Source organism: Sphingobium psychrophilum (genome assembly GCF_012927105.1).
GTDB lineage: Bacteria > Pseudomonadota > Alphaproteobacteria > Sphingomonadales > Sphingomonadaceae > Sphingobium > Sphingobium psychrophilum.
Window position 1 is genome coordinate 56,486 of record NZ_JABBFV010000010.1, and the last position, 56,629, is coordinate 113,114.

The window sequence follows — 56,629 nt, forward strand, 5'->3', positions numbered from 1 at the left end:
TGGCATGACCCGTGGTCCCTGGCATGTCGCTGTCCTGATGGGCGGCTGGTCGGCGGAACGCCCCGTCTCTTTGTCGTCGGGCGAGGGCGTCGCCAAGGCGCTGGAATCGCGCGGCCACACCGTCACCCGCATCGACATGGACCGCAACGTCGCTGCGCGCCTGGCCGAGGCCAAGGCGGACGTCATCTTCAATGCGCTCCACGGCGTCCCCGGCGAAGATGGTACGGTGCAGGGCATGATGGACCTGATGGGTCTCACCTATACCCATAGCGGCCTCGCCACATCGGTCATCGCGATCGACAAGCAATTGACCAAGCAGGCGCTTGTTCCCCACGGCATCCCCATGCCCGGCGGTCATATCGTGTCCAGCGAAAGCCTCTTCACCGCCGACCCGCTGCCGCGCCCATATGTGCTCAAGCCCGTCAACGAAGGCAGTTCCGTCGGCGTCGCCATCGTCACGGCGGAGGGCAATTACGGCAACCCGATCGCCCGCGACAGCGTCGGCCCGTGGCAGGATTTCCCCGAACTGCTGGCCGAACCCTATATTCGCGGCCGCGAGTTGACGACCGCCGTGCTGGGCGACGAAGCGTTGCTCGTCACCGAACTGCGGCCCAAGAGCGGCTTCTACGATTTCGACGCTAAATATACCGACGGCATGACCGAGCATGTCTGCCCCGCCGACTTGCCGCCCGAAATCACCAAGGCCTGCAAGGCGATCGCTCTGCGCGCCCATCAACTGCTGGGCTGCAAGGGCGCGTCGCGCGCCGATTTCCGCTGGGACGACACGCAGGGGATCGAGGGACTGTTCCTGCTGGAGGTCAATACCCAGCCGGGCATGACGCCGCTCAGCCTCGTCCCCGAACAGGCCGCGAAGCTGGGCATTGACTATGCGACGCTGGTGGAGACTATTGTCGAGGAAGCGCTGACCCGCGCAGGGGGTGGAACAGATGGCTGAGGCACGGATCAGGCGCGGCGGCACCGCACGGCTGAGCAGCGCGAAGGGCAGGGCGAGCGTCGGCAAGTCCGGGGGTGGCCGCGGTCGCACCCTTAAGCGCCAGAGCAGCCTCGACCGGCTGGTCGAAATGCTCCCGGTCAGCGAAGCCACGCTGCAACGCATGGCCAGCTGGGCGATCGTCGGCATCTTCGGCGCGATCGTGATCGCAATCGCCATCTTCATGGGCCTGCCCGGCATGGCGCGCCAGCAGGCGGCGGACCTGGCAGCCCGCGCAGGGTTCGAAGTCGACAAGGTCGAAGTCCGCGGCGTCGAACGGATGGACGAATTGCCGGTCTATAATATCGCGCTGGGGCAGGTGGACCGCTCCATGCTCTCGCTCGACCTGCCCAGGGTGCGCAGCGAGATGCTGAAACTCGGCTGGGTCAAGGATGCGCGCATTTCCCGCCGCCTGCCCGATACGTTGGTGGTCGATATCGTGGAGCGCGATCCTGTCGCGGTCTGGCAGCATGGCGGCCAATTGCACCTGATCGACGTGTCGGGCGTGGTGTTGCAATCGGTGTCCGCCAGCGCGATGCCCGACCTGCCTTTGGTCGTCGGCCCCAACGCCAATCGCCAGACCGCCGGCCTCAACCGCCTCATGGAAAACGCCCCGGCTTTGAAGCCGATGCTGGCCGGTGCGACCTGGGTCGGGAACCGGCGCTGGGATCTGCGCTTTCAGTCGGGTGAGACGCTCTCCCTGCCGGAGGGTGACAAGGATTCGGCCGGTGCTTTGGTGAATTTCGCACGGATGGATGGCGTCAACCGCCTGCTGGGCCGCGGCATCGTCAAGTTCGACATGCGCGATCCCGACCGCTTCGTCCTGCGCCTGCCACAGGGCCAGGTGGAGGAAAAGCCGATGGACGACGCCGCGAAGGATGGCGGGGCGAAAAATGACGGGGCGAAGGATGTCGCCGCCGCGACGCCGGGCGAGGAAGGCTAAAGCCCCATGGCCCAGCCCAAGGTCGAAAAGCTCATCACTGCGATCGACATCGGATCGTGGAAAGTGTCCGCGTTGATCGCGGGGCGCACCGATACGGGCGAACTGGCGATATTGGGCACCGGCCAGCGCGAAAGCCGCGGCGTCCGGCGCGGCTTCATCGCCGACATGGAACGCACCGAACTCGCCGTGCGCGAAACGATCGAGCAGGCGGAGCGGGTCGCAGGCACCAATATTGAAGATGTCTGGGTCAGCTTTTCGGGCGGCAGCCTGGTCAGCGACGTCGTCACGGTCGAACGCGACATGGGGGGATACCGCATCGAGCAGCCCGACATCGACGACCTGCTGACCACCGGCCAGCAGGGCATCGACCCTGACGGCCGCATTGTCCTCCATGCCCAGCCGACCTGCTTCACCATCAACGGCAAGGTGCCGGTCAAGAAGCCGCTGGGGATGCACGCGGACCTTTTGGGCGTGGACATTCATGTCGTGCTGGCCGACGGCGCGCCGCTCGCCAATCTCGACCTGTGCGTGCGCGGCGCCTATCTCAACGTCAATTCGATCGTTGCCGCGCCGATCGCGACGGGCCTTGCCTGCCTTTCGGAAGAAGAGCGCGACCTGGGCGTCGCGCTGGTGGAGATCGGGGCGGGGGTCACCAACGTATCGCTCTATGCCGGCGGGATGCTGGTCGGCCTGCACTCCATTCCGCTGGGCGCATCGGACATTACCGACGATATCGCCTCCTCCTTCGGCATCCGCCGCAGCCAGGCGGAACGGATCAAATGCTTCTATGGCTCCGCGATGCAAAATCCCCGCGATTTCCGCGAGATGATCGAGATCGCACCGCCCCATGGCGAAATGGCGGTGCCGGGGCAGGCGGCCGGGCCGAATGCGGAAGGGGGCAAGATCACCCGCGCCGCGCTGGTCGGCGTCATCTGCGAACGACTGAACCAGATCATGACCGAAGTGAATGCCGCGCTCGCGGGCATGGGCTTCAACTCGACCGGGCGGCAGGTGGTGTTGACTGGCGGCGGCGCGGAAATGAAGGGCATTGCCGATTATGCGCAAGGCGCTTTGGGCCGGGCCGTGCGGATCGGGCGACCCAGGGGCTTGTCCGCCATGCCCGAAGCGCATAGTGGCCCGGCCTTTGCGACATTGGCGGGACTCGCGCTTTACGGCGCTTCCAACCCGGTTGATCTCCGCACCATGGCGCCCGCGCCACAAACCGTGCATCGTCTGGGAGCGCCGCTCTGGTGGCAACGCATGATGCGCGCAATGAAGACCAACTATTGAACGAAATTGGACCAAGACGAAAATAGGTGGTGAAATCCCCAATTTTCTGGTGTTAACATTTAATGACGGCGTTGCTTCCTGACGAGGAAGCTGAGGGAGCACTATATTATGAGCATTGAAATCAGCCCACCGCATGTGGACGAACTGAAGCCGCGGATCGCGGTGATCGGCGTCGGCGGCGCGGGCGGCAATGCCATCGCGAACATGATCGCCGCCCATGTCGAGGGCGTGGACTTCATCGTGGCCAACACCGATGCGCAGGCGCTCAACGCCTCGCCTGCCGAACGCCGCATCCAGCTTGGTCCGCAAATCACGGAAGGGCTGGGCGCTGGTTCGCGCCCTGAAATTGGCAAGGCGGCCGCTGAAGAAACCATCGCCATGGTCGAAGCCGCGCTGGAAGGCGCGCATATGTGCTTCATCGCCGCGGGCATGGGCGGCGGCACCGGCACCGGCGCAGCGCCTGTCATCGCCAAGGCGGCGCGTGAACGCGGTATCCTGACGGTCGGCGTCGTGACCAAGCCTTTCACCTTCGAAGGCAATCGCCGCATGAAGTCGGCGGAAGCGGGCATCGACGAACTGCAAAAGCATGTCGACACGCTGATCGTCATTCCGAACCAGAATCTGTTCCTGATCGCCAACCCGAACACGACCTTCAAGGAAGCGTTCCAGATGGCGGACGAAGTGTTGCAGCAGGGCGTGCGCGGCATCACCGACCTGATGGTCATGCCCGGCCTCATCAACCTCGACTTCGCTGACGTCCGCTCCGTCATGGGTGAAATGGGTAAGGCGATGATGGGCACCGGCGAAGCCGAAGGCGACGGCCGGGCGCTTCAAGCCGCGGAAAAGGCGATCGCCAACCCGCTGCTTGACGGCGTGTCGATGCGCGGCGCGAAGGGCGTGATCGTGTCGATCGTCGGCGGCGAAGACATGCGCCTGATGGAAGTGGACGAAGCCGCCAACCATATCCGCGAACTGGTGGACCCGGACGCGAACATCATCTGGGGCAGCGCCTTCAACGACAATCTGAATGGCAAGATCCGCGTGTCGGTGGTCGCCACCGGCATCGACAACGACATCGGCAACCATGCCGCGCCGCTGACCCAGCCGTTCAGCTTCGCCAACCGCCCCGCCGTGTCCGTGCCCCAGGCAGCAGCGCCCAAGCCCGCGCCGGTCGCGCAGCAGTCCGCGTCCGTCGCGGCTCCCGCGCCGACGCCCGCCCCTGCGCCGCAGCCCGAAACGCTGGAACTGGACGTGCCGACTGCGCCGGCTCAGCCGACCGCGGCACCCGCCTCTTTCGCGCCGGCCAAGCCTGCGGCGGTGTTCTCGGACGAGGATGCGGACCAGGATGAACTGATCCTGGGCGCAGACAGCGCCGAACCGGTCGCACCCATCGCGCCCGCGCCGCGCGTCGCCACCGGCGGCACGCTGTTCGAGCGGATGGCGGGCCTGACCCGTGGCACGGACAAGGCGCCGGGCGTTGCCGACGACGCCACACCGGGCGTGGACATTCCCCGCTTCCTTAACCGCCAGAACAACCAGTAAGGCGGAACGGGCGCGCGGCTTGGGTCGCGGGCAAGATAAAAGCGCGCTGTCGGTCGTCTGCGGCGACCCGGCGCGCTTTTCCGTTGGGCTAATTTCCCATTCATATCGGGATCGGCTAAGGCGCGGATGTGACACGCACTTCTCCATGGATTCTCGGTCTTTGGCTGCCGGGCGCGCTGCTGCTCGCGGCCCCTGCGCACGCCCAGCTGGACCAATCGCAACTGGTCCGCCCGCTCGGTGCCGCCGACCTCAACAGCAATCTGGCGCGGCTTGCGTCCAATCCGCGCGATGTCGTCGCGCTGATCGGCGCGGGGGAGGCGGCGCTGGCGCTGGACGATCCGCGCGCAGCCACCGGCTTCTTCGCCCGCGCCGACGCGATCGAGAGCGGCAATGGCCGGATCAAGGCCGGGCTGGGGCGGGTGATGCTCAAGCTGCAAAACCCGGCCGAAGCGCTGCGCCTGTTCGACCAGGCGGGGCGGCTGGGTTATCCCGACGCCACGATCCTGTCCGACCGCGGTCTGGCGCGCGACATGACCGGCGATCAGGCCGGTGCCCAGCGCGACTATCAGGCCGCGCTTGCGCGTACCCCCCATGACGACGAAACGGTGCGCCGCTACGCTGCTTCGCTAGGCATAGCAGGGCAGGTCGCTGCCTCCGACAAGGTCATGGAGCCGCTTTTCTACAAGAGCGACCGCGCCGCCTGGCGCTATCGCGCCTTCATCCTGGCGATGAACAACAAGCAGGCCGATGCCAAGAAGGTGGCGGAGCAGACCATGCCCGCTCAACTGGCCGCCGCCATCACGCCCTATATGCAGAAAATGCCCTATCTGACCGCGGCGCAAAAGGCGGCGGCGGTCCATTTCGGTCATTTCCCGGCGCAGATCGGCACCAGCATCGCCGCGATCATACCGACCCCGCCAGCGCCCGGCATCGCCATCGCCGCAGCGCCGGTCGCCGTCGCCTCCGCCGCCCCGGCCAAGACCAAGCCGCTCAGCCGGTCCGAACAGCGCCGCCAGCAGCGCGAAGCCGCCCGCCTGGCCCGCGCCGAAGGGCTTGCGGCATCCCGTCGTCCCGCCCAGCCACGACTCGCCCAAGCCCAGACGACACCGCCCGCACCGGTCCAGTCTGCGACGACCCAGCCTCAGCCGATGCAGTCCACACCGGTCCAATCCACGCCGAGCCCGCCACCCGCGCAGCAGCCGAGCGCACCGCCGCCGTCCCCGGTGGTGCAGCCTCTGCCCTCGTCCACCGCAGCCGCGCCGCCCCAGCAGACGCCGCCCGAACCGGCGCCTCTGCGTCAAGCGAGCGCATCGCCCGCCGCGCCCAACGCCGCCGTGCAGGGACCGCCTGCACCGGGCTTCGATTCGATCGATCGCGCGCCGCCCGCCGCCACGCCCCCGTCCAATGCCGGGTCGCAGCTCAACGCGATCGCGCTGGCGCAGGCATCGGCCCCGTCCGAACCTGCCCTATCAGGGCCGCCTGCCGCCGCGGCTGATGCCACGCCGCCCCCCGCGACGGTGGAAGCGCTCCCTGCCGTCCCGTCGCCCTCCACGCCTCAGCCCGACCCGGAGGCCACACGCACGCTGGCGGACATCATCCGCGCGATCGATGTGCCCGAAGCCGAGCGCCAGTCGAGCGTTGCCGCCGTCGACCTGAGCGAAATCGCTGCGATCCAGGCCACCCGCCGCACCGAGCGCCAGACCGCGGCCAAGGCCGCCGCCGACAAGGTGAAGAAGGACGCCCTGGCCAAGGCCAAGGTGGAAGCCGACGCCAAAGCGAAGAAGGAGGCCGAGGAAAAGAAACGCCTGGCCGACAATCCCTCGCGCAACTGGCTCCAGATCGGCGTGGGGCAGGGCAAATCTGCGCTGGGCTTCACCATGAAGGGCCTGCGCAAGAAATATACGATCCTGTCCCGGCAGGACGGATGGAGCGCGAGTTGGGGGCGGACCAACCGCCTGCTCGTAGGTCCCTTCGCCAGCTTCGCCCGCGCCAAGGAACTGGAGTCCAGCCTGAAAAAGGACGGCGCCGACGCCTTCGCCTGGAAAAGCGAAGCGGGGGAGACAGTGGAGAAGCTGGCGGCCGACTGACGTCAACCCGGTGGTCGTCGTCCGCGGTTTCAGCCGCCTTCCAAATGCTCTAAGATGCGGCGCATGACGATCCTCGCCTCCTATGCCTGCCATCCTTCCGCCAGCCGTGGCCGCCTCCATCCCGAAGCGGGCGGCGAGATGCGCGGGCCGCGCGACGTCTTCCAGCGCGACCGGGATCGCATCATCCATTCGATCGCCTTCCGCCGGCTACGCCACAAGACGCAGGTGTTCGTATCCCCCGATGGCGATCATTTCCGGGTCCGCCTGACCCACAGCCTGGAAGTCGCGCAGATCGGCCGCACCACCGCGCGCACGCTGGGCCTGAACGAGGATCTGACCGAAGCGCTCTGCCTCGCCCATGATATCGGCCATCCGCCCTTCGGCCATGCAGGCGAAGATGCGCTCGAACTGGCGCTCGAAGATCATGGCGGCTTTGACCACAACGCGCATACGCTGCGCACGCTGATGCTGCTGGAAAGCCCCTATCCGCGCTTTGCGGGCCTCAACCTCAGTTGGGAAATGCTGGAGGGGCTGGCCAAGCATAATGGCCCGATCGCCAAGCCCGGCTGGGCGATGCGCGAACTCGACGCGCTTTTCCCGCTGAACCTGACCAGCCACGCCTCGCTGGAGGCGCAACTGGCCGCGATCGCCGACGACATCGCCTATGACAATCATGATATCGACGATGGCCTGCGCGCCGGGCTGCTGACGCTGGAGCAGCTTATGGAGGTGCCCTTCGTCGCGACCTGCTGGAACCGGGTGCGCGCCCGCTATCCCGACGTGGCGGAAGAACGCCTGCTGCGCGAACTGGTGCGCGAACAGATCGGCGTGATGGCCAATGACCTGATCGAATCGACCCGCGCCAATATCGCTGCATCGGGCGTCGAAACGGTCGATGACGTCCGCGCGCTGGGGCGCACATTGGTCGCCTTCTCGCCCGAACTCGCCGCACAGGAACGCGACCTTAAGCGCTTCATGTACGCCACCCTTTATCATCACCCCGAACAGCTCGCTGCCGCCGATCGGGCGCGGGTCATCGTCACCGACCTGTTCCGCGCCTATCAGGCCGATCCCGCGTTGATGCCGCCGGAATGGCGCGATGATTGCGTGCGCGAAGAACCCACCCGCAGCCGCCACATCGCCGACTTCATCGCCGGCATGACCGACCGCTACGCCGAAAAGCGCCACGCGGAAATCTATGGCGCGATGGCGCTGGCCGATTGACGCGCCGGTGCGTTTGCCGCAATGCAGAGACGTCTCCGGCGGATTCGTCCGTCGGGCATGATGCGGGAGAGCATGGGAAGTCTTGAAGGCCACCCCGTCACCGAAGGAGCAACCGCCCCGGAATCTCTCAGGTCAAAGGACCGCATCGCGCGCAAGGCACTCTGGAAAGCGGACGGCTCATCTCTGTCCCACCGAAGGGGTAAGCCATGGGACCGCAAGGTCGCTGGTCAAAGCTCTCAGGTTCCGTGACAGAGGGGGTGGCAGATAGGACAGGTCCGACTCCGGGCCTTGTGCATCGGTCGCCATCAACCCCGCACGGAAAGGACGCTTCATGTCCGGCAATGACGATATCGCCACCCTCGCAGAGGAACTGCCGCTCGAAGCCCTGCCGCTCGACGCCTGGCACCGTGCCCGTGGCGCGCGCATGGTCGGCTTCGCCGGCTATCATATGCCGATCCAATATGAAGGCATCATGGCCGAACATGCCTGGACCCGCGAACATGCCGGCCTGTTCGACGTCAGCCATATGGGCCAGCTCAGCTTTTCAGGCGACGGCGTTGATGACGCGCTGGAGCATCTGCTTCCCAGCGATATCAAGGGGCTAAAGCCCTTCCGCCAGCGCTACTCGATGCTGCTCGATCAGGAAGGCGGCATCCTCGACGATCTGATGGTGTCGCGTCTAGGTGACGACGCCTTCGACGGCGCGGCCATTTACATGGTCGTCAACGGCGCGACCAAATATGACGATATCGGCTGGATGATCGAACATCTGCCTGATGCGGTCGTGATGAATCATATGGCCGACCAGGCGCTGCTGGCGCTCCAAGGCCCGGAAGCGGGTGAGGCTCTGGCCACGCTCATCCCCGAAACCGCCGACCTGTTGTTCATGCAGTCCGGCCCCTTCACTTGGCGCGGTGTCCAGCTGTGGATCAGCCGATCGGGCTATACCGGCGAAGACGGTTTCGAAATCAGCATCCCCGCCGACGATGTCACCCTGCTGGCCGATGCGCTGTGCGCATTGCCGCAGGTCAAGCCGATCGGCCTGGGCGCGCGCGATTCGCTGCGGCTGGAGGCGGGATTACCGCTCTATGGCCATGACCTGTCTCCCGCGGTCAGCACCATCGCTGCGGACCTGGGCTTTGCGATCCAGAAGCGCCGGCGCGAGGAAGGGGGCTTCATCGGCCACGCCCGCGTGCTCAAGGAACTGGCCGACGGCCCCGGTGCCAAGCGTGTCGGCCTCAAGATCGAAGGGCGGCTGCCCGCCCGCGAAGGCGCGACCATCCATGTCGGCGCCGCGCAGGTCGGTGAAGTCACATCCGGTGGCTTCGCCCCCAGCGTCGGCGCGCCGATCGCCATGGGCTGGGTCAGCCTGCCGCACAGCGCGGTCGGCACCGCGCTCGAAATCGAGGTGCGCGGCAAGCGCATCGCCGCGGTGGTTGCGCCGATGCCGTTCGTTCCGCATCGTTACCGCCGTAAAGTTTAATCCTTTTCCCAGGGGAGAAGCATAATGAGCCGTTATTTCACCGAAGAACATGAATGGATCGATGTCGAGGGCGAGATCGCCACGGTCGGCATCACCGATTACGCGCAGGAACAGTTGGGCGACATCGTGTTCGTGGAACTGCCTGTCGAAGGCGCGACCTTCGACAAGGGCGACGACGCCGCCGTCGTGGAATCGGTCAAGGCCGCGTCCGATGTATATGCCCCGATTTCGGGCGAAGTGGTCGAAGCCAACGCCGCGCTGGAAGACGAGCCGGCTCTGGTGAACAGCGATGCCGAGGAGGATGGCTGGTTCTTCAAGCTGCGCGTCACCGATGCCAGCGAGTTGGAAGGCCTGATGAACGAAGCCGCCTATAAGAAGTTCGTGGCGGCGCTGTAAAAAATAAGCCCCTCCCTTTCAAGGGAGGGGGAAGGGGTGGGTGGCGACCGTAGGGAGCCTCAACCCTATCCCAAAGAGCCGCCGCTGGCGCGGCGCACCCACCCCCGGCCCCTCCCTTGAAAGGGAGGGGAGTGGAGACAGTTATGCGCTACCTACCCCTTACCGACACCGACCGTCAGGACATGCTGTCCGTCATCGGCGCAGCATCGATCGATGACCTGTTTGTGGACGTGCCCGCCGAGGCCCGCTTGTCCGGCACGATCGAAGGCCTGCCGGATCATGCCAGCGAACTGGCGGTCGAGCGCCATATGGCGGCGCTGGCGCGGCAAAATCTGTCGGCAGGGGAGGCACCCTTCTTCCTGGGAGCCGGGGCCTACAAGCATCATGTCCCGGCCAGCGTCGATCATCTGATCCAGCGTGGCGAGTTCCTGACCGCCTATACGCCCTATCAGCCTGAAATCGCGCAGGGCACGCTCCAGGTTCTGTTCGAATTTCAGACACAGGTGGCGCGCCTGCTCGGCTGCGACGTCGCCAACGCCTCCATGTATGACGGCTCCACCGCCTGCTGGGAAGCGATCGGCATGGCGCGGCGCATCACCAAGCGCGGCAAGGCACTGCTCTCGTCTGGCCTGCACCCCCATTATGTCTCGGTCGCCAGGACCATGGCGAAATTCACCGGCGACGCGCTGATGCATGACGCGCCCACGCTGGATGCCGCGACCGATATCGACGCGCTGATCGCGGGCATCGACAAGGGCACAAGCTGCGTCGTCGTCCAATATCCCGACATTCTCGGCCGCATCGCCGACCTGACACCGCTGGCCGAGGCCGCCCATGCCGCCGGTGCGCTGCTGGTCGCGGTGGTGACCGAACCGGTCGCGCTGGGCGCGATCCAGTCGCCAGGTGCCATGGGCGCGGACATCGTCGTGGGCGAAGGCCAGTCGATCGGCGTCGGCCTCCAATTCGGCGGGCCTTATCTGGGCCTCTTCGCGTGCAAGCAGAAATATGTCCGCCAGATGCCGGGCCGCCTCTGTGGCGAGACGGTGGATGCGGCGGGCAAGCGCGGCTTCGTGCTGACGCTCTCAACCCGTGAACAGCATATCCGGCGGGAGAAGGCGACGTCGAACATCTGCACCAATTCAGGGCTTTGTGCGCTGGCCTTCAGTATTCATATGACCTTGCTGGGTGAACGCGGCCTGCGCGAATTGGCGACCCTGAACCACGGCCTCGCCGTACAGGCGGCCGATCGTCTGGCCAATGTGCCGGGCGTGACGCTGCTCAACGACAGCTTCTTCAACGAATTTACGCTGATCCTGACGAAGGATGCGCGCGACGTCGTCCGCAACCTGGCTGACCGTGGCGTGCTGGCCGGCGTCTCGCTCGGCCGCCTGTTCCCACAGGCACCGGACATCGGTAACGGCCTGGTCGTCGCGGTCACCGAAACCGTGACGGCGGAGGATATCGAAGCCCTGGGCAACGCACTTGAGGAGGAACTGGCATGACCATGCTCAAGGAAGGCCGCCCCACCGCGCCCACCCCCGTCAAGGACGCCCATATGTCCCCCGCTACCGCCACCGGCAATCGCGCGCTGATGCTGGAGGAAGCCCTGATCTTCGAGATCGGATCGACCGACACCACCGGCGTCGATTTCGCGCCAGCGCCCAACGTCGCAAGCCGCCTCGGCACGCTCGCCCGCACTGACAGCATCGGGCTGCCCGGCCTGTCGGAACAGGAAACGGTGCGCCACTATACGCGCCTGTCGCGCCAGAACTACGCCATCGACCTGGGCCTCTTTCCGCTCGGCAGTTGCACGATGAAGCACAATCCGCGCCTCAACGAAAAGGTCGCGCGGATGCCCGGTTTCGCCGACCTCCATCCGCTCAGCCCCCAGTCGACGGTGCAGGGCGCGCTCGCCGTCATCCATGAGCTGGCCCAGTGGCTGGTGACGCTGACCGGGATGCATTCGGTCGCGATGAGTCCCAAGGCGGGGGCCCATGGCGAACTCTGCGGTCTGCTCGCCATCCGCGCCGCGCTCGAAGCGCGCGGAGACGCCCGCAGCGTCGTCCTGGTTCCCGAAAGCGCCCACGGCACTAACCCCGCCACCGCCGCTTTCTGCGGTTACCAGGTGGAGGATATCCCGGCTACCCCTGAAGGCCGTGTGGACCTCGAAGCGCTCAAGGCCCGCCTCGGCCCGGACGTGGCGGCGGTGATGATCACCAATCCCAACACCTGCGGCCTGTTCGAGCGCGACATGAAGACCATCTCCGACGCGGTCCATGCCGCCGGAGCTTTCGTTTATTGCGACGGCGCGAACTTCAATGCCATCGTCGGCCGGGTCCGCCCCGGTGACCTCGGCGTCGACGCGATGCACATCAACCTGCACAAGACCTTTTCCACCCCCCATGGCGGCGGCGGCCCCGGTTCCGGCCCGGTCGTCCTGTCGGAGGCGCTGGCGCCTTTCGCGCCTTTGCCCTTCGTGGAGAAGCAGGGTGACCAGTTCGTGCTGATCGAAGAGGAAACGGCGCAAGATCATCATGGCGAGACCTTCGGCCGCATGGTCGCCTTCCACGGCCAGATGGGCATGTTCACCCGCGCGCTCGCCTATATCCTGTCCCACGGCGCGGACGGCCTGCGCCAGGTGGCGGAGGATGCCGTTCTCAACGCCAACTACATCCTGCGCAGCCTGGACGATGTGCTGGACGCGCCATTCGGCACCAGCGGCCCGTGCATGCATGAGGCGCTATTCAGCGACAAGGGGCTAGCCGACGGCTTCACCACGCTCGACATCGCCAAAGGGCTGATCGATGAGGGCTTCCACCCGATGACCATGTATTTCCCGCTGGTCGTCCATGGCGCGATGCTGATCGAACCGACCGAGACGGAAAGCAAGGCGGCGCTGGACCAGTTCATCCTGGCGCTGCGCAGCCTGGCGGAACGAGCCAAGGCCGGGGACGAAGCGCTCAAGGGCGCACCTTACCACGCCCCGCGCCGCCGCCTCGACGAAACGCTCGCCGCGCGCAAGCCCGTCCTGACCTGGACCGAACCCGCGCTCGCGCAGGCCGCCGAATGATGGATGGGTCGGAGCCGTGGGAACCCGGTTCCGGCCCCGCCGTCGCGGGCCAGAAGGATCTCAGGCGCTACGCCCCCGCGACGACACGCAACCGCGACGCCATCGTCGCGGTGCTGCGCGACGCATTTCCATCTTCCGGTCTGGTGCTGGAGGTGGCGAGCGGGAGCGGCGAACATGCTGTCCATTTCGCTGTCGCATTTCCCGCGCTGGACTGGCAACCGAGCGATCCCGATCCCGCCGCGCTGGCGTCGATCGCGGTATGGCGGGCCGAAGCGGACCTGCCCAACCTCCACCCGCCCATCCAGCTGGACGCTGCGGGCGACTGGCCGATCGCGCAGGCCGACGCCATCCTCTGCATCAACATGATCCATATCAGCCCATGGGATTCGACATTGGGGCTGCTCAAGGGGGCAGGGCAGGCGCTGCCACCCGGCGGCCTGCTCTATCTCTACGGACCCTATATCCGCGATGGGGTGGATACCGCGCCTAGCAACCTCGCCTTCGATGCCTCCCTCAAGGCGCGCGATCCGCGTTGGGGCCTGCGCCGGCTGGAGGATGTGGTCGCGGCAGCGGATGCGCAGGGCTTGGCGTTGGACCAATTGATCGACATGCCCGCCAACAATCTCTCGCTGTTTTTCAGACGCCGCACATATTAGGGATGAATGCCAAACAACCTCCTCCCCCTCGTCACCGCTGAACTCAGCGCCCCGGCAGACCCCCGCGCCGCCGCGATGGCGGGTGCGCTTGCGGCCCAATATCCGCAGGCGGCCCGCGCCGTGCTGTTCTACGGCTCCTGCCTGCGTGAGAAGAATCTCGACGGGCTGATGCTGGATTTCTACCTGATCGTTTCGGACTATCCCGCCGCCTATGGCAAAAGCTGGCTGGCGCGCGCCAACCGCCTGATCCCGCCCAATGTCTTCCCGTTCGAACATCAGGGCCTGATCGCCAAATATGCGGTCCTGTCCGAAGCCGATTTCGCCCGGCTGAACAGCATGGATGCGGACAATGTATCGGTCTGGGCGCGCTTCGCTCAACCCTCGCGCCTGCTCTGGGCCGCCGACGACCTCGCGCGCCAGCGTGCGATCGCCGCCGTGGCGCAGGCCGCACCGACCCTGCTTGCGCTGGCGCGGCCGATGGCGGCGGGGCAGGGTGATGCGCTTGCCTTGTGGCGGACCGGCTTCACCCTGACCTATAATGCCGAACTGCGCGCCGAGAAGACGGGCCGCTCCCTCTCGATCGTCGATGCCGATCCTGATCGCTATCGCCGCGTCGGCGACGCGGCGCTGGCCGATGGTCTGCCGTCCTCGCCAGCCGATGCCCCCGCGCGCTGGCGCAGCCTTCAGCGCCGCGGCAAGCGCCTGTCGGTGATCCGTCTGGCCAAGGCCAGCTTCACCTATGCCGGCGGCATCGACTATCTGGCGTGGAAGATCAACCGCCATGCCGGCACGCAGATCGCGATCAAGCCCTGGCAGCGGCGCTGGCCGCTGCTGGGCGCGGTCACTCTGCTGCCGCGGCTGTTCCGGGGTGGCGCGATTCGTTAAGGGCCTGATCGTTAAGGGCCTGGCCGCTGAGCGTGTGGGTGAGCGCCTGCCCCAACGCCATCAGCGTATAGGGTTTGCGCAGCACCTCATGCCCCTCGAAATCGGCGCTGTCATTGGCGTCGCCGGCATAGCCTGTGACGAACAGCACCGGCAGGTGGCGGAACCGGGCGGGCAGCGCCTTCACCATTTCCGGCCCGGTCATGTCGGGCATCAACACGTCGCTGATGATCAGGCCGACGTCGCCATGATTGGCGAGCAGCCGGGCCGCTTTGGCCGGATGGTCGCAGGCGATCGGCAAATGGCCCAGTTCGCTGAGCGCCGCCATCGTCTGGTTCAACACGCGCGGATCATCCTCGACCACCAGGATGCGGGTCGGGGGCTGTTTCACCGGCGCGCGCGAAAAGCTGACCTCCGCATTGGCGACGTCCCCCGCGACCATGGACCGCGGCAGGTAGAGATGCACGCTACTGCCCTGGCCCGGCTCCGATTCGATGCGAATTTCGCCGCGACATTGGCGCACGAAGCCGAAAATCTGGCTGAGGCCCAGGCCCGTGCCCTTGCCGACCGGCTTGGTCGTGAAAAACGGCTCGAACACGCGCGCCAGCACGTCCGGCGTCATGCCGCAGCCATCGTCGGTGACGGTCACGGTGACATAGTCGCCCGCCGCACATTCGCCAATCTCGCCCGCCGCCAGTACCGTCTGCCCGGTCGCCAGCGTCAACTGGCCACGCCCATCCATCGCGTCGCGGGCATTGACGCACAGGTTCAGGATCGCATTTTCCATCTGATGCTGGTCGACGAAGATGCACCAGCCGATCGCCCCCTGCGCGAAGCGGACGGTGATCTGGTCCCCGATCGTGCGGTCGATCAGGTCCGCCATGCCCGACAGCAACGCATCGGGATCGACCGCGCTGGGCAGCAACGGTTCGGCGCGGGCGAAGGCCAGCAGCCGGCGTGTCAACGCCGACGCGCGATTGGCACCCTCCATCGCATTGTCCAGATGGCGGCTGGCTTCTTCGGGCTTCGACCGGAATTTGCGCTTGGCCAGTTCCAGCCCGCCTACCACCACCGCCAGCATATTGTTGAAATCATGGGCGATGCCGCCGGTCAACTGGCCCACTGCGTCCATCTTCTGCATCTGGCGCAGATCATGTTCGGCCGCCGCGCGGTCCGCCGCTTCCAGCTTCAACTGCTCATAGGCATAGGATAGTTCGGCGGTGCGCGCCGCGACCGCCGCCTCCAGCCGATCGGCGCGCTCGGTTTCCGCCTCCGCCAGCCGCCGGGCGGTGCGGCGCTCGCGAAAGGCGGTGTTGGCGAACCAGACGCCGAACAATATGCACACCAGCATCGCCAGCCCCACCAGCCGCGACGTCTTGCCCACCCATTCGCTGCGGTCGCCCGCCAGCGTCACGGCCAGGCTACGTTCGCGCAGCCGGTCATTCTCCGCCTTGATAACCAAATCGAGCAGCGCAGTGATGCGGCGCAGATCCTGGCTCTTGCCCGCCTGATGAAAGCGGCCCAGGGCCGCCATCTTCTGCGCGTAGGTGGTGCGCAGGCCGATTTCGCTCAGCGTCTTGCCGCGCTGGATGAAGGCATAGTGCAGCGCGTCCACATTGCCATGCTGCCAGCCCGACCGGCGCGTGGCATAGCTGAGCGCCTTCAACTGGCTGGCGGCACCGCGCCACTGGTCCTGAAACAGCCGCCCGGTATCGGGTTCCAGGCTGATGACATAGCGGGCCAGCGTCACTTCGGCGCGGGCCATGCGCGCCTCGAAGCCCCGCGCCAGCGCGACGACCTCGAAACTGCTCTGCTGTTCGGCCAGCGCCTGGGCATGTTCCTGCGAGGCATTGCTGGCGCTGTAGAGCAGGGCGCCCAATGACGTGATCAACAAGGCGGCCAGCAGCAGCGGCAGGATGCGCCGCGTCAATGCGCGCCAGCCCCTGGCCCACCCGTCAGGGTCGCGTTCAAACTGATGGTCGCTGTCGGCCATGGACCGTTACACTAGACCAACAAGCTTAACCGCGAAACATCACGGATCAAAAGTTCCCCATTAAAATGATGATCCGTCGCGCCCACGCCTCTTTCGGGCGTGCATCGTGGCACCATTGCCGTCAGCGGATCGAACCGGTCGCCTTGCCCGCCGTTTCGAACATGCCGATGATCTGCTCGACCTGTGCGTCGCTATGCTCGGCGCATAGCGAACAGCGCAGCAGGAAGGTGCCGGCCGGGGTCGCCGGCGGTCGCGCCATGTTGACGTACAGGCCCAGTTCCAACAGCGTCTGCCACATCGCGACGGCTTGGCGCTGGTCGGTCAGGATGACGGCGATGATCGCCGACTGCGGCGTCTTGGTGCCCAGCGTAAAGCCGAGGTCGGTCAGCCCCTTGTGCAGCCGCTTGCTGTTCTTCCACAGATGGACGCGCTTCTCGCCGGCATGCATCAGCTTGCGGATGCTGGTCGCCGCGGTGGCGACGACGCTGGGCGGCAGCGACGCAGTGAAGACATAGGGACGGCAGACGAGGCGCAGAATCTCGAACTTGGGATGGTTGGAGACGCAGAAGCCGCCGACCGTGCCGACCGATTTGGAGAAGGTGCCGACCACGAAGTCGACATCCGCCTCGACGCCCTGTTCCTCATAGACGCCCCGGCCATGTTCGCCGAAAAAGCCCATGCCATGGGCTTCGTCAACCAGGATCATGCAATTGGGATGCTGGCGGATCGCCGCGACCATCTCGGGCAGGGGGGCGACGTCGCCCAGCATCGAATAAACGCCTTCCAGCACGACCAGTTTCAGCGCATCGGCGGGCAGGCGGGCCAGGCGCTTGGCCAGATCTTCGACGCTGTTGTGGCGGAAACGCACGATCTCCGCGTCGCCCAGGAAACAGCCGTCATAGATGGACGCATGGCTGTCGGCGTCCAGAATGACATAGTCGCCCTTGCCCGCCAGCGTCGAAATGACGCCCAGATTGGCCTGGTAGCCGGTCGAAAAGACCATGGCGCCGCTGGTGCCGTAAAATTCGCGCAGCGCCGTCTCGACCTCGGCATGGCCTTGATAGGTGCCGTTCAGCACGCGGCTGCCGGTCGTGCCGGCGCCAAATTCGTCCAGTGCCTTCTTGCCGGCCGCGACCACGTCCGGGTCGAACGTCATGCCCATATAATTATAGGTGCCCAGCAGGATCGTGTCCTTGCCCTTGATGACGGCCTGGGTCGGCGACTTCACCTCGTCCATCACGATCGCGAAGGGATCGCGCACGCCGGTCGCCAGCAGCGCCTCGCGCTCCGCGATAAGGGCATCGAACTTGGAAAACAGGTCGCGCGCGGCAGGCGTTTCGGCCGGGGTATGCGCGTCGTTCGCGGTGGCGGCAGCGTCGGTCATAATCTCAATGATCCCTAAGCCGTTCGTCCTGAGCGAAGGCGAAGCATGGAGCGTCGGCTCCGCTCGGCAATGGGCTTCGACTTCGTTCGGCGCGAACGGCAGTTAATATGTCAGGCGGTCTTCAGCTTGGCGACCGCGTCGACCAACTGACCGACTGTCTCGATCTCGGCCTGCATGTTCATGGTGATGATGATGTCGAACTCATCCTCGATCGCCGCGACGAAATCCATCACCGTCAGGCTATCCCATTCCAGGTCGCCGGCAAAGGTGGTGGCTTCGGTCAGTGCGACGCCCTTCTTGTTGAAGGGCGCGACCTGCGTCGCGATGCTGTCGAAAATATCGGTGCGATCCGTCATTATCGTGAAAATCTTTCCGTCAAAGCGCGGCATTTGCCGCCCCGTCCTGCCCTATGGCAAGCGAATAAGGCGTCAATCGGGCAGCATCGCGCCCGAATATGAGGGAACGAAAGCGGGTATTTATCGGAAATTGTCGGCGTAGGCCTGTAATTTCAGCGTCTTGGGCGGCGTTGCGATGACGGTATATGCGACGCCTTCTTTGTCGGCATAGGCAATCGCGGCCTCCTGCGACGGGAAGCTCAGCTTCAACTGCTGCTTGGTGTCGCCCGAACCGGCCCAGCCGGTCAGCGGATCGGCCTGCTTGGCTTCGGCGGGCGCATATTCCAGCACCCATTTATGGGTCAGCGCCTTGCCGGACTGGAGGGCGTTCTTCTGGATCTGGTAAATGCGCGCGCTCATCGCGAAAGACTCCGGTAATTCGTCATGCTGCGTTGCACCAGCGCGCGCGCCTAAGTCAAGACTTGCGGCGGGCATCCGCATTTTTGGTGCGTAATGTGGCGCTGGCTGCGGCCGGATCGTCGGGCCAGGGATGGCGCGGATAGCGCCCGCGCATTTCCTTGGCCACGTCGCGCCAGTTGCCCGCCCAGAAGCCGGGCAGGTCGCGCGTCGTCTGGATCGGCCGTCCGGCAGGCGAGGTCAGCGAAAGGACCAGCGGAATACGCTGGCTGCCCACCATCGGATGCTCGGCCAGACCGAACAGGGCCTGCACCCGCAATTCCACCCGCGGCCCGCCCTCGGCCGCATAGTCGATCGCATGGCTGCTGCCAGCGGGCGATCGGAAATCGGGCGGTGCCAGCCGGTCGAGCTGTTGCTTGCCGTCCCAGCCGATCAGCCCTTCCAGCACGCCCGACAATTGCGACCTGTCAATGTCCGACAGCCGCCGCTTGCCCGTCAGCAACGGCGGCAACCAATCGTCCAGCGTCGCGAGCAAAGCGGTATCGGACAGCGCCTCGATCCCGGCAAAGCCGCCCCGCATCCGCAGCGACTGGGCCGCTTCCGACCAGGGGAGCAGATCGATCCCGCCTTGCCGCACGCCATCGACCAGCGCCGCAGCCACGGCATCCGGGTCGGGCCTGTCATCAGACCCCGACGACAGCCGCACCGCGCCCAACCGCCGCTCGCGCAGGGCCTCGATACCACTATTGGCGGCACGGAACTTCACCGTGCGATGCTCGGCGATGCGCGCGCCGAACAGGGCGATCACCTCGCCTTCGCCGATCGGCGCGGCGGACAGGATGCGCGCGCCCGCCGCGCTACCCTGCACTTCGCCGACCGCCAGCCAGTCCTCGCGCGCCAGCGGCGACAGCGGATCGAGCCGGAATCCGCGCCCGCCCACGCTCGCCCAGTCCGCGCCATCGGCGGACCGGCGTTTGGCGACGCGATCGGGGAAGGCTAGGGCGAGGCACAGGCCGACCGCATGATCGCCGCCGCCATCGCCGGGCCCACGCTTCACCAGCTTCGCCCAGCGCCGCGCCAGACCCCGCGCCGCCTCCGCCCGCTTGCCGCTCTCCCGCCGCCAGCGTTGCCGCCGCAACGTCAGGTCGTTGTCCTGCCCGCCGACGCCACGTTCGCCCAGCAGCACGGCGACTTCGGCCGCCACTTCCGCCAGCCCCATCTCGCCCGCCCGCACGAGCATATGGGCGATGCGCGGCGACAGCGGCAGGCTCGCCAGCGCTTTTCCATGCGAAGTGATCCGCCCGTCATCGTCCAGCGCCTCCAGCACGGTCAACCGCCTGCGCGCTTCCTCCACCGCCGCAGCGGGCGGCGGATCGAGCCAGCGCAAAGCCCCTGGATCGCTCACCCCCCACAAGGCGCAATCGAGCAGCAGGCTGGACAGGTCGCTTTCCAATATCTCCGGCGGGTCGAATGGCACCATCCCCGCGCTCGCTGCCGCCTCCCACAGGCGGTAGGCCACGCCAGGCCGTTGCCGCGCCGCGCGGCCCGCACGTTGCGTCGCCGACGCCTGACTGGCGCGTTCCGTCACCAGCCGCGTCACCCCCGCCGCCCGGTCGTAGCGTGGCCGCCGCGCAAGGCCAGAGTCCACCACGATCCGCACGCCGTCGATCGTCAGGCTCGTTTCCGCGATGCTCGTTGCAAGAATGACCTTTCGTGCGCCGGAACGGGAAGGCCTGATCGCTGCCCGCTGCGCGCCGGGATCGAGCGACCCATGCAGCATATGCACTTCGACCCCAACGCCCTCGATCCGCTCCGCCGTCCGCTCGATCTCGCGCACGCCGGGCAGGAAGGCGAGCAGGTCGCCCTCGGCCTCTTCGCTCAGCGCCCGGCGGATCGCCGCCGCCGTTGCGTCCTCGATCTTCTGTTCCGCCGCGCGCCCAATATGGCGCAACTCAAGCGGCTGGATGCGCCCCTCGCTTTCGATCACCGGCGCGCCGTCGAGCAGCGCCGCGAAGCGCGCGCCGTCCAGCGTCGCCGACATCGGCACGATCCGCAGGTCCGGCCGCAACGCCTCCTGCGCGTCCAGCGCCAAAGCCAGCCCGAAATCGCTGTCCAGGCTGCGCTCATGCACTTCATCGAAAAGCACCGCCGACACGCCCGCCAGTTCCGGGTCGTCCTGTATGCGCCTTACAAAAATGCCCTCGGTCAGGACCAGTAGTCGCGTCCGCGCCGAAACCTTGCTGTCCATCCGCGTGGCATAGCCGACCGTGCCACCCGGTTGCTCGCCCATCATCTCGGCGATCCGCTCCGCCGCCGCCCGCGCCGCCAGCCGTCGCGGCGACAGCAGCAACACCTGGCCGCTGCACCATGGTTCGCTCAGGAGCGCCGGCGCGACCGCCGTCGTCTTGCCCGCGCCCGGCGGCGCCACCAGCACGGCATTGCTGCCCGCCCGCAACGCGGCGAGCAGGTCGGGCAGCACATCATGGATCGGCAGGTCGCTCATCGCGCCCCCTCTCGCGCTGATTGCGGCAAATCGCAAGCCGCGCAAAAAGCAGGCGCACGTGGAAATAGTTGCCTTGCCATACGTTCCGCGGCCAAAGCTATTGATCCATATTTGTCTGTCGGCGAAGATGGACGCCGCGCAGATGAAGGGACGACACGGGGAATGGACAGCCTGATCGGGGACGCGGAACGCTATCGCATTCTGTTCGAAACGATGGAGGACGGCTTCTGTATCATCGAATTTTTCGATGGTCCCCATGGTCCCTTAAGCGATTATATCCATGTCGAGGCGAACGCCGCCTATGAACGCAATGCGGGCATCCCCAATGTCGTGGGCCAGAAGTTGCGCGAAATGGTGCCAGATGAGGCGGACGGCTGGGTCGAACTCTATGGCAGCGTGCTCCGCACGGGCAAGCCGATCCGTTTCCAGCGTGAACTGGAAAAGACCGGCCATTATCTCGACGTCTCCTCCTTCCGCGTCGGGCCGTTCGAAAACCGCCAGGTCGCCGTCCTGTTCAAGGACGTCAGTGCGCAGGTGAAGGCGCAAAAGGCGGGGCACGACCTCAACGAAACGCTTGAAGCCCGTATCGAACAGGCGCTGGCCGAGCGGGAAGAGGTAGAAAGCGCGCTGCGCCAGGCGCAGAAGATGGAGGCGGTCGGCCAGCTGACCGGCGGCCTGGCCCATGATTTCAACAATCTGCTGGCCGGCATTTCCGGCGCGTTCGAAATGATCGGTGTGCGGCTAGCGCAGGGCAGAACAGTCGACGTCGACAAATATCTGACCGCCGGGCAGGGCGCGACCCGTCGTGCCGCCGCGCTCACCCATCGCCTGCTTGCATTCTCCCGCCGCCAGACGCTCAGCCCCAAGCCCACCGTCGTCAACCGGCTGCTCGGCGATTTTTCCGAACTGGTGCGCCGCACGGTCGGCCCGCAGATCGAGGTGCAGACGATCGCCGCGTCCGGCCTCTGGCCTGCGCTGGTGGACGCGAACCAGCTGGAAAATGCGCTGCTCAACCTCTGCATCAACGCGCGTGACGCAATGCCGTCGGGGGGCAAGATCACGATCGAGACGGGCAATCGCTGGCTCGATGAGCGCACCGCGCGCGACCATGGCCTGACCCCCGGCCAATATGTGACCGTCTGCACCAGCGATACTGGGACGGGCATCGACAAGGCGATTCTGGACCGCGTGTTCGACCCCTTTTTCACCACCAAGCCAATCGGGCAGGGGACGGGTCTTGGCCTGTCCATGGTCTATGGCTTCGCGCGCCAGAGCAACGGCCATGTCCGCATCTATTCCGAACCCGGCGACGGCACGATGGTCTGCATCTACCTGCCCCGGCATCGCGGTGAGGAAGATGTGGATGCGCCCGACATCGCCAACCCGGCGGTCGAGGCGGAGGCGGGCGAAACAGTGCTGGTGATCGACGACGAACCGTCGGTGCGAATGCTGATCGTGGATGCGCTCAGCGACTTGGGCTATGCGTGTCTGGAGGCTGCGGACGGACCATCGGGGCTGCGCATTTTGGAATCACGCGGCCGGATCGACTTGCTCATCACCGATGTCGGCCTGCCCGGCGGCCTGAACGGCCGTCAGGTCGCCGATGCCGCTCGCACGCTGCGCCCGGACCTGCGGATATTGTTCGTCACCGGCTATGCGGAAAATGCCGTGCTGAACCATGGCCATATCGAACATGGCATGGAAGTGCTGACCAAGCCTTTCGCCGTGGACGAACTGCACCGCCGCGTCGCGACGCTGGTGCAGGCCGGCTGACGGGTCAGTTAAACAGATAAATATGGATCGGGTTTTTCGGGTCCAGCAGCATCTTGGCGGTCAGCGCCAGCGACATGATGATCAGCAGCGGCTTGATTAGGCGCGACCCGAAACGCATCGCCAGATGCGACCCGATCTGTCCGCCGACCAGGCTGCCCACCGCCATGCACAGCCCGGCGATCCAGATCACATGCCCGCCCGCGACCATCGTCAGCAGCCCTGCGACATTGCTCGCGAAATTGGCGGCCTTGGTCTGGGCGGTGGCGCGCAGGATCGACAGGCCGCCCAGCGCCAGCAATATGGTGGTGTAGAAAGCGCCCGCGCCCGGCCCGAAAAAGCCGTCGTAGAAACCGACCACGCCGACCAGCCCGGTCAGGCCCGCCATGCCCACGCGGGCGTGACGGTCGGCATCGCCCAGCTTGGGGGAGAAGGTGAAATAGGCCGCCATCGCCACCAGCAGCGCAGGCATCAGTCCCGCCAGGATCGACGGATCGACCCGCTGCAACAGCCACGCCCCGCCGACCGACCCGACAAAGGCGGCGATGATCGGAGCCTTATAGGTCTTCAAATCCATATGCCCCCGCCGCGCATAGGCGACGCAAGCGCCGAACGTGCCGAAACAGCTTTGCAGCTTGTTGGTGGCCACCGCCTGCACCGGCGGTATGCCAACGGCCATCAGAGCGGGCAGGGTGATGAGGCCCCCGCCACCCGCCATCGCGTCGATGCACCCCGCCATCGTTGCTGCGGCCATGAGGAAGGCGATGGTTTCGGGGGACAGGATCAAGACTAGGAAGCCTTATACTCCCGTTCGTGCTGAGTAGGGGCTGAGCGAAGTCGAAGCCCCATATCGAAGCATCCATCCACGCTCAATCCTTCGATACGCCACTTCGACTTCGCTCAGTGGGTACTCAAGACGAACGGACTATTGAAGTCAGTATCGCGACAGGAAACGAGCGAAACCACCCATCCCCTCAATAAGCGCGCGCTATAGCGAACTCCACCGCTTCGGTAAGGGCCGCTTTCGCCTTGCCGGCATCAAAGCGCCCCAGCGCGTCGATCGCCCGCTGGCCATAATGGCGCGCCCGCGCCAGCGTGTCGGCGATCGCGCCGGTCTGGCGCAACAACCCGGTCGCATGGGCCAGATCTTCATCGCCGATCTTGTGGCCCGCAATCGCCGCCTTCCAGAAGGCGCGATCCTGCTCCGATCCGCGCGCATAGGCCAGGATCACCGGCAACGTCACCTTGCCATCGCGGAAGTCATCGCCCGCATCCTTGCCCATGGTCGCGCCGTCCGATTCATAATCGATCGCGTCGTCGATCAACTGGAACGCTATCCCTAAATTGCGGCCATAGACGTCCAGCGCCTGCTCCTCGCCCTCGTCCCGGTCGGCGACCACCGCGGAAATGCGGCACGCTGCGGCGAACAGAGCGGCGGTCTTCGCGCCGATGATATCCAGATACTGTTCTTCGCTGGTGTCGATCTTACGCTGGGCGGTCAGCTGGTTGACCTCGCCCTCGGCGATCACGGCAGACGCATTGGCCAGGATCTTGAGCACCTTCAGGGACTCGGCTTCCACCATCAGCTCAAAGGAACGCGAGAAGAGGAAATCACCCACCAGCACGCTGGCGCTGTTGCCCCAGATGATGTTGGCGGTCTTGCGCCCCCGCCGAAGCCCCGATCCGTCGACCACATCGTCATGCAGCAGCGTAGCGGTGTGGATGAACTCGACCGCAGCCGACAGTTTGTAATGGCGTGATCCGGCATAGCCGACCAGATCGGCGCAGGCCAAAGTCAGCATCGGCCGCAGCCGCTTGCCGCCGCCCGCTATAAGGTGGCCGGCCAGTTCCGGGATCAGCGGGATGCGCGACTGCATCCGGTCCAGAATCACGGCATTGACCTGGTTCATGCCGTCGGCGACGAGCGCCATGATGGGGGCGAGCGAAGGCGCGGCTGTGGCGCGGCCGATCGGGTGGACGTTACCGGGGGCAGGTGCTGTCATGACCGCGCATGTGGCGATGCAAAATATGAAAGGCAAGCGGGAATAGCTTGCGCGACGCGCCGGATGCGGCAAAAAGCGCGCCATCTGGAACCGGAGGCCCCACGTGGACGAGACTTTGAACCGCTATCGCGAAAGCATCGACAATATCGACGCGGCGCTGGTGTTCATGTTGGCCGAACGGTTCAAGGTCACCCAGGCGGTCGGCGAGCATAAGGCGACTCACGATCTGCCCCCCGCCGATCCCGGCCGGGAGGAGCGCCAGATCACCCGTCTGCGCCAGTTGGCGCTCGACGCGAAGCTCGATCCCGACTTCACCGAAAAATTCCTGCGCTTCATCATCGACGAAGTGATCCGCCACCACGAGCAATTGCGCGAGGGCTGATCGGGCCGGAATAGCGTACGCCTGCGAAAGCAGGAGTCCAGTCCGGCCCTCGACCTGGCTCTTGCCTGTGTGCGAGCACACGGCGCTGAATCACCCCGCCGGATAGCCCTCATACCCGACATTGGGCCAATGAAATCCGGTATAGGTCAGCATGGTCGCGAAACTCTCCAACCGCACCTGATGCCACCAGCCTATGGGCACGAACAGCAGGTCGCCCGGCGTCAGCAGCACCTCATAGCGCAGCACGTCCCGCGCCTGCGGATAGAGCGCCAGCCGCGCCTCGTCGGTGACGTCGCGCACCTCGCTGAAAACATGGGCCTTGTGCGCCAGCCGCCGGGTCTGGGACGGCGGGATCAGGATCACGCGCTTGGTCCCCGTAACCTGCGCCAGCATATTGTTGGTCAGGTCGAAATGCAGCGGCGTAAACGTGCCTTCTCCGCCAATCCACAGCATCCCCGGCGCGCGCGTGAGATAGGCGTTAAGATGCCCCAGGTCGGCTTGGAGCGGGGCCAGCGCCGGACCGTTGGCTGCGCTGTTATAGGCAGTCAGATAGGCGTTGTTGCCGCCATGACGCACCATCGCGATGAAGTCGCGGAAGCGGCCCCGCATCTTGTGCCGGTCCTTGGCCAGTTCATAATCGGCGGCCCGCGACCGGTCGCCCTGAAATTCGATCATCGCGTCGCCGACCGTTTCGGCGAGATAGTCGGGCGTCCATAGGTCCAGCGCGGGCCACCCCGCCATCGCGCCCTTGATGAGCACCGGCCGTCCGGGCGCGTAAAAGCTGTGCAGGAAATCCTCCCCCGACAGATGTTCCGCGGTCAGCAGGCCCGAAGCATAGGGCGACAAGGCGCGCTGCCGCTCCTGCACGTCGGCCAGCCAGTCGCGGCGTTTGAGCGCCAGCGCATCGTCGGGCGCTTGTGGCTTGGGGGCGGCCGTCGCTGGGCGGGGCGCTGCGCCAAAATCGATCTGCCGCAGCGCCATCTGCATCCGCATGTCATGGGCCTGGGCGGGAAGGGAAGGCGGACGCTTGCTCATGGCACCCCTTATCGCGCGATCATGACAGCGCTATTGCAGAAGATGACGGTTCGGTGACGGGCTATCCCAACGCTGTGAATTCAGGCCGGCTCGACCAGCGCCGCCTTCTTGCCCTGCGACCGCCCCAACAACACGCCACCCAGCGCCAATGCGAATCCGACAAGCTGGACCGGCCCCAGCCGCTCCTCGAACAACAGCCATGCCTCGATCGCGGCCAGCGGCGGGACCAGCAGCAACAGCATCGACATGCGCGTCGGCCCCTGATGCCGCACCAGCCACACCAGCAGCGACAGCCCCGCCGCTGACAGCCCCAGCACCGACCAGCCAAGCCCGATCCACAATATCGGCGCATTGTCCCAGCGATATTCCCCCACGATCAGCGTCGCAGCGATCGCCACCAGTGCCCCGCCCAGATTCTGCGCCGCGCCCGACATCAAAATCGGGTCGCCCGCAATCTGGCCGCGCTGGATCAGCGTCCCGCCGGTCATGGCGATCACCGCGATAACACCCGCGACCACCGGGATCAGCCCGATCGCCCCCGCGCCGCTCCGCTCCAGCGCGGGCAGCAGCACGCACACCACTCCGCCGATCGCGATCGCCAGGCCCGCCCAGTTACGCCCTGGCAACCGCTCGCCCAACAACGCGACGCTCGCCACCGCTACCATCAGCGGCTGCGTCGCGCCCAGCAGCGACATGATCCCGGCTGGCATCCCGCGGCTCACCGCCCACCAACTGACGGTCAGGTACAATCCATGCAGCATCGCCCCGGCCGCCAGATGCAGTCCCAGCCGCCGGCCCCGCGGCCACCCCTGCCGCGCATAGAGCGCCGCGCCGCCCAGCAGCAGAGTCGTTGCGGTCAGCCGCACCGCCAGGATCAACTCCGGCGCGCCATGCGGCACTACCGCCCGCGCGACGATGAAGCCGGTTGACCAGATCAGGACGAACAGGATGGACGCGACAATACCGAACATCCGCCGCCTTTGAAGGAAGGGCAGGGCGATGTCGAGCAGGCGCAAAGGAGGATGGACGGAGGTTTGCCCTCTCGCCCCGGTCCATCAGGCGGGTAGGCAGGCGATCCGCCTTGGTTATCGCGGCGGCGTCGTCTCCTGCGATTAGGGGATAAGGGCCATCGTCGCCGCCTGGATCATCTGCCGGTGCGCGTCACTGCCGCGCGCCACGTCCGGCCAAGGCTGGCCGGTCGCCGATCCGCGGCTCTCATGCCATATCTTGCCGGCGACAAGGTCGATCTCCTCGTCTGTGGGCTGATGTCGGTCAGCCAGGCATCGCATCAAAAGTGCATGAAAAATCTCGCCGGAATTCGTCTGAATGCGGTCCATGGGCATCCTCTCCTGGCTTCGATGTTTCTCGAATGCCGTGGCGGCAGATGCCCGATTTCCCGCCGTTCGTCAATGAAGGGGGGCGCGCGCCGCGAAATGCCTATTCCCGCCCGGCCCGGATCGCCGCCCCGCCCGCGAACGGCGTGATCGCCACCAGCAGCAGCGACGCCGCGCCCAGGAACTTCAGCGCCGCGCCGCTGCCATCGCCCAGCGTCCCCGCGCCAAAGATCAGCAGCGGCACCGCCAGCGGCAGCGCCAGCAACCCGGCCAGCGCCCCGCTCGATCGCAGCCCGGCGGTCAGCGTCGCGACCAGCAGCCCCAGCGCCGCCAGCGCGGGCGTTCCGATCAACAGCCCGATCTCCAGTCGCACGATGATCGCGCCGTCCAGCTTCAGCAGCGCTGCGGCGGGCAAAGTGGCGATCATCAGCGGCGGGCCGAAGCCCAGCCAGTGCGCCGCCAGCCGCGCGATTACGACCATTTCCTCGCCAATGCCGCGCAGCGCGATCTGGTCCAGCACGCCGCCATCCCTGTCCGGCGTGACCAGCCTATCGACCGGCAGCAGGCTGGCGAGCAGCGCGGCGATCCACAGCATCCCGCCCCCGGTCCGCCCCAGCAGCGCCGCATCCGGCCCGACCGCAAAGGGATAGAGGCTGGCGACCAGCAGCAGGAAGGCGACCGGCAGCCACAGCCCTGCCGATGCCCAGGCCTGGCGCAAATCCCGCGCGGCGAGCAGCCAGAGCAGCCTCATGCCGCCTCTTCCCCGTAATCGGCCAGCGCCAGCGTAACCGGCGCATCGATCGGCAGCGGCTGGTGCGACGCGGCCAGCACGATTCCGCCCGCCGCCAAATGCGCTGCCACCGCGGCACCCAGCAGCGCTGTCGACGCCGTGTCGAGCCCATTGCCTGGTTCGTCCAGCAGCCATACGCCAGCGCCGCTGGCGATCACCCGCGCCAGCATCGCCCGCTTGCGCTGCCCGGTGGACAGCATCCGCACCGGCACGTCGGCCAGCGGCGTCAACGCCATGGCGTCCAGCGCGCGGGCGACGGCTTGCCCATCGGCCCGGTCCAGTTTAGCCCAGAAATCCAGCGCCCGCGCCAGCGGCGCCTCCATGTCCAGCGCCAGCCGCTCGTCGGTCAGCGCGATGCTACCCGTCCGCTCCACCGTACCGGCAAAGGCGGGCAGCAGCCCGGCGACGACCCGCAACAGGCTGGACTTGCCCACGCCATTGGGGCCGGTCAGCAACGCGCCGCCGCCCGCCGCCAGCGCCAGGTTGACGCCCCGGAACAGCATCCGCCCCCCGCGCAGGCAGGCCAGGTTGGTCAGGCGCAGCGCCGCCCCGGTCATGAGGCGACCATATCCTCCAGCACATGCATGTCGATGTCGGACAGGCCGAAATGATGGCCGATCTCATGCACAACGACATGGGTGATGAGCGCGTCGAGCGGCACGCCGGTTTCGACCCATTCGTCCAGCAGCGGACGGCGGAACAGATGGACGGTCGGGGGTATGTCCCCGGTCTGCGCCTCTTGCCCCACCGGACGGCCGCTATACAGGCCGGTCAGCCCAAACGGGTCGTCAATCTCCATCTCCTTCAAGATGTCCGCGGGCGCGAACTCCTCCACGAACAGGACGACATCGGACAGATGCGCGTTGAACGGGTCAGGCAGGCGACTGAGCGCTTCCAATGCGAGCGCCTCGATCTCCTGGGGGGTTGGGGCGAAGCGGGGCGGTTGACCGGGATGCGACATGCCTGCCACATACCGCATGGTATTTCATGAGGATAGGGACATGATTGGTAAACTCAGCGAAGAGGATCGCGCCGTGGCGTTGGCCGAACTGCCGCAATGGACCGCCGTGGCGGAGCCGGACGGGATATCGCGCCGCTTCACCTTCACCGATTTCGTCGGCGCTTTCGGCTTCATGACGCGGGTCGCGATCTTGGCCGAAAAGGCGGATCATCATCCTGAATGGTCCAACGTCTATAACCGGGTGGATATCATTCTCACCACCCATGACGCCGGCGGCCTGTCGCAACGCGACATCGCTCTCGCCCACGCGATCGACGCGCTGGCGCACTAAGGTCGCTGAATAAAATGGACAACTCTGGTTTAAATCATCCGTTCGCCCTGAGTAGCCATTGAGCTTGTCGAAATGGCGTATCGAAGGATGTCGCGCAGCGTGCCTTCGATACGGGCCTTCGACTGCGCTCAGTCCCTACTCAGGACGAACGGTTATTTAAAGTTGCCAAGCCTTAATAGTTCGACACGCCCTCGATCCGCTCCTCATAGCCGCGCAACGCCGCCGTCACCGATCGATCGCCCGCATAGCGCCGCCGCAACATCGCCAGCTTGGCATCGGTGCCGCTGCACAATTCGGCGATATTCTCGGCGATATAGGCGCGCCGTTCCGCATCATAGGGTTCTTCGCCGCGGAAATGGTCGCACCCGTCGCGGTCCACCATGAAGGTGGTGACTTCCTGCGGGAAGGGCAGGGCCGACCCGCCATCATCCGACGGCGGCAGGTCCAGCGCGTTGCGCGGCGCTGGCTGCGCGCGCACCGTCACGACCGGCGACGCCTTCACTGGCGCGACGACGGGTTCGACGGGGGGCAGCAGGGGGGCGGGTTCCGGCGCGATCGTGGCGACGGTTGTGATCGGTTGCGACGGGCCATTGTCGGCCTGCGCACTGTCTGCGGACGAGTCGCGACAGCCGGCGACCAAGGCCAGCATCAGTACCACAGGAACCAGACCCAAACGCCCGCTCACCCGATCTCCTTCCGCAAGCTGGCGATTAAATCGGCTACATGGGGCAGCCGCGACTCTTCTTCGTCCAGGATCGCCAGAAACGCCGCCCGCCTATAGTCCGCCAGCGTTTCGGGCGAAAGACGGCTTGCTGCGGGCATTGCCGAAATCACGATGTCCAGAAGCCGCTCGGCACCGTGCAGCCGGCCCCACAGATAGTCATTCTCGCGATAGACCCTGCTAAAGAACGCACCGAAGTTGTTGAATTCAATGCCCTTGAGTGTCGCACTCGCGCCGCCGCTACGGATTGCGCCGCAATCCTCCGGCGAAATCCGGTCGACCTTGACTGGATCATATTCATCCAGAGTGTCACCCTGGAGCAACGGTAGCGTAGCGATATCGGTGAAAGGGAAACCCAGATAGGCGAGCAGCATCGTGCGCCGCCCCGCCTTGGGCAGCGCCGCCAGCGCTTCGGCCAGCATCAGGTCGGCTGCCTCGTCCCGCGCTTTCAGCCCGCGCGCCTGCGCCACCGCGGCCAGCGCCGTGGCGGCATCCGTCGGCACCGCCTTGGCCGCCGCGACGACGTCGGCGTCATGGAAATCGCTATCCTCGCATTCGGCATAGAGCGTCAGCGCGCCATAGATGGCGTCGTGCATCCCCAGCACCGCGGGATCGTCGACTTGTGCCGCCAGTTCCAGCGTATCGGCCAGCCGCCGCGCCAGATAGCGCAGGCGGCGGATGCGGAAGGCCAGGTCATGGGCGCGAAAGGAGGCGACGGGGGCGGAGGCCGAACCGCTCTCCGCGCTTAACTGGTCCGCGCCATTCTTGCGAATATCGGCCCAGATCGCCTGACGATAGCTTTCGCGCATCATCGCGCTGTCCTCGCCGCTCAGGCGGAACAGCAGCGAGCAGAGCGATTCGACGATGCCCGATAATTTGAGATGGCCATAGGCCGGATAGGCGAAGCCCGCCGCGCTCGCCGCCCGCTGCTGCGCCTTGGCGCGCCAGGCGGACAGGCGTGCGGGCGTCGGCCGGTCCAGAAACAGCATCTTGCCGATCGCGCTTTCTACCTCCGCCTCGATGCCTGGGCGCAGCGCGTCCAAGATACGCCGCATCCTCCGGATGCGCGTGCTGTGCCGGTCGATCGCCTCCAGATTGTCGCGGATCGGCTGTTCGCGCGGAATGTCCGACAGCGCACCGAAAATGGTGCGGAAGAAACCGGGCAGCGGTGTGTCCGCCCCGGTCGGCGCATCCTGCTGCTCGCCTTCCTTGTTCAGGCGGATGGAACGGTGCCCCGGCTTGGGATCGATATAGACGAAGCGCCGGTCCACCTCGCGCCGCGACGGCCGATTACGCAGCGCGCCGATCGCCTGGGCGAAGGGGGCGTTGGCCAGCACCGACCCGTCGATCAGGACCGCGTCCTCCGCCGTCCCGCGCGCGGCATGGCGGGGCAGGGCGCGGCCCAGAAAGGCGTCGCGCGTCGGCCATGCGCGATGGCGGCGTTTGAGCACCCGGTCCAGCTCGCGCACGGTGAAGGGCGGGAAGGCGCCGGGGAAGCTGGCGGTCGCGCGCGCCGCAAACACCAGTTCGGCCGGATCGGCGAACGGCCGCTCCCCCCGCCCGCGCGCCTTGAAACCGATCGACAGCCGATGTTCCGTCTCGATCACCTGCGCCGGGCTGTTGAGGTTCAGGCTTTGCGGATGCCCTTCGAAATCGGTGACGGTCACGAACAGGTCGAGGGGATGCCCGTCGGGCAGCAGCGGCGGCCCATTCCCCGACGCCGCCATCGCATCGAAGGCATCGATCAACATGGTGGAGAATATTTCCCCGCCAAAGGGCGGCTCGAACCAGCGCGACCGGATGAAGCGGGACAGCTTCATCCGCACTTCCTCGCGCGTGTCCGGGGCTACGGTGCGCTCCACCGCATCGCCCGGCCGCCGCGCCGCCATCCACACGAGCGGCGTCGCCCAGAATTTGGTCATGGCGCGGGCCGGGCGCGCATCGGGGTCCAGCAACCGGTCGACATCGGCATTGTCCAGCCACATGGTCGTCAACGGCTCCAGCGACTGGCCCGTCTCGATCGCCTGCGCCAGGAAGATGCCGTTGATACCGCCCGCGCTGGCCCCCGCTATGATGTCGGGCATGACGCGCAGCCGAACGCCGCTCGCCGCCTCCATCGCCGCCAGCACCTGCGCATAGACCGCCTCGCTGCCGCCGCTGGCCGGCACGCCTTCATGGAAGGCGCGGCTGGCGCGGGCCAGATGCCACACCTCCTTGGTGATGCCATGCATGTAGATCGCCAGGCTGATGCCGCCATAGCAGACCAGCGCAAGCCGCAATTCCCGCTCCTTCATGGGGCGAACGTCGCAGAGGGTGGCGGACTTGTCGAGGCCGACAAGCCAAGTTCCGTTCGTTTCGAGCGAAGTCGAGAAACCGAAGCGCAGACGTTCCTCGACTTCGCGCGAAACGAACGGATGCAGTGACTACCCAACCGAAAACTCCGCCCAGATCGGCAGATGGTCCGACGCCTTTCTTGCCGCACCGCTTTCATGGACGCCGCAATCCTTGAGCGTCAGACGCTCGCAATGCATGATCCGGTCGAGCCGCGCCACCGGCCGCCGCGCATGGAAGCTGCGGCCGCACGGCGCGAAACTATAATGGCGCGCAAAATCGGCCAGGCAGCCGCGCCCGGCGCTCCATTCGTTGAGGTCGCCCATCAGCACCGTGGGCATCGCCACGCCCTGCGCCGCGGCATGGATGACCGCCGCGGCCTGCTTGCGTCGCCACAGGCCCGACAGGTCGAGATGCATGCCGAACACGCGCACGCTCGCGCCGCCCGTCGTTACTTCCGCCATGGTCGCGCCGCGCGGCTCCAGATAGGGCAGGTGCAGCACGTCATGCGCGCCCAGTTCAGCGCTCTTGCGCACCAGCAGCGCATTGCCGTGCCAGCCCATCGAATCGGCCTGCACGTCCAGCGGCACCGCTTTATAGTCGCTCTGGCTGTCCATCAGCCGCGGCGGGATTGCCGCCGATCGCACGCCAAAGCGCCGGTCGGCCTCCTGCAATGCGATAATGTCGGCATCGACTTCCGCCAGCACCTCAAGCACCCGTTCGGGCATCCGCCGCCGGTCGGTGCCTATGGCCTTGCGGATATTATAGCTCGCGACACGGATTGTTTTCATGGCCGTAACAATGCGCCAGCGCGCCGGATGTTTCCAGTACCCGCCGCGATGTTCTTGCATTGTTCGCGCTTGCCCGCCATATCGGTGCCATGGCCAAGGTAAAGCGCAAATTCGTCTGTCAGCAATGCGGCACCGTTGCGGCCCGCTGGCAGGGCCAGTGCGAGGATTGCGGCGAGTGGAACAGCATCGTCGAGGAAGCGGCCGAAACCGTCTTTTCCTCGCGCCACGACCTGCAAAATGGCGGCCGCGCGATCACGCTGATCGGTCTAGACAGCAAGATCGAACTGCCGCCGCGCACCAGCACCGGCATCGCCGAATTCGACCGGGCGCTGGGCGGCGGCATCGTCGCTGGCTCCGCCACCCTGATCGGTGGTGATCCGGGCATCGGCAAATCGACGCTTTTGCTCCAGGCCGCGGCGCGCGTCGCCGCGCGCGGGCTGTCGGTGGCCTATATCAGTGGCGAGGAAGCGACCGACCAGGTCCGCCTGCGCGCGCAGCGACTGGGCCTGGGTAACGCCCCGGTCATGCTCGCCAGCGCGACGTCGGTGCGCGACATCCTGACCACCCTGAGCGAAGGGCAGCCGCCCGCCCTGCTGGTGATCGATTCGATCCAGACGATGCATAGCGACCTGATCGAGGGCGCGCCGGGCACCGTCAGCCAGGTCCGCGCCTCGTCCCAGGAACTGATCAAATTCGCCAAGCAGCGCGGCACTGCGCTGATCCTCGTCGGCCATGTGACCAAGGATGGCAGCATCGCCGGCCCGCGCGTGCTGGAACATATGGTCGACACCGTGCTGGCGTTCGAGGGCGAACGCAGCCACCAATATCGCATCCTGCGCGCGATCAAGAATCGCTTCGGCGGCACCGACGAGATCGGCGTCTTCGCCATGGTCGCCGAAGGATTGGAGGAGGTCGCCAATCCCTCCGCCCTGTTCCTGACCCAGCGCGACGAGACAGTGACGGGTGCCACCGTCTTCCCCGCGCTGGAAGGGACACGCCCGGTCTTGGTCGAAATCCAGGCGCTGGTCGTGCGCTTGTCCAGCGGTGCCACGCCCCGGCGCGCAGTGGTCGGCTGGGACAGCGGGCGGCTGGCCATGGTGCTGGCCGTGCTGGAGGCGCGCTGCGGCCTCAGTTTCTCGACCTGCGAAGTCTATCTGAACGTCGCGGGCGGCTATCGCCTGTCCGATCCCGCCGCCGATCTGGCCGTCGCCGCCGCCTTGGTATCGGCGCTGTCGGAAAAGCCGCTGCCCTCCGACGTCGTCCTGTTCGGGGAGATTGCGCTGTCGAGCGAGATCCGCCCCGTCGCCCACGCCCCGCTGCGGCTGCGCGAATCGGCCAAGCTCGGCTTCAACCGCGCCTTCATCCCCGCGGCTGCGGCCGATGGAGTGAAGGGAATCGCGGTCAGTGGTTTCCGCACCCTCGCGCAGCTTGTTGACCAGATGCTGGGACGCGGATAGCCACAGGCGCAATGAACGCCATCGACATATCTGTCCTGCTCGCCATCGGCGGTTGCGCTATATTGGGCCTCATGCGCGGTTTCGTGCTGGAAACCCTCTCGCTCATCGCCTGGGTGCTGGCGATCTTCTGCATCCGCCTGTTCCACGCCTCGGTCGCCGAAGTGCTGACACCCTTTATCGGCACCGCCAGCGGCGCGGCGATCCTGGCGCTGGCGCTGGTGTTCGGCGTGACCTTCGGCGCGGGCAAGATGATCGCCCACGTCATCGGCCGCCGCACCCGCCAGTCCGTGCTCGGGCCTGTTGATCGCGTGCTGGGCGCTGGCTTCGGCGCCGTTAAGGGCCTGATCGGCGCGACCCTGCTCTTCCTCGCCTTCAGCCTGGTCTATGACACTTTCTACGGCAGCGGCGCGCGTCGCCCGGACTGGCTGTCGGACGCCCGCACCTATCCGCTACTCAACGCCAGCGGTCAGGCGATCAGCGAATTTCTGGCCGAACAGCGCGCGAAAAAGCCGGTTGTTGAGGATAGGTGAATGAGATTCGTTCGTCCTGAGTAGCCATTGAGCGAAGTCGAAATGGCGTATCGAAGGATAGGGCTTGGCACTGATGCTTCGATACGGGCCATCGACAAGCTCAGGCCCTACTCAGCACGAACGGATGATGTGGAGCAATAGAAGGACAGCCTCACAGCCACCCCTTCTCCCGATAGGCCGCCGCCGTCGCTTGCAACCCGTCCTGTGTCTTCACCTGCGGCAACCATAGCCGCTTGGGCGGTTGCTTGCGCTTCGCCACCACCCAGTCGGGATGGCAGAAATAATCGACCCGGTCGGGGGTCAGCTTCGCGTTCTTGCCGCGCACCATCCGGTCGGTCCGCGCCGCGACGTTCAACAGCCATTCCGGCGTGGCGAAAGTCCGCACCGCCCGCCCGACCGCCCGGCCGATCGCTGACCCAAAATCCCGATGATCCCATCCGCCCGGCGTGCCGTCATCCACCTCATAGGTGCGCGTCAGGCTGTTCTCGCGTTCCTGCGTCAACGCCAGCAATAGCGCCGCCAGATCGCTTACATGGATCACCGACAGCCGCCCGCCCGGCGGCAGCAGCATGACGCCGCGCTTGGCCATGCGGAACAGTTCCAGCATCTCGCGGTCGCCCGGCCCGTAAATGGCGGGCGGGCGCACGATCGTCCAATCCAGGCCGCTCGCCTTCACATGTTTTTCGGCCAGTTCCTTGGACCAGCCATAATCGGACAAGCCCGGCTCCCGCGCCGCCAGCGACGACACATGGATCAGTCGCTTGATCCCGCGTTTGCGCATCGCATCGACCACCGCCATGGTGCCACGCGCATTGCCCGCTTCAAACCCCTCGCGGTCGGGCGCGTTCACCACGCCTGCGATATGGATCACCGCATCGGCGTCGCGCACCAGCGTATCGAGCGCGGCGCTATCCTCCAGCGACCCATGCACCCATTTCAGCCTGGCGCGCGGCGGCTGCGCCCGACGGGTCAGCGCGTTGATGCGCAGCCCGTCGCTCAGCGCCTGCTCCAGCGTCTCGGCACCGACGAATCCCGTCGCGCCGGTCATGGCAATTCGCATCTGCTGCATGTCTCTCAGACCATCGCCATATGGTCGCGATGGACCAGCACCGATCGCGGCATTTCGCCCAGCAACGCTGCGATGTCGTCGCTGCGTTTGCCTGCGATCTTCGCCGCGGCCTCGCTGTCATATTCGATCAGCCCGCGCGCGATCACCCGGCCATCCTGCGCCACGATATCGATCACGTCGCCCCGATCGAACACGCCCTCGACACTGGCGACCCCGGCGGGCAGCAGGCTGTTGCCCTTGCCCAGCGCCTTTTCCGCCCCCGCGTCGACGATGATCCGCCCGCGCGTGGTCAGACGCCCGGCCAGCCAACCCTTGCGCGCGCCTTTGCCTTGTGCGGCCAGGAAGATCGACCCCTTGCCGCCACCCGCCCAACGCGACAGCGGCGCATCGACTTCGCCCGAAATGATCGCCAGATGCGCGCCCGCGCCGGTCGCGATCCGCGCCGCCTGGATCTTCGACACCATGCCGCCCGATCCCATGCCGGATGCCGACCCGTCATCGGCCATCGCCGCGATCCGCGCGTCGATCGTCTCTATCGTTTCAATCAGCATGGCGCTCGCATCGGCGTGCGGGTTGGCGGTGTAAAGCCCGTCGACATCGGAAAGCAGCACAACCGCGTCAGCCCGTGCCGCCTGTCCGATGCGCGCCGCCAGCCGGTCATTGTCGCCGAAACGGATTTCAGCCGTCGCCACGCTGTCATTCTCATTGACCACCGGCACGACATTCAGCGCCATCAGCCGCTCCAGCGTCGCCGAGGCATTGAGGTAGCGGCGGCGATTTTCCAGGTCGTCCAGCGTGACCAGCATCTGCGCGGCGGTGATGCCCTTTTCATCGAGCAGGCTGGCCCAGCATTGCGACAAAGCGATCTGCCCCGTCGCCGCCGCCGCCTGCGCATCCTCCAGCGACCCGCGTCCCCCCTTGGGCAGCTTCAGCCGCCGCGCGCCCAGCGCGATCGCGCCCGACGACACGATGATGACCTGCTGGCCCGCCGCCCGGCGTGCCGCAACATCGGAAACCAGCGTGCGCAGCCAGTCCACCCGCACTGCGCCGGTTGGATCGACCAGCAGCGCCGACCCGATCTTAACGACCAGGCGGCGGACCAGGGCAGGGGGGAAACCGGAAAGGGGAGAGGTCACAGGCAAATGGTCCGTTCGGTTCGAGCGAAGTCGAGAACCGTCATGCACCCGCGTCTCGACTTCGCTCGCAGCGAACGGGTGTCATGCACATCGCCTAGATCGGCGACCACGCTCCGTCGCTCTCTTTTCCCGCCTCCTCGGAAGCCTCACGGGCATCCTCGTCCATCATCAGCAGCACCGCGTCGAGCAGCAGGCCCACGCCCTCGCCGGTCGCGCCGGAAATGATGAACACATCCTCCACGCCCGCTTCGTCGCGCAACTGGTCGGCGATGTCTTCCATCAGCTCCTGCCCAAGCAGATCGCCCTTGTTGAGCACCACGATCTGCGGCTTTTCGTCCAGCCCTTCGCCATAGGCGGCCAGTTCTTCGGTGACGATGTGAAACGCTTCGACCGGATCGTCGACGGTGGCGTCGATCAGGTGCAGCAGCACGCGACACCGTTCGATATGGCCCAGGAAGCGGTCGCCGATGCCCACGCCCTCCGCCGCGCCCGCGATCAGGCCCGGAATGTCCGCCAGCACGAATTCGCGATCCTTGTGCAGCACCACACCCAATTGTGGCTTGGTGGTGGTGAAGGCATAGGCGCCGACCTTCGCCTTGGTGTTGGTAACCTGGTTGATAAGCGTCGACTTGCCCGCATTGGGCATCCCTACCAGGCCGACGTCGGCTAGCAGCTTCAGCCGCAGCCATACCCACAGTTCCTGGCCCGGCCAGCCCGTGCCATGCTGGCGCGGCGCGCGGTTGGTGCTGGTCTTGTAGGACATGTTGCCCCGGCCACCGTCGCCGCCGCGCAGGAAGGTGACGCGCTGCCCGACCTCGGTGAAGTCGGCCAGCACGTCCTGATCCTCATAATCAGGAATGCCGTCCTCGTCCTCGCTGCCTTCGATCGGCTTGGGGTCGGACAAGATCTGCGTGCCCACCGGCACCTTGATGATCAGATCCTTGCCGCCCGCGCCATAGCGGTTCTTGCCCATGCCGGGCGTGCCGCGCTGCGCCTTGAAATGCTGGGTGTAGCGGAAGTCGATCAGGGTATTGAGGCCCTGGACCGCTTCGAAGATGATGTCGCCGCCCTTGCCGCCGTTACCGCCGTCGGGGCCGCCATATTCCTCATATTTTTCGCGACGAAAACTGACCGCGCCGGGGCCGCCCCAGCCGGATTTGATGTAGATTTTGGCTTGATCGAGAAAATGCATGGGCGGCCCATAGCGCCATCCGGGCAATAATTAAACCTTAGCTTGCGCCGCCATCGCCGCGGCCTCCTGCATCAGCGCGAATGTCAGGCTGCGCGTGGCGATTTCGCGCGCTTTTTCGCGCGGCAGGGCGAGCGCGGCAGCCATCGCCCCGCCCAGCTGCGAATCGCCCAGCGCCAGCAGGACGAGCATCAGCGTATTGTCGCGGATCAGTTCGGCCAGATGCGGGGTCCGCGCGGTCGCCGCCAGTTTGTCGACCAGCCGGTGGATCGCCTCCACCACCGGGTCCAGCGCATCCTCATTGCCCGACGCCAGCATCCAGCTTGCCAGCGCACCCGCACCCTCCCGGTCGAACGCATCGAACGTCATGTCGACGATGGTGCGCGGGCTGACCTCGCCGCGTCGCGCCGCATCCACCGCCTCGCCGATCTTGGTGGTGATCGTGTCGGCCAGATGCGCCGCCAGCGCTTTCTGCAATCCCGCGGCCGATCCGAAATGGTGCAGCAGATTGGCGTGGGTGCGCCCGACCCGCCCGGCCACGGCCTTGAGCGTCACCGCCTGCGGCCCCGACTCGATCAGCAGATCGCGGGCCGCCTCCACGGCGACAAGGCGGCTTTCATCCGGGCTAAGACGCGCGCGCTTTATTGACATGATTGTAAGCAACTCTTATTTACATCAATGTAAGTAACGACCGGAGACATATCCATGACCCCGACCGACCTCACCATAACGCCCCGCGACCGCCGTTTCGGACGGGATCGCGTGACGGCGCGACATTGGCTGAACGGCGATCCGATCGCCACGGCTTTCTTCAATGCGCTGTCGATCACCTTCCCGCGCGGCGAAGCCTATTTCATCGATAGCGTTCGCACTTTCCGCGATGGTGTTCCGGCCAGGCTGGCGGGCGAGATCGCCGCTTTCACCAAACAGGAAGTCGTCCACAGCCGCGAACATCTCGCCTTCAACCGGCAGGTGACCGACCATGGCTATGACGTGTCCCGCCTCGACGCCGACGTGACGATGATGTTGGACCTCGCCAAACAACGCCCGCCGATCGCCAGCCTGGCCGCGACCATGGCGCTGGAGCATTTCACCGCCATCCTCGCCCATGAACTGCTCAGCGACCCGCGCCATCTAGACGGCGCCGACCCGGAAAGCGCCGCCCTGTGGCGCTGGCACGCGATCGAGGAGATCGAGCATAAGGGCGTGGCGCACGACACCTGGGTCCATGCCACGCGCGACTGGAGCCGGTTCAAGCGCTGGTGGGTGAAGACCGCTATGATGCTGGTCGTGACGAAGCATTTCCTCCACCACCGCGCCCGCGGCATGATGGACCTGCTGCGGCAGGACGGTGTTACAGGCTATCGGGCCTGGGGCGGGTTGCTGCGTTATGCGCTGGTCCGGCCGGGTATAGTGCGCCGGGTGGCGCGGCCGTGGCTCGGCTATTTCCTGCCCGGCTTCCATCCGTGGCAGGTCGACGACCGCGCACTCATCGCCCTGGCCGACAGCCCCTATGCGCATGCACGGCAAGGCGGCGTACTCCCCTCCGCCGCTTGACCGAAAGAAAGCGGAGCGCTCTTATCGGCGCATGACCGATGCCCCCACACTCGAAACTATTCGCTTGGTCCTCCGCCCTCACCGGGTCACTGATTATGCCGCCTGCGCGGCGCTGTGGGCCGATGCAGACGTCGTCCGCCACATTGGCGGCGTCCCGCTCGACAGGCAGGCGGTCTGGTTCCGCATCCTGCGCTACGCCGGCATGTGGTCGCTGCTCGGCTACGGCATGTGGGTGATCGAGGAGCGCGACAGCGGCGCCTTTCTGGGCGAAGCGGGACTGCTGAATGCCGAAAGAGGCCTTGCCGAACTGGAAGGCGTGCCGGAAGCCGGTTGGGTGCTCGGCCCGCAAGCCTGGGGCAGGGGGATCGCCACCGAAGCGATGCAGGCGATCCTCGCCTGGAGCGACGCCCATCTCGAAGCGCCCTCGCTCCGCTGCATCATCGATCCGGGCAATGCGGCGTCGATCAAGGTTGCGCAGAAGCTGGGCTTCCAGGCGCTGACCGACACGCAACTGGGCGGAAAGCCGACGCGCGTGTTCGATCGGCCCAAGCATCCTCCCCAATGACGGGGAGGCGGCTGTTCACGCCGCCATCGGGACTACAGCATCGCGATAAAGGTCCATCGCCGGATCGTTGCTTTGTCGACCCGCATCGCCTTCTTCGAACAACAGACAATCGACCAGGGCGTCGCGGCCCAGGCTGTAGCGCTGCGTGGTCTGTCCGCTGAAACGGAAGCCCAGCTTGCGCAGGACATTGCCCGACGCGCGATTGTCGGCAAAGTGGCTGGCGCGGATATCGCGCACGCCATTGGCGCGCGCCATGCCCAACACGGCGCGCGCGGCTTCAGTGGCAAACCCCAGCCCCCAGTAGGGACGGGCGATCCAATAGCCGAGTTCCGGCGCGCCATCCTCGTCCAGATGCACGCCGCATCCGCCGACCAGGCGCGGTGCGCCCTGGGTGCGGGTGAACGCCAGCAGGCGCGGCAATTGCGGATGCTGCGGCAGCGCTAGGAACGCCTGCGCATCGTCCAATCCATAGGGGCTGGGCGCGTGGGCCAGATTGCGCAGGATTGCGGGGTCGCCGATGGCCTGGGCCAGCGTGGCGGCATCTTCCATCCAGCCCGGACGCAGGAGCAGGCGGGGGGTACGGGCAAACATTCTCGTCTCTCCTCTTATCAGCGCGCTTAGCCGCCAATCATGACGACTTCGCGACGCATTGTTCTGGATGGTTCCCCGCCCGCAAGACGCGCGAGAAGGCGTGGAGTTCCAGAGGCTTGAGGGAAATCGGAAGAGAACTGCACCCTTGTCGGTCGGCCGCGTTCCGGCAAAGAACGGGCAACGGAAAAAGGGGCGCTCCCATGAAAGGAGCGCCCCTTGTTTCCCTCGAAAACCGGCGGTTGCTGTCAAAGCCCTACCGGGAGGATCGCCCCTATTGTGGGGGACGATCCGTCATCGATCGTCCGTTATTCGGCTGCCAGGGCCATTGCGTCGACCGACACATATTTGCGGCCGAGCTTGCCGGTGTGGAATACCACGCGACCTTCGTTCAGCGCGAACAGCGTGTGGTCCTTGCCGATGCCCACATTGCGGCCCGGATAGACGCGGGTGCCGCGCTGGCGAATGATGATGTTGCCGCCGATCACTTCCTGACCGCCGAACTTCTTCACGCCAAGGCGCTTCGACTCAGAATCGCGACCGTTACGCGACGAACCGCCAGCTTTTTTATGTGCCATTGTCTAAACTCCTGGAATATTCTGGCGCGAAGCGATCAGGCTTCGGCAGCAGCCGGCGCTGCGTCTTGGGTCGTGGCAGCGGCCTTGTCGGCCTTCTTGCTTTCGCCACCGATCGACAGGATCCGCAGGATCGTGTGATTCTGGCGGTGGCCGTTCTTGCGGCGATAATTGTGACGGCGGCGCTTCTTGAAGACGATGACCTTCTCGCCCTTCGCCTGCGCGATGATTTCCGCCGCAACGGTCAGCTTGGCTACGTCCTTCAGGTCGCCGCCTTCGCCGGCCAGCAGGACATCACCCAGCGTCACCTGGTCGCCGGCTTCGCCAGCCATCTTTTCAACGACGATCTTGTCTCCGGCGGCGACGCGATACTGCTTGCCGCCTGTGCGCACGATAGCGAACATGGCTTGTCTCTTCTCGTTCAAATCTGCTTTACGCAGATCACCAAAGACATGACGCCTTAGCCGACCCGCGCGGGAATGTGGCCCGTTAGTGGAATGACTCGCACCTGTCAACCGATGGCGGCGCAGGACGGGGGTGGTTTTCCGGCTTTATCATGCCTATCTTGGCGGCAGATAAGGGAATAGCGACTATATGCGGCACGCCACGGGGCAGGGATGGAACGGGAAGGGCGCAACCCTGCGCCTGCCTGTCCTTATCGCCTTGTGGACGCTGATTCTGGTCACCTTGCTGTCCGCGCTGGCACCGCTTGGGCCACCGCTCAGCCGCGCGACCGGCTCGGCTTTCAATCCCGCCACTACCGATGTCGTGCTCAAGGCGCGCACCCAGGCGGTGTCGCCTGTGGTGGCGGCACCGCGCCCCGATGGCGACGGCACGCCACCCCTGATTCTGGCCCTCGCCGTCGCTATCATCCTGTTGGTCGGCCGGCATGTCCGGCCGATCGACCCTGCGGCTCGTTTTTCCCAAACCCCCCGTTCCTACGCCCCGGCGCGCACCCGTCGCGCCCGCGCGCCGCCCGCCGCTTCCTGACGATTCGCTTCTCCGCCCGCGCATCCCCGCGGGCTTTCGTCGGAAGAAGGAGCATCCCATGGCTCGCAGGAAAGCACGGCGCACCCGTCGCCGCCCGCCCTGGTGGTTCATGCCCGCCGTCATGTCCGGCCTCGCCGCCGCCGCCGCCGGTCTGTCCGCGGTGATGATGACCGTCGTAGAATAATCATGTTAGACTGCCCGGCGGCTCGGTTGAACCCGCGCCGTCGGCAGCCGCGTATCGAAAGCCACCCATGCCCCATCACACGCCCCTCATAGGCACTATCGTCGCCGGCCTTGTCGTCGCCTTCATCATGGGCGCCATCGCCCATCGCCTCAAACTCTCGCCGCTGGTCGGCTATCTCGTCGCCGGCATCATCGTTGGTCCCTTCACCCCCGGCTTCGTCGCCGATGCGGGGCTGGCCAACGAACTGGCCGAAATCGGCGTCATCCTGCTGATGTTCGGCGTCGGCCTGCATTTCTCGCTCAAGGATCTTCTGTCGGTCAAGAATATCGCGGTCCCCGGCGCGCTGGTGCAGATCGCGGTCGCAACCTTGCTCGGCATGGGCTTGTCTCACCTCATGGGATGGCCGCTGATGGGCGGGATCGTGTTCGGCCTCGCGCTCTCGGTCGCCAGTACCGTCGTGCTGCTGCGCGCCCTCCAGGGGGCCAATCTGGTCGAAACCCGGCGCGGCCGAATCGCGGTCGGCTGGCTGATCGTGGAGGATCTGATGATGGTCCTCGCGCTCGTCCTGCTGCCCGCGCTGGCCGCCGTCATGAACGATGCGGATTCAGGGGCCGGGGCATCTGCGCTCATCGCGCCGCTGGTCGGCACCCTGCTCAAGGTCGCGGGCTTCGTCGCGCTGATGCTGGTAGTGGGCCGCCGCGTCATCCCCTGGGCGCTGCACTGGGTCGTCCACACCGGATCGCGCGAGCTGTTCCGCCTCGCCGTCCTGGCCATCGCGCTGGGCGTGGCATTCGGCGCGGCCTATGCGTTCGACGTGTCGTTCGCCCTGGGCGCTTTCTTCGCCGGCATGATCTTGGGCGAAACCCCCTTGAGTCGCCGCGCGACCGAAGAAACCCTCCCCCTGCGCGACGCCTTCGCCGTGCTGTTCTTCGTGTCGGTGGGCATGTTGTTCAACCCCAGCGTGCTGTGGGAACAGCCGCTGCCGCTGCTGGCTACCGTCGCGATCATCGTCGTTGGCAAATCGATCGCCGCTTATGCGATCGTTCGCCTGTTCCGCTACCCCAACGACACCGCGCTGACCATCGCGGTCAGCCTGGCGCAGATCGGAGAATTTTCGTTCATCCTGGCCTCGCTCGGCGCAGGGCTTGGCGTCCTCCCCGCCGACGCCCGCGACCTGATCCTTGCCGGTGCGATCGTGTCGATCTTCCTCAATCCAATCCTCTTTTCGTTGGTCGTGCGCGACCGCAAGCAGGAGGAGGTGGACGATGAGGCCGCACGGGTCGCCGCGGCTGGGCCGGCGGTCGGCCACATCATCCTCATCGGCTATGGCCGGGTGGGCAAGCTGATCGCGCTCGGCCTCACCCAGCGCGACATCCCCTTCATCGTGATAGAGGATGACCCCGAAAAGGCGGAAGAGGCGCAGGAGGCCGGCCTGTCCGTCGTGCGCGGCAATGCGCTGGAGGACCGCAATCTCAACGCCGCCGGCGTGACCAAGGCGCGCCGCCTGCTGATCGCGGTGCCCGAAGGCTTTGAGGGCGGGGCGATCCACGAACATGCCCGCCATCTCAATCCCGATCTGGATGTCGTCGCCCGCGCGCACAGCGATGCAGAGGTCGATTATCTCCAGGGCCTGGGCGTCCCTCATGTCGTGATGGGCGAACGCGAACTGGCGAGCCGGATGCTGAAGCTCTGCGGGGCGGCCTAGTCGAGTGAAGACAGGAACCGCGCCGCCTGTTCCCGCGTGGCGGCGCGGTCCTGCTCGTCCATCCTAGCCCAGTTGCGGTACGGCATGGCGAGCCGGACATTGCGTCTCAGCAACGGCTCGTTGCGCGCCAGAAAATCCCAGTAAAGCGCGTTGAACGGGCAGGCATCCTCGCCGACCCGCTGCTTCACGTCATAGCGGCATGTGCCGCAATAATCCGACATCCGATTGATGTAAGCGCCGCCCGCGGCATAGGGTTTCGACGCCAGCAGGCCGCCATCGGCGAACTGGCTCATGCCGATCGTGTTGGGCAGCTCGACCCATTCATAAGCATCGGCATAGACTTCCAGATACCAGACATGGACCTGATGCGGGTCGATGCCCGCCAGCATCGCGAAATTGCCGGTAATCATTAGCCGCTGGATATGATGGGCATAGGCATGGTCGATCGTCTGGCCGATCGCCTGGGCCATGCAATGCATGTCCGTCTCGCCGGTCCAGTAAAAGCCGGGGAGGGGGCGGGTGGCCCCCAGCGCGTTGCGCCGCGCATAGTCCGGCCCCTCATGCCAATAGATGCCGCGCACATATTCGCGCCAGCCGATGATCTGTCGGATGAACCCTTCCGCGCAATTGAGCGGCACCTTTCCCGCCCGATAACGCGCCTCGACTTCCCGGCACAGCGCCAGCGGATCGAGCAGCCCGGCATTGATATAGGGCGACAGGATCGAATGCCACAGGAACGGCTCGTCCGTCAGCATCGCGTCCTGATAATCGCCGAACCGCGGCAGCGCCTCGTCCAGAAAGCGCCGCTGTTGCCGCATCGCGTCCTCATGCGTCACCGCGAAATGGAAATGGCCCAGGCTGCCGATATGATCGGCAAACCGCTCCGCCACGATTCCCAGCACATCCTGCGTGATCGCATCGGGACGAATGCGGATCGGCTGTGGCATCAGCAAGTCGCGCCCCGGCGCTGGTTTGCGATTGTCCGCGTCGTAATTCCATTCGCCGCCTTCGGGCTTGCCCTCCGCCGTCATCAGCAGGCCGGTCTTGCGCCGCATGTCGCGATAGAAATACTCCATCCGCAACTGCTTGCGCGCGGCTGCCCAGGTGTCGAACTCCGCATGGGAGCACAGGAAGCGATCATCCTCATGGATCACAACCGGCAGCCCAAAGCGCGTCTCCCACGCCTCCAGCATCGCCTGCACCCGCCATTCCCCGGCCTCGGTGACGTGAATGGCGGCCGGCTTGTGCCGCTCCACGGCGCGGGCGACTTCGCTGGTGAAGCTGCCGCTATTGGCGGGATCGTCCAGCGTCACATAATCGACGGTCCACCCCATCGCGCGCAACCGATCGGCATGATGGCGCATCGCGGACAGGATGAAGGCGATCTTGGCCTTGTGATGGCGGACATAGCTGGTTTCGTCCGCCACCTCCATCATCAGCACGACGCTGCGCGCCTTGTCGGCTGCGCGCAGCGACGCGATGTCGGGCGTCAACTGGTCGCCCATTATAGGAATAAGCAAAGGGCCGTCGGTCATGCGGGATGCAATGAATGACGGCCCTGTTGGCTCCTAGCTGTCTTAAAGGGATTTAACCCCGGCTGCGCGGCGGGCCCTTGCGCGGGCCACCAGCGCCTGCACCCTTGAACGGGCGCGGGCTATGCGGCGCAGCGCCACCGCGCGAACCGGCACCCGGACCGCCGCGGGGCGGACCGCTGCGGTTGGGGCGGGCGTCGTTGGACGGGCGCAGCTGGCGACGATTTTCCCGTGCTTCCTCGCGGGGTGCGCCGTCAACGGGATCGAACATCACGTCCGCACCCTCGTCACCCGCCTCGCCGGAACGACGCACAGCCGCCAGGAACTTGGCCGAAATCGCCTTGGGGATTTCGAACATCGTTTCACTGGCGGTGATGCGGATCGCGCCGATATCGCCGCGCGACACATGGCCACGACGGCAGATCAGCGGCAAAATCCAGCGCGGATCGGCATTCTGGGTGCGGCCGATATTCATGCGGAACCACTGGGTATCCTCAAAGCCCGGACGCGGTCCGTCACGGCGCGCCGGCGCTTCGCTGGCGTCCAGCAATTCTTCGGGCGCGGGCATGGCGGATCGGGCGCTCTTCACCAGCATCGCGGCGATTTCCTTGGCGCTCTTGGCCTCCAGCAACTCGGCACCCAGCGCCCAGTCGGACTCTTCCAGTTCCACCGGCGCCAGCAACTGCGCGCGCAGACGCTCGCCATCCTGCTGGGCAATCGCTTCCTTGCTCGGCGCTGTCGTCCATTCGACCGGGATCTTCGCGCCCTTCAGCATCGATTCGACGCGGCGGCGACGCGGATAGGGCACGATCAGCACGGCCGTTCCCTTCTTACCCGCGCGACCGGTGCGGCCCGACCGATGCTGCATCGTCTCGGCGTCGCGCGGCAACTCGACATGGACCACCAAGGTCAGCGAGGGCAGATCGATGCCACGCGCCGCGACGTCGGTCGCCACGCACACCCGCGCCCGCTTGTCGCGCAACGCCTGCAACGCCTGGTTACGCTCATTCTGGCTATGCTCGCCCGACAGCGCCACGACGGCAAAGCCACGCTCGGTCAGGCTGGCATGCAGGTGGCGGACATTGTCGCGCGTGGCGCAGAACAGCATGGCCGTTTCCGCCTCATGGAAGCGCAACAGATTGACGACGCTGTTCTCGATGTCGGCCGGCGCCACGGTCATCGCCTGATAGCTGATATCGCCATGGCCGCGCTCACCGGCGGCCGACGTGATCTGGAATGCGTCCTTCTGGTAACGGCGGGCCAACTGCACGATCGGCTTGGGCATGGTCGCCGAAAACAGCAGGGTGCGACGGCCATCGGGCGTGGCGTCGAGAATGCCTTCCAGGTCTTCGCGGAAACCCATGTCGAGCATCTCGTCCGCTTCGTCCAGCACGGCGGTCTTGAGCGCCGACAGGTCGAGCGCGCCACGCTCCAGATGGTCGCGCAGACGGCCCGGCGTGCCGACCACGATATGCGCACCCTGCGCCAGGGCGCGGCGTTCCTTGGCGGCGTCCATGCCGCCGACGCAGGTGGCGATGCGGGCGCGGGCGCCAGCATAGAGCCATTCCAGCTCGCGGCTGACCTGCAACGCCAGTTCGCGCGTCGGCGCGATCACCAGCGCCAGTGGCCAGGCGGCCGGGGGCAGCCGATCGGCGTCGCCCAGCAATTCGCTGGCCATGGCCAGGCCGAACGCGACGGTCTTGCCCGAACCAGTCTGCGCCGACACGATCAGGTCGCGGCCAAAGGCCTCTTCCTGCGTCACTTCGGACTGGACCGGGGTCAGCGCTTCATAGCCCTTGGTGGTCAGCGCCTGGGCGAGCAGGGGGTGGAGAGTGTCAAATGCCATGTTCTTGTTTTTCCATCGGATAAAGCGACCCGCCTTCTTCCGACGGAATCAACATAACCTTTCTCGCTGCCGCGTGAGCGCGATCAGCCGGTGCGTCAGGTCATCTCGCACCCGTTCAGGTTGGTAATCCAACCGCCGCTTGTTCAGAGCGGCCAGGGAAGCAGGCAAAATGCCTGTCTCCCAAATAAGAAAGCCTCCTTCCCGCGTTCCCGAGGAAGGAGGCTTGCCCTAATAGTATAGCATGAAGATCAGACGGCGGCGACTTCCGCCACATCGACCTTCACGCCTGGACCCATCGAGGACGACAGGGCGATCTTGCGGACATATTTGCCCTTCGAACCGGTCGGCTTCGCCTTGACGATCGCATCGACGAAGGCGTCGAAATTCCGGCGAAGATCTTCGGCCGAGAAGCTCGACTTGCCCAGGCCCGCATGGATGATGCCAGCCTTTTCGACGCGGAATTCGATCTGGCCACCCTTGGCGGCCTTCACGGCTTCGGCGACGTTCGGCGTCACAGTGCCCAGCTTCGGGTTCGGCATCAGGCCCTTTGGACCCAGCACCTTACCCAGGCGACCGACCAGGCCCATCATGTCCGGCGTCGCAATAACGCGCTGGAAATCGATGTTGCCGGCCTGGATCGACTCCAGCAGATCCTCGGCGCCCACGATGTCGGCGCCGGCGTCGAGCGCCTGCTGAGCCTTGTCGTTGCGGGCGAACACGGCGACGCGAACGTCCTTGCCGGTGCCTGCGGGCAGGGTGACGACGCCACGGACCATCTGGTCGGCGTGACGGGGATCGACGCCCAGGTTGATCGCGATTTCGACGCTTTCGTCGAACTTGGCGGTGGCGTGGGTCTTGATCAGGCCCAGCGCCTCGTTGACGCCGTGCAGCTTTTCGCGGTCAACCGCGGTGGCCAGGGCCTTCGCCTTCTTGGTCAGCTTTGCCATGGTCTTAGCCCTCCACCACATCGAGGCCCATCGCGCGAGCGGAGCCTTCGATGATCTTCGTTGCAGCGTCGATGTCGTTCGCGTTCAGATCGGCCATCTTGGCCTGCGCGACTTCGGCGAGCTGGGCGCGGGTGATCTTGCCGGCGACGATTTTGCCCGGTTCCTTGGAACCCGACTTCAGGTTGATCGCCTTCTTGATCAGGAAGGTGGCAGGCGGCTGCTTCATCGTGAAGGTGAAGCTGCGATCCGCATAGACCGTGATGATCGTCGGCAGGGGCGTGCCCTTGTCGACATTGGCGGTCTGCGCGTTGAACGCCTTGCAGAATTCCATGATGTTCACGCCGCGCTGACCCAGGGCTGGGCCGATTGGCGGGGCAGGCTTGGCGTCTCCGGCGGGCACCTGGAGCTTGATATAGCCCGTAATCTTCTTGGCCATTGTCACTCACTCTATAGCTGGGCGCGTCCAAAGATACGCCCGGTTCAAGTTTAGCGGTCGAACGGCTGCCGTAAAAACAGCCTCCCGCATAGAATCCGGCCACCCAGGGGCAGCACGGAAGCGCGGGCCTATAGCGATGTTCGTTCAAAAAGGGAAGGGGGTCCGTCGGACTGGCGGGAAATCGCTGCCAAGGCCCGCATGTCCAGTCCATCTTGCCTGCGCAAGCGAGCGGCGCAGCTCATTGTCTTCAACACGGCACCAGGGATGAACGGGTTCACGCGGAGGCGCGGAGACGCAGAGTGGCAGCTTCATTTCTCCGCGTCTCCGCGTTTCCGCGTCTCCGCGCGAACAAAATGGACGGTCGATGGCGGGATAATGCCATCCGGGCTTGCCTCAATATTTTCCGCGCAGATGCGCAAAGGTCGCAGAGCCAGAAGAGGTGTCTTTGCGCCCTCCGCACGAACATTTCTCTAATATCACAACGCGATGATGCTGACTTATGCGGCGGGTTCCCCGGCGAAGGCCGGGGTCCAGTTCTGACCGTAGGACTGGACCCCGGCCTTCGCCGGGGAACAACACGCTATAGGTTCCTATCAATGCATCTTGGTATAACGCCGCCCCAGGCAAGGATCGCAAAAAGCAAAAAGGGTCGCCAACCCTGCGGCGGCGACCCTTTTTGAAATCCGTCCTGCGACCGGTTACTTCGACAGTTCGACCTGCTCGAAATCCAGTTCGACCGGGGTGGCGCGACCGAAGATCGACACCGACACCTTGACCCGGTTCTTTTCGAAATCCAGTTCCTCGACCACGCCGTTGAAGCTGGCGAAGGGGCCGTCCAGAACCTTGACGCTGTCGCCGATCTCGTAATCGACGCTGACCTTGTGCTTGGGCGCGGCTTCGGCTTCCTTGCGGGCACCGAAATAACGGGCGGCCTCGCCTTCGCTGATCGCCTGCGGCTTCCCCATCGATCCCAGAAAACCCGTCACCTTGGGGGTGTTCTTGATCAGATGGTAGATGTCGTCGTTCATCGCCAGCTTGGCCAGGACGTAGCCGGGCATGAACTTGCGCTCGACCTGGACCTTCTTGCCGCGCTTGACCTCGGTCACCGTTTCGACAGGCACTTCGACCTGTTCGACCAGTTGGGTAAGGCCCATGCGCTCGGCTTCGGACAGGATCGATTCCTTGACCTTGTTTTCGAAGCCCGAATAGGCGTGGATGATGTACCAGCGCGCCATGTTACCCTTTCAAAATCTCAATCAGGCCGGCCTTAGCGATTTACTTGAAAATCGCGCCAACAAAAACTCAAGCGATTTACTTGAAAATCGCGGCACCCAAAAACTCAGGCCCGGCCTGCCGCGACGCCCAGCAACCACTGGACGATCGCACCGAAGAAGGTGTCGATGCCAAAGAAGAACAGGCCCAGCAGCGTAGTCATGATCACGACCATTACGCCGGTCATCATGGTTTCGCGGCCGGTGGGCCACACGATCTTCTTCGCCTCGGTCTGCACCTGATTGACGAATTCGCCGGGGGAAACCTTCGCCATCGCCTGCCTCTGCACTTCTTAAACCAACACCAAATCGCGAAGCAACAGTCCGCCCTCCCGATCCCGCCCTATCAGGCGTCCGGGGGTGCGGCCACTTGCTCCGCGACCAAATTCGCCGGCCTGTTCGGCCGCGATTTCTTAACCGGCGCCCGCTGGCCGCCACCTCGAAATCGCTCCGCCGCACTTAGCCGCGAACCCCAGCATATACAAGGGTTCGCGGCCAGTTCGCTTGGCAGGAGTGGAGGGACTCGAACCCACGGCATTCGGTTTTGGAGACCGACGCTCTACCAACTGAGCTACACTCCTACACTGGCCTAGCCAGCGAAGGAGGGCGCTTTAGCGCGGGCTGACGGGGAGGGCAAGCGCGATTATGCCGCTTTTGCGTCTTGCGGCGCGACGCTGGTGTCGGCGCTGGTCTGGCGCTCGGCTTCCGCGTTGATCTGGGCACCCAACAGCACGATATAGGCGGAAACGAACAGCCATAATTGCAACACCACCACCGCGCCCAGCGACCCGTAGGTCTTGTTGTAGTTGCCGAAGGTGGAGACGTAGAAGGACACGCCCAGCGTCGCCACCAGCCAGAACAGCGTCGCCGACACCGATCCCACGGTCAGCCATTGCCATTGCGCATGGCGCCGGTTCGGGCCGAAGCGGTAGATCAGGCCGAAGATGATGCTGGCCAGCAACCCCGCGCACACCCATGTCGTCGCCTTGATCGCGAACAGCACGCCCGGTCCCCAATTGGTCAGGAAATCCTGCAACAGACCGATGATCGTCGCGGTGAACACGCCCACCACCACGACCAGCACGGCCGAAAAGGTGATCCCCATCGACGTGCGATAAAAGCGGAAGATGTTGCGCCCTTCCTTCTGCCCATAAACGATGTTGAGCGCCTCCATGATCGCCGACGCGGCCCGCGTCGCGCCATAAACGGCGATCGCCAGCGCCAGCAACAGGCCGAAGCCGATCGCGGGCTTGCGCGTGCTGACCACGCCCAGCAACTGGTCGTTGATCAGCGACGCAGCATCGGCCGGCACCACGGAAATGATCGCCTGCATATGCCGCTGCACCAATGCCGGATCGCCGAACAGGCCATAGGTCAGCACCACGGCGGCCAGCAGCGGCGCGATCGACAGGAAGGCGTAATAGGCGACGCCAGCCGCCAGCAACCCGACATGATTGCCCGACAGCGCGCCATGCACGCGCTTCAGAATTTCCCACCACGCCCGCGGCGGTATCTTCCACGGCGCATCCACATGCACCTGCTGCGCGACTCTCTGCGTCATCCGCTTCCCCTGCTGACCATATAAGGCAAGCGCGTGAGGCGGCGGGGGGTTCCCGTTATGTCCTAAAGGAACACCCCGCCCTTCATGATCCGCCGGGCGCGGCCCTGTACCGGCAGGCGGTCGAAGGGCGTGTTGCCCGCCGCGGCCGCCATCTTGGCCGAATCGACAATCCACGGCGCGTCGGGATCGACGAAGATCAGGTCGGCGGCGCTTCCCGCCTTAAAGCCGCCCGCATCGACGCCCAAAATCTTCGCCGGATTGGCCGACAGCAGCGTCATCAACCGGTTGATCGTCACCTGCCCATCACGGACCAGGTTAAGCGACAGCGCCAGCAGCGTCTCCGCCCCCGCCATGCCGGGCGCAGCGTCGGCGAAGGGCAGGCGCTTGTCCTCCGGCCCGCGCGGATCGTGGCTGGAGGTTATGACGTCGACCGTCCCGTCCGCGACGGCGGTCAGGCTGGCCTGCCGGTCCCGTTCGTCCCGCAAAGGCGGCGACAATCGCGCGAAGGTACGGAAATCCGTCACCGCCTGGTCGTTGAGATAGAGATAGGCCGGGCTGATGCCGCATGTGACCTTCAACCCCTCCGCCTTGGCGGCGCGGATGAGGCCGAAGCCCGCCTGCGTCGTCACCAGCCGGAAATGGATCGCCGCGCCTGTTTCCCGCACCAGCATGATGTCGCGCGCGATCGCCAATGCTTCGGCGCATGCCGGGGCGTGGGGCAGGCCCAGCCGCGTCGCCGTCTCGCCGCTGGTCGCCACCGCCTTGGCGGTCAGCCCGCTATCCTCCGCATGGGCGATGACGGTCAGGCCCAGCCCGCTGGCATAGGATAGCACCCGCAGCATCACGCCCGAATCGCTAATCCATTGACGACCCGTGCCAACTGCCTTCGCGCCCGCCATCTGCATCAGGCCCATTTCAGCCATTTCCTGGCCCTGCAACCCGCGCGTCGCCGCCGCGATCGGATGGACCCAGAAATCGGGCTTGCCCGCCCGCGTCGCCTGCCGGATCAGCCCCACCTCGTCCAGCGGCGCACGCTGGTCGGGCATCAACGCCGCGCGCGTGATCCCGCCAAAATGGAAGGCCGGCTTGTCGGTGGCGAAGACGCCGAGGTCAATGAGGCCCGGCGCAACCACCAGCCCCTGCGCATCGACCCGCTGCGCGTCATCGGGCACCGCGACATCGCCCGCCGCGACGATCCGGTCCCCCTCGATCAGCACGACGCCGGGCGTTAGCGCGTCACCCGCGGGATCGGCCAGCCTGCCGTTGATGATGGCGATCTTGCTCACGCTTTCATTCCCTCAAACCAAACACCGTCATTCCCGCGAAGGCGGGAATCCATCTCCCGACCTCGCGAAAGCGGACAGAGTGGGAGATGGATTGCCGCCTGCGCGGGAATGACGGAAAAGGATGGAAGGCTCACGCCCATCCCTCCACGCCCCGCGCCCCGCGCGTCAGCACGTCCAGGCACGCCATGCGCACCGCCACGCCCATAGCCACCTGCTCGGTGATCGCGGAGCGTTCGGGATGATCGGCGACCGAACTGCTGATCTCCACGCCCCGGTTCATCGGCCCCGGATGCATCACCAGCGCATCGGGCTTGGCGATGGCCAGCCGCTCCGGCGTCAGCCCATACAGCGCATGATATTCGCGCGGGGAGGGGATGAAGGCCCCGTCCATCCGCTCATTCTGGAGCCGCAGCATCATGACGACGTCGGCACCCTCCAGCCCCTCGTCCATCCGCGTAAAGGGCGTCGCCCCCAGCATCTCGACCTCTGGCGGCAACAGCGTCGGCGGCGCGACCGCGCGCACCTGCGCGCCCAGCGCGGCGAGGCACAGCATGTTCGACCGCGCCACCCGGCTATGCAGCACATCGCCGCAGATCGCGACCACCAAACCCTCGAACCCGCCCTTGCGCCGCCGGATGGTCAGCGCGTCGAGCAGCGCTTGCGTCGGATGCTGATGCCAGCCATCGCCCGCGTTCAGCACCGGACAATCCACCTTGTCTGCGATCAGCCGCACCGCGCCTGAACTCGCATGGCGGATGACGATCACATCGGCCGCCATGGCGTTCAGCGTCATCGCCGTGTCGATCAGCGTCTCGCCCTTCTTCACGCTCGACGTGGCCGCTGCCATGTTGACGACATCCGCGCCCAGCCGCTTGCCGGCAATCTCGAACGACAGCAAAGTGCGCGTGCTATTCTCGAAAAAGGCGTTGATCTGGGTCATCCCCGCCAGCCGCCCGTCATGCTTGCGCGCCCGGCCCTTGTTCGCCTGCGCCCAATGCTCCGCCTCATCCAGCAGGAACCGGATTTCCCAGGGCTTCATGTCCGCAATGGACAATAGATGCTTGTGCGGAAACAACGCCCGGCCTGTCAGCTCGGGTGTCGCGTCGGGTATGAAGATGTCGGGCATGAACCGGTGCTTTAGGGAAGGCGGCGGGGGAGGGCAAGGCGTCGATGGGGGCGCTTACCCCCGCCCGCGCCATTTCCCGAAGATCGCCTTATCCTTCAACACCTCCCGCGCCGCATTATGCCCCGGCGCGCCGGTCACGCCGCCGCCCGGATGCGTCCCCGCGCCGCACATATACAGCCCCTTGACCGGCCCGCGATACGCGCCATGGCCCAGCACCGGCCGCGCCGCCCACATCTGGTCCAGCGTCAGATTGCCATGCATGATGTCGCCACCGACCAGCCCGAACTTGCGCTCCAGGTCGAGCGGCGAATGAATCTGCCGCGCGATCACGCTCCTGGCAAAGCCTGGCGCGGACGCCTCCACCGTCGCGATGATCTGATCCGCCGCCGCTTCTCGCTCGTCGTCCCACGATCGCCCGTCGGGTAGCTCCGGCGCGAATTGCTGGCAGAACAGGCTGGCGACATGGCATCCTTCCGGGGCCAGACTGTCATCAATGGTGGACGGGATCAGCATCTCCACGATCGGCGCCTTCGACCAGCCGTCGCGCTTGGCGTCCATGAAGGCGCGATCCATATAGTCCAAAGTCGGCGCGATGATGATGCCCGACTGATGATGCTCGCCCACACCGGGCAGGCAGGTGAAGTCGGGCAGGGCGTCCAGCGCCACATTCATGCGGAACGTCCCCGATCCTGTCTTGAACGCCTTGATCCGCTTAGCAAAATCGGCCGGCCGGTCGCCTTGCGCCATCATCTGCTCATACAGCAATTTCGGCCCGACATTGGCGATCACCGCGCCGCCCATAACCTCCTCGCCACTCTCCAGCCGCACGCCCACCGCGCGCGCGCCATCCACTAGCACCGTCTCGACCGGCGCCTCCAGGCTGATCTCCACCCCCATGGCGGTCACGACCTTGGCCATGATCTGCGTGATCGCGCCCATGCCACCGACCGCATGGCCCCATGCGCCCTTCTTGCCGTTCACCTCGCCGAACACATGATGCAGCAGCACATAGGCGCTGCCCGGCGTATCGGGACTGGCATAATTGCCCACCACCGCGTCGAAGCCGAACGCGGCCTTCACCGCTTCGCTCTCGAACCAGCTGCCGAGGAAGCTGCGCGCCGATTTGGTGAACAGGTCCAGCACGTCGCGCTGCTGCTCGATCCCCAGCCCCGCGACCCGCCGCCCCTGTTTCAGTGCCTCGACAATCATGGTCAGGCCATCGCCGACATTGGGCGGGCTTTTCAGCACCAGGTCGCGCAGCACATCGGCCACCACTTCCAGCGCGTCATAATAAGCTGGCAGCGCGGCCGCGTCTTTCGCGCTGAACTTCGCAAACTCCGCCTGCGTCCTATCCAACCCGCCACCAAGCTTCAGGTAGCCGCCGTCCGGTTGGGGCAGGAAATTGCTGATCGGCCGCTCGATCACGCGATAGCC

General features: G+C 65.7%; 55 protein-coding genes, 1 tRNA gene and 1 riboswitch (1 of these 57 only partly in view). Of the genes, 22 read left to right on the forward strand and 34 right to left on the reverse strand.

Annotated features, from left to right (window positions below):
- The first annotated feature begins 4 nt into the window (after positions 1-4).
- The 12 genes from HHL08_RS14635 (at position 5) to HHL08_RS14690 (ending at position 14,567) form a co-directional block, all read left to right on the forward strand.
- Positions 5-955, forward strand: a complete 951-nt coding sequence (locus HHL08_RS14635; RefSeq protein WP_169573893.1) for a D-alanine--D-alanine ligase — start codon at positions 5-7, stop codon at positions 953-955.
- Complete coding sequence (locus tag HHL08_RS14640) at positions 948-1,934, forward strand: cell division protein FtsQ/DivIB (RefSeq protein WP_235955069.1); 987 nt, start codon at positions 948-950, stop codon at positions 1,932-1,934. Before HHL08_RS14635 ends, HHL08_RS14640 begins: the two co-directional genes overlap by 8 nt.
- A 6-nt stretch (positions 1,935-1,940) precedes the next feature.
- Complete coding sequence (gene ftsA / locus HHL08_RS14645) at positions 1,941-3,224, forward strand: cell division protein FtsA (RefSeq protein ID WP_088184765.1); 1,284 nt, start codon at positions 1,941-1,943, stop codon at positions 3,222-3,224.
- Positions 3,225-3,332: 108 nt separating this feature from the next.
- Positions 3,333-4,766, forward strand: coding sequence for a cell division protein FtsZ (gene ftsZ, locus HHL08_RS14650; protein ID WP_169573894.1), 1,434 nt, complete (start codon positions 3,333-3,335; stop codon positions 4,764-4,766).
- 128 nt (positions 4,767-4,894) lie between these two features.
- Positions 4,895-6,853, forward strand: coding sequence for an SPOR domain-containing protein (locus HHL08_RS14655; protein ID WP_169573895.1), 1,959 nt, complete (start codon positions 4,895-4,897; stop codon positions 6,851-6,853).
- A 63-nt stretch (positions 6,854-6,916) separates the two neighbouring features.
- On the forward strand, positions 6,917-8,077 hold the full coding sequence (locus HHL08_RS14660) for a deoxyguanosinetriphosphate triphosphohydrolase (protein WP_169573896.1): 1,161 nt from the start codon (positions 6,917-6,919) through the stop codon (positions 8,075-8,077).
- Positions 8,078-8,130: 53 nt separating this feature from the next.
- A riboswitch (glycine riboswitch) is annotated at positions 8,131-8,230 on the forward strand.
- A gap of 178 nt (positions 8,231-8,408) precedes the next feature.
- Positions 8,409-9,560, forward strand: coding sequence for a glycine cleavage system aminomethyltransferase GcvT (gene gcvT, locus HHL08_RS14665; protein ID WP_169573897.1), 1,152 nt, complete (start codon positions 8,409-8,411; stop codon positions 9,558-9,560).
- 24 nt (positions 9,561-9,584) lie between these two features.
- Positions 9,585-9,956: a glycine cleavage system protein GcvH gene (gcvH, locus tag HHL08_RS14670; RefSeq protein WP_169573898.1), complete on the forward strand. Its 372-nt coding sequence runs from the start codon at positions 9,585-9,587 to the stop codon at positions 9,954-9,956.
- Between the two features lie 143 nt (positions 9,957-10,099).
- A complete protein-coding gene (gene gcvPA, locus HHL08_RS14675) occupies positions 10,100-11,458 on the forward strand; it encodes an aminomethyl-transferring glycine dehydrogenase subunit GcvPA (protein WP_169573899.1) in 1,359 nt (452 codons plus the stop codon).
- A complete protein-coding gene (gcvPB, locus tag HHL08_RS14680) occupies positions 11,455-13,026 on the forward strand; it encodes an aminomethyl-transferring glycine dehydrogenase subunit GcvPB (RefSeq protein ID WP_169573900.1) in 1,572 nt (523 codons plus the stop codon). The genes gcvPA and gcvPB overlap by 4 nt, the downstream gene beginning before the upstream one ends.
- Entirely contained in the window at positions 13,023-13,682 is a 660-nt protein-coding gene (locus tag HHL08_RS14685; protein ID WP_169573901.1) for a DUF938 domain-containing protein, read from the forward strand. The genes gcvPB and HHL08_RS14685 overlap by 4 nt, the downstream gene beginning before the upstream one ends.
- 6 nt (positions 13,683-13,688) lie before the next feature.
- On the forward strand, positions 13,689-14,567 hold the full coding sequence (locus HHL08_RS14690; RefSeq protein WP_169573902.1) for a hypothetical protein: 879 nt from the start codon (positions 13,689-13,691) through the stop codon (positions 14,565-14,567).
- On the opposite strand, the gene HHL08_RS14695 is transcribed toward HHL08_RS14690, so the two are convergent.
- The 5 genes from HHL08_RS14695 to hrpB all read right to left on the reverse strand — a co-directional run bounded on the left by HHL08_RS14695 (position 14,524) and on the right by hrpB (position 21,196).
- Positions 14,524-16,557: an ATP-binding protein gene (locus HHL08_RS14695; protein WP_169573903.1), complete on the reverse strand. Its 2,034-nt coding sequence runs from the start codon at positions 16,555-16,557 to the stop codon at positions 14,524-14,526. The two genes, HHL08_RS14690 and HHL08_RS14695, sit on opposite strands and share 44 nt — an antisense overlap.
- A gap of 121 nt (positions 16,558-16,678) precedes the next feature.
- Entirely contained in the window at positions 16,679-17,941 is a 1,263-nt protein-coding gene (gene spt, locus HHL08_RS14700) for a serine palmitoyltransferase (protein WP_169573904.1), read from the reverse strand.
- A gap of 110 nt (positions 17,942-18,051) precedes the next feature.
- On the reverse strand, positions 18,052-18,297 hold the full coding sequence (locus tag HHL08_RS14705) for an acyl carrier protein (RefSeq protein WP_169573905.1): 246 nt from the start codon (positions 18,295-18,297) through the stop codon (positions 18,052-18,054).
- Positions 18,298-18,417: 120 nt separating this feature from the next.
- A complete protein-coding gene (locus HHL08_RS14710) occupies positions 18,418-18,696 on the reverse strand; it encodes an ETC complex I subunit (RefSeq protein WP_169573906.1) in 279 nt (92 codons plus the stop codon).
- 55 nt (positions 18,697-18,751) lie between these two features.
- A complete protein-coding gene (gene hrpB / locus HHL08_RS14715; protein WP_169573907.1) occupies positions 18,752-21,196 on the reverse strand; it encodes an ATP-dependent helicase HrpB in 2,445 nt (814 codons plus the stop codon).
- 162 nt (positions 21,197-21,358) lie between these two features.
- Between hrpB and HHL08_RS14720 the strand changes: the two genes are divergently transcribed.
- Complete coding sequence (locus tag HHL08_RS14720) at positions 21,359-22,969, forward strand: ATP-binding protein (RefSeq protein WP_169573908.1); 1,611 nt, start codon at positions 21,359-21,361, stop codon at positions 22,967-22,969.
- A 4-nt stretch (positions 22,970-22,973) separates the two neighbouring features.
- Here the strand turns inward: HHL08_RS14720 and HHL08_RS14725 are convergent, their stop codons facing one another.
- Positions 22,974-23,753, reverse strand: a complete 780-nt coding sequence (locus tag HHL08_RS14725; RefSeq protein WP_169573909.1) for a TSUP family transporter — start codon at positions 23,751-23,753, stop codon at positions 22,974-22,976.
- Positions 23,754-23,940: 187 nt separating this feature from the next.
- Positions 23,941-24,969, reverse strand: coding sequence for a polyprenyl synthetase family protein (locus HHL08_RS14730; protein ID WP_169573910.1), 1,029 nt, complete (start codon positions 24,967-24,969; stop codon positions 23,941-23,943).
- 103 nt (positions 24,970-25,072) lie between these two features.
- On the opposite strand from HHL08_RS14730, the gene HHL08_RS14735 reads away from it, so the two are divergent.
- Positions 25,073-25,351, forward strand: coding sequence for a chorismate mutase (locus HHL08_RS14735; RefSeq protein ID WP_169573911.1), 279 nt, complete (start codon positions 25,073-25,075; stop codon positions 25,349-25,351).
- 90 nt (positions 25,352-25,441) lie between these two features.
- Here the strand turns inward: HHL08_RS14735 and HHL08_RS14740 are convergent, their stop codons facing one another.
- The 6 genes from HHL08_RS14740 to HHL08_RS14765 all read right to left on the reverse strand — a co-directional run bounded on the left by HHL08_RS14740 (position 25,442) and on the right by HHL08_RS14765 (position 29,489).
- Positions 25,442-26,386: a cupin-like domain-containing protein gene (locus tag HHL08_RS14740; protein WP_169573912.1), complete on the reverse strand. Its 945-nt coding sequence runs from the start codon at positions 26,384-26,386 to the stop codon at positions 25,442-25,444.
- Between the two features lie 80 nt (positions 26,387-26,466).
- Positions 26,467-27,357, reverse strand: coding sequence for a DMT family transporter (locus tag HHL08_RS14745; protein WP_169573913.1), 891 nt, complete (start codon positions 27,355-27,357; stop codon positions 26,467-26,469).
- A 141-nt stretch (positions 27,358-27,498) separates the two neighbouring features.
- On the reverse strand, positions 27,499-27,723 hold the full coding sequence (locus HHL08_RS14750) for a hypothetical protein (protein ID WP_169573914.1): 225 nt from the start codon (positions 27,721-27,723) through the stop codon (positions 27,499-27,501).
- Positions 27,724-27,823: 100 nt separating this feature from the next.
- The gene (locus HHL08_RS14755) at positions 27,824-28,471 is read right to left on the reverse strand and encodes a heme exporter protein CcmB (RefSeq protein WP_169573915.1); all 648 of its coding nucleotides are present in this window, start codon (positions 28,469-28,471) and stop codon (positions 27,824-27,826) included.
- The gene (gene ccmA / locus HHL08_RS14760) at positions 28,468-29,067 is read right to left on the reverse strand and encodes a heme ABC exporter ATP-binding protein CcmA (RefSeq protein WP_169573916.1); all 600 of its coding nucleotides are present in this window, start codon (positions 29,065-29,067) and stop codon (positions 28,468-28,470) included. Before ccmA ends, HHL08_RS14755 begins: the two co-directional genes overlap by 4 nt.
- On the reverse strand, positions 29,064-29,489 hold the full coding sequence (locus HHL08_RS14765; RefSeq protein ID WP_169573917.1) for a metallopeptidase family protein: 426 nt from the start codon (positions 29,487-29,489) through the stop codon (positions 29,064-29,066). The genes ccmA and HHL08_RS14765 overlap by 4 nt, the downstream gene beginning before the upstream one ends.
- Positions 29,490-29,511: 22 nt before the next feature.
- Here HHL08_RS14765 and HHL08_RS14770 point away from each other — a divergent pair, with 22 nt between their 5' ends.
- Positions 29,512-29,802, forward strand: coding sequence for a 4a-hydroxytetrahydrobiopterin dehydratase (locus HHL08_RS14770; protein WP_235955070.1), 291 nt, complete (start codon positions 29,512-29,514; stop codon positions 29,800-29,802).
- Between the two features lie 172 nt (positions 29,803-29,974).
- On the opposite strand, the gene HHL08_RS14775 is transcribed toward HHL08_RS14770, so the two are convergent.
- The 3 genes from HHL08_RS14775 to HHL08_RS14785 form a co-directional block, all read right to left on the reverse strand.
- Positions 29,975-30,454, reverse strand: coding sequence for a hypothetical protein (locus HHL08_RS14775; RefSeq protein WP_169573990.1), 480 nt, complete (start codon positions 30,452-30,454; stop codon positions 29,975-29,977).
- A 29-nt stretch (positions 30,455-30,483) separates the two neighbouring features.
- The gene (locus tag HHL08_RS14780) at positions 30,484-32,817 is read right to left on the reverse strand and encodes a patatin-like protein (RefSeq protein ID WP_169573919.1); all 2,334 of its coding nucleotides are present in this window, start codon (positions 32,815-32,817) and stop codon (positions 30,484-30,486) included.
- 129 nt (positions 32,818-32,946) lie between these two features.
- On the reverse strand, positions 32,947-33,645 hold the full coding sequence (locus tag HHL08_RS14785) for an endonuclease/exonuclease/phosphatase family protein (protein ID WP_169573920.1): 699 nt from the start codon (positions 33,643-33,645) through the stop codon (positions 32,947-32,949).
- Between the two features lie 89 nt (positions 33,646-33,734).
- Here HHL08_RS14785 and radA point away from each other — a divergent pair, with 89 nt between their 5' ends.
- Together radA and HHL08_RS14795 are read left to right on the forward strand one after the other, a co-directional pair.
- Positions 33,735-35,102, forward strand: coding sequence for a DNA repair protein RadA (gene radA / locus HHL08_RS14790; RefSeq protein ID WP_169573921.1), 1,368 nt, complete (start codon positions 33,735-33,737; stop codon positions 35,100-35,102).
- A gap of 11 nt (positions 35,103-35,113) precedes the next feature.
- Positions 35,114-35,632 (forward strand): CvpA family protein, encoded by a 519-nt coding sequence (locus tag HHL08_RS14795; RefSeq protein ID WP_169573922.1) that lies wholly within the window; start codon positions 35,114-35,116, stop codon positions 35,630-35,632.
- A gap of 151 nt (positions 35,633-35,783) precedes the next feature.
- Here the strand turns inward: HHL08_RS14795 and HHL08_RS14800 are convergent, their stop codons facing one another.
- The 4 genes from HHL08_RS14800 to HHL08_RS14815 all read right to left on the reverse strand — a co-directional run bounded on the left by HHL08_RS14800 (position 35,784) and on the right by HHL08_RS14815 (position 39,677).
- Positions 35,784-36,680 carry an NAD-dependent epimerase/dehydratase family protein gene (locus tag HHL08_RS14800; RefSeq protein ID WP_169573991.1) on the reverse strand — a complete coding sequence of 299 codons (897 nt, stop codon included), beginning with the start codon at positions 36,678-36,680 and terminating at the stop codon, positions 35,784-35,786.
- Between the two features lie 26 nt (positions 36,681-36,706).
- Complete coding sequence (gene proB, locus HHL08_RS14805) at positions 36,707-37,837, reverse strand: glutamate 5-kinase (protein ID WP_169573923.1); 1,131 nt, start codon at positions 37,835-37,837, stop codon at positions 36,707-36,709.
- Between the two features lie 94 nt (positions 37,838-37,931).
- Entirely contained in the window at positions 37,932-39,029 is a 1,098-nt protein-coding gene (gene obgE, locus HHL08_RS14810; protein WP_169573924.1) for a GTPase ObgE, read from the reverse strand.
- Between the two features lie 30 nt (positions 39,030-39,059).
- On the reverse strand, positions 39,060-39,677 hold the full coding sequence (locus HHL08_RS14815; protein WP_169573925.1) for a TetR/AcrR family transcriptional regulator: 618 nt from the start codon (positions 39,675-39,677) through the stop codon (positions 39,060-39,062).
- A 54-nt stretch (positions 39,678-39,731) separates the two neighbouring features.
- Between HHL08_RS14815 and HHL08_RS14820 the strand changes: the two genes are divergently transcribed.
- Complete coding sequence (locus tag HHL08_RS14820; protein ID WP_169573926.1) at positions 39,732-40,583, forward strand: metal-dependent hydrolase; 852 nt, start codon at positions 39,732-39,734, stop codon at positions 40,581-40,583.
- A 31-nt stretch (positions 40,584-40,614) separates the two neighbouring features.
- Positions 40,615-41,148: a GNAT family N-acetyltransferase gene (locus HHL08_RS14825; protein WP_169573927.1), complete on the forward strand. Its 534-nt coding sequence runs from the start codon at positions 40,615-40,617 to the stop codon at positions 41,146-41,148.
- Positions 41,149-41,163: 15 nt separating this feature from the next.
- On the opposite strand, the gene HHL08_RS14830 is transcribed toward HHL08_RS14825, so the two are convergent.
- The 3 genes from HHL08_RS14830 to rplU form a co-directional block, all read right to left on the reverse strand.
- Positions 41,164-41,739 carry a GNAT family N-acetyltransferase gene (locus HHL08_RS14830; protein WP_169573928.1) on the reverse strand — a complete coding sequence of 192 codons (576 nt, stop codon included), beginning with the start codon at positions 41,737-41,739 and terminating at the stop codon, positions 41,164-41,166.
- 305 nt (positions 41,740-42,044) lie between these two features.
- Positions 42,045-42,314, reverse strand: coding sequence for a 50S ribosomal protein L27 (gene rpmA / locus HHL08_RS14835; protein WP_169573929.1), 270 nt, complete (start codon positions 42,312-42,314; stop codon positions 42,045-42,047).
- A 35-nt stretch (positions 42,315-42,349) separates the two neighbouring features.
- Positions 42,350-42,715, reverse strand: coding sequence for a 50S ribosomal protein L21 (rplU, locus tag HHL08_RS14840; protein WP_169573930.1), 366 nt, complete (start codon positions 42,713-42,715; stop codon positions 42,350-42,352).
- Between the two features lie 190 nt (positions 42,716-42,905).
- Between rplU and HHL08_RS14845 the strand changes: the two genes are divergently transcribed.
- The 3 genes from HHL08_RS14845 to ybaL all read left to right on the forward strand — a co-directional run bounded on the left by HHL08_RS14845 (position 42,906) and on the right by ybaL (position 45,190).
- Positions 42,906-43,301, forward strand: coding sequence for a hypothetical protein (locus HHL08_RS14845; RefSeq protein WP_169573931.1), 396 nt, complete (start codon positions 42,906-42,908; stop codon positions 43,299-43,301).
- A gap of 58 nt (positions 43,302-43,359) precedes the next feature.
- Complete coding sequence (locus HHL08_RS25940; protein WP_268932716.1) at positions 43,360-43,485, forward strand: hypothetical protein; 126 nt, start codon at positions 43,360-43,362, stop codon at positions 43,483-43,485.
- A 67-nt stretch (positions 43,486-43,552) separates the two neighbouring features.
- The gene (gene ybaL, locus HHL08_RS14850) at positions 43,553-45,190 is read left to right on the forward strand and encodes a YbaL family putative K(+) efflux transporter (protein WP_169573932.1); all 1,638 of its coding nucleotides are present in this window, start codon (positions 43,553-43,555) and stop codon (positions 45,188-45,190) included.
- Here the strand turns inward: ybaL and HHL08_RS14855 are convergent.
- From HHL08_RS14855 to HHL08_RS14905, 11 genes are all read right to left on the reverse strand, one after another.
- On the reverse strand, positions 45,187-46,725 hold the full coding sequence (locus HHL08_RS14855) for a cryptochrome/photolyase family protein (protein ID WP_169573933.1): 1,539 nt from the start codon (positions 46,723-46,725) through the stop codon (positions 45,187-45,189). The genes ybaL and HHL08_RS14855 overlap by 4 nt on opposite strands.
- A gap of 52 nt (positions 46,726-46,777) precedes the next feature.
- Positions 46,778-48,568: a DEAD/DEAH box helicase gene (locus tag HHL08_RS14860; RefSeq protein WP_169573934.1), complete on the reverse strand. Its 1,791-nt coding sequence runs from the start codon at positions 48,566-48,568 to the stop codon at positions 46,778-46,780.
- A gap of 248 nt (positions 48,569-48,816) precedes the next feature.
- A complete protein-coding gene (gene rplA, locus HHL08_RS14865) occupies positions 48,817-49,515 on the reverse strand; it encodes a 50S ribosomal protein L1 (protein ID WP_169573935.1) in 699 nt (232 codons plus the stop codon).
- Between the two features lie 4 nt (positions 49,516-49,519).
- Positions 49,520-49,951, reverse strand: coding sequence for a 50S ribosomal protein L11 (gene rplK, locus HHL08_RS14870; protein WP_169573936.1), 432 nt, complete (start codon positions 49,949-49,951; stop codon positions 49,520-49,522).
- A gap of 698 nt (positions 49,952-50,649) precedes the next feature.
- Positions 50,650-51,186, reverse strand: a complete 537-nt coding sequence (gene nusG / locus HHL08_RS14875) for a transcription termination/antitermination protein NusG (protein WP_169573937.1) — start codon at positions 51,184-51,186, stop codon at positions 50,650-50,652.
- A gap of 104 nt (positions 51,187-51,290) precedes the next feature.
- Positions 51,291-51,497, reverse strand: a complete 207-nt coding sequence (gene secE / locus HHL08_RS14880; RefSeq protein ID WP_066603991.1) for a preprotein translocase subunit SecE — start codon at positions 51,495-51,497, stop codon at positions 51,291-51,293.
- A gap of 230 nt (positions 51,498-51,727) precedes the next feature.
- Positions 51,728-51,803 (reverse strand) — tRNA-Trp (locus HHL08_RS14885).
- Positions 51,804-51,865: 62 nt separating this feature from the next.
- On the reverse strand, positions 51,866-52,783 hold the full coding sequence (locus HHL08_RS14890) for a YihY/virulence factor BrkB family protein (RefSeq protein ID WP_169573938.1): 918 nt from the start codon (positions 52,781-52,783) through the stop codon (positions 51,866-51,868).
- 62 nt (positions 52,784-52,845) lie between these two features.
- A complete protein-coding gene (locus HHL08_RS14895) occupies positions 52,846-54,069 on the reverse strand; it encodes a dihydroorotase (protein ID WP_169573939.1) in 1,224 nt (407 codons plus the stop codon).
- 130 nt (positions 54,070-54,199) lie between these two features.
- Positions 54,200-55,195, reverse strand: coding sequence for an aspartate carbamoyltransferase catalytic subunit (locus HHL08_RS14900; protein WP_169573940.1), 996 nt, complete (start codon positions 55,193-55,195; stop codon positions 54,200-54,202).
- A 54-nt stretch (positions 55,196-55,249) separates the two neighbouring features.
- Positions 55,250-56,629, reverse strand: the 3' portion of a protein-coding gene (locus tag HHL08_RS14905) for a phytoene desaturase family protein (protein ID WP_169573941.1). Its footprint extends 231 nt past the window's final position; the window shows 1,380 of its 1,611 coding nt (coding positions 232-1,611); its start codon lies beyond the right edge, outside the window; the stop codon is at positions 55,250-55,252.

Bases quoted from the DNA above. Each gene is read 5' to 3' on its own strand.
- HHL08_RS14635 (WP_169573893.1), top strand. From the start codon at position 5: ATGACCCGTGGTCCCTGGCATGTCGCTGTCCTGATGGGCGGCTGGTCG.
- HHL08_RS14640 (WP_235955069.1), top strand. From the start codon at position 948: ATGGCTGAGGCACGGATCAGGCGCGGCGGCACCGCACGGCTGAGCAGC.
- ftsA (WP_088184765.1), top strand. From the start codon at position 1,941: ATGGCCCAGCCCAAGGTCGAAAAGCTCATCACTGCGATCGACATCGGA.
- ftsZ (WP_169573894.1), top strand. From the start codon at position 3,333: ATGAGCATTGAAATCAGCCCACCGCATGTGGACGAACTGAAGCCGCGG.
- HHL08_RS14660 (WP_169573896.1), top strand. From the start codon at position 6,917: ATGACGATCCTCGCCTCCTATGCCTGCCATCCTTCCGCCAGCCGTGGC.
- gcvT (WP_169573897.1), top strand. From the start codon at position 8,409: ATGTCCGGCAATGACGATATCGCCACCCTCGCAGAGGAACTGCCGCTC.
- gcvH (WP_169573898.1), top strand. From the start codon at position 9,585: ATGAGCCGTTATTTCACCGAAGAACATGAATGGATCGATGTCGAGGGC.
- gcvPA (WP_169573899.1), top strand. From the start codon at position 10,100: ATGCGCTACCTACCCCTTACCGACACCGACCGTCAGGACATGCTGTCC.
- gcvPB (WP_169573900.1), top strand. From the start codon at position 11,455: ATGACCATGCTCAAGGAAGGCCGCCCCACCGCGCCCACCCCCGTCAAG.
- HHL08_RS14685 (WP_169573901.1), top strand. From the start codon at position 13,023: ATGATGGATGGGTCGGAGCCGTGGGAACCCGGTTCCGGCCCCGCCGTC.
- HHL08_RS14690 (WP_169573902.1), top strand. From the start codon at position 13,689: ATGCCAAACAACCTCCTCCCCCTCGTCACCGCTGAACTCAGCGCCCCG.
- HHL08_RS14695 (WP_169573903.1), bottom strand. From the start codon at position 16,557: ATGGCCGACAGCGACCATCAGTTTGAACGCGACCCTGACGGGTGGGCC.
- spt (WP_169573904.1), bottom strand. From the start codon at position 17,941: ATGACCGACGCTGCCGCCACCGCGAACGACGCGCATACCCCGGCCGAA.
- HHL08_RS14705 (WP_169573905.1), bottom strand. From the start codon at position 18,297: ATGACGGATCGCACCGATATTTTCGACAGCATCGCGACGCAGGTCGCG.
- HHL08_RS14710 (WP_169573906.1), bottom strand. From the start codon at position 18,696: ATGAGCGCGCGCATTTACCAGATCCAGAAGAACGCCCTCCAGTCCGGC.
- hrpB (WP_169573907.1), bottom strand. From the start codon at position 21,196: ATGAGCGACCTGCCGATCCATGATGTGCTGCCCGACCTGCTCGCCGCG.
- HHL08_RS14720 (WP_169573908.1), top strand. From the start codon at position 21,359: ATGGACAGCCTGATCGGGGACGCGGAACGCTATCGCATTCTGTTCGAA.
- HHL08_RS14730 (WP_169573910.1), bottom strand. From the start codon at position 24,969: ATGACAGCACCTGCCCCCGGTAACGTCCACCCGATCGGCCGCGCCACA.
- HHL08_RS14740 (WP_169573912.1), bottom strand. From the start codon at position 26,386: ATGAGCAAGCGTCCGCCTTCCCTTCCCGCCCAGGCCCATGACATGCGG.
- HHL08_RS14745 (WP_169573913.1), bottom strand. From the start codon at position 27,357: ATGTTCGGTATTGTCGCGTCCATCCTGTTCGTCCTGATCTGGTCAACC.
- HHL08_RS14750 (WP_169573914.1), bottom strand. From the start codon at position 27,723: ATGGACCGCATTCAGACGAATTCCGGCGAGATTTTTCATGCACTTTTG.
- HHL08_RS14755 (WP_169573915.1), bottom strand. From the start codon at position 28,471: ATGAGGCTGCTCTGGCTGCTCGCCGCGCGGGATTTGCGCCAGGCCTGG.
- ccmA (WP_169573916.1), bottom strand. From the start codon at position 29,067: ATGACCGGGGCGGCGCTGCGCCTGACCAACCTGGCCTGCCTGCGCGGG.
- HHL08_RS14765 (WP_169573917.1), bottom strand. From the start codon at position 29,489: ATGCGGTATGTGGCAGGCATGTCGCATCCCGGTCAACCGCCCCGCTTC.
- HHL08_RS14770 (WP_235955070.1), top strand. From the start codon at position 29,512: ATGATTGGTAAACTCAGCGAAGAGGATCGCGCCGTGGCGTTGGCCGAA.
- HHL08_RS14780 (WP_169573919.1), bottom strand. From the start codon at position 32,817: ATGAAGGAGCGGGAATTGCGGCTTGCGCTGGTCTGCTATGGCGGCATC.
- HHL08_RS14785 (WP_169573920.1), bottom strand. From the start codon at position 33,645: ATGAAAACAATCCGTGTCGCGAGCTATAATATCCGCAAGGCCATAGGC.
- radA (WP_169573921.1), top strand. From the start codon at position 33,735: ATGGCCAAGGTAAAGCGCAAATTCGTCTGTCAGCAATGCGGCACCGTT.
- HHL08_RS14795 (WP_169573922.1), top strand. From the start codon at position 35,114: ATGAACGCCATCGACATATCTGTCCTGCTCGCCATCGGCGGTTGCGCT.
- HHL08_RS14800 (WP_169573991.1), bottom strand. From the start codon at position 36,680: ATGACCGGCGCGACGGGATTCGTCGGTGCCGAGACGCTGGAGCAGGCG.
- obgE (WP_169573924.1), bottom strand. From the start codon at position 39,029: ATGCATTTTCTCGATCAAGCCAAAATCTACATCAAATCCGGCTGGGGC.
- HHL08_RS14815 (WP_169573925.1), bottom strand. From the start codon at position 39,677: ATGTCAATAAAGCGCGCGCGTCTTAGCCCGGATGAAAGCCGCCTTGTC.
- HHL08_RS14820 (WP_169573926.1), top strand. From the start codon at position 39,732: ATGACCCCGACCGACCTCACCATAACGCCCCGCGACCGCCGTTTCGGA.
- HHL08_RS14825 (WP_169573927.1), top strand. From the start codon at position 40,615: ATGACCGATGCCCCCACACTCGAAACTATTCGCTTGGTCCTCCGCCCT.
- HHL08_RS14830 (WP_169573928.1), bottom strand. From the start codon at position 41,739: ATGTTTGCCCGTACCCCCCGCCTGCTCCTGCGTCCGGGCTGGATGGAA.
- rpmA (WP_169573929.1), bottom strand. From the start codon at position 42,314: ATGGCACATAAAAAAGCTGGCGGTTCGTCGCGTAACGGTCGCGATTCT.
- rplU (WP_169573930.1), bottom strand. From the start codon at position 42,715: ATGTTCGCTATCGTGCGCACAGGCGGCAAGCAGTATCGCGTCGCCGCC.
- HHL08_RS14845 (WP_169573931.1), top strand. From the start codon at position 42,906: ATGCGGCACGCCACGGGGCAGGGATGGAACGGGAAGGGCGCAACCCTG.
- HHL08_RS25940 (WP_268932716.1), top strand. From the start codon at position 43,360: ATGGCTCGCAGGAAAGCACGGCGCACCCGTCGCCGCCCGCCCTGGTGG.
- ybaL (WP_169573932.1), top strand. From the start codon at position 43,553: ATGCCCCATCACACGCCCCTCATAGGCACTATCGTCGCCGGCCTTGTC.
- HHL08_RS14855 (WP_169573933.1), bottom strand. From the start codon at position 46,725: ATGACCGACGGCCCTTTGCTTATTCCTATAATGGGCGACCAGTTGACG.
- HHL08_RS14860 (WP_169573934.1), bottom strand. From the start codon at position 48,568: ATGGCATTTGACACTCTCCACCCCCTGCTCGCCCAGGCGCTGACCACC.
- rplA (WP_169573935.1), bottom strand. From the start codon at position 49,515: ATGGCAAAGCTGACCAAGAAGGCGAAGGCCCTGGCCACCGCGGTTGAC.
- rplK (WP_169573936.1), bottom strand. From the start codon at position 49,951: ATGGCCAAGAAGATTACGGGCTATATCAAGCTCCAGGTGCCCGCCGGA.
- nusG (WP_169573937.1), bottom strand. From the start codon at position 51,186: ATGGCGCGCTGGTACATCATCCACGCCTATTCGGGCTTCGAAAACAAG.
- secE (WP_066603991.1), bottom strand. From the start codon at position 51,497: ATGGCGAAGGTTTCCCCCGGCGAATTCGTCAATCAGGTGCAGACCGAG.
- HHL08_RS14890 (WP_169573938.1), bottom strand. From the start codon at position 52,783: ATGACGCAGAGAGTCGCGCAGCAGGTGCATGTGGATGCGCCGTGGAAG.
- HHL08_RS14900 (WP_169573940.1), bottom strand. From the start codon at position 55,195: ATGCCCGACATCTTCATACCCGACGCGACACCCGAGCTGACAGGCCGG.